The 55,309-nt window shown below is 60.5% G+C and carries 57 protein-coding genes, 1 tRNA gene, 2 pseudogenes and 1 riboswitch (1 of these 61 only partly in view); of the genes and pseudogenes, 27 read left to right on the plus strand and 33 right to left on the minus strand.

Annotated features, from left to right (window positions below; genetic code table 11):
- Window positions 1-346: 346 nt before the first annotated feature.
- Window positions 347-2,572, minus strand: coding sequence for an NADP-dependent isocitrate dehydrogenase (locus BFP93_RS22175; protein WP_065894942.1), 2,226 nt, complete (start codon window positions 2,570-2,572; stop codon window positions 347-349).
- Between the two features lie 494 nt (window positions 2,573-3,066).
- Between BFP93_RS22175 and icd the strand changes: the two genes are divergently transcribed.
- Entirely contained in the window at window positions 3,067-4,323 is a 1,257-nt protein-coding gene (gene icd / locus BFP93_RS22180; RefSeq protein WP_065894988.1) for an NADP-dependent isocitrate dehydrogenase, read from the plus strand.
- A gap of 73 nt (window positions 4,324-4,396) precedes the next feature.
- Here icd and cspD read toward each other — a convergent pair whose 3' ends face one another.
- Entirely contained in the window at window positions 4,397-4,648 is a 252-nt protein-coding gene (cspD, locus tag BFP93_RS22185) for a cold shock domain-containing protein CspD (protein ID WP_065894989.1), read from the minus strand.
- Between the two features lie 224 nt (window positions 4,649-4,872).
- On the opposite strand from cspD, the gene clpS reads away from it, so the two are divergent.
- On the plus strand, window positions 4,873-5,241 hold the full coding sequence (gene clpS, locus BFP93_RS22190) for an ATP-dependent Clp protease adapter ClpS (protein WP_005789091.1): 369 nt from the start codon (window positions 4,873-4,875) through the stop codon (window positions 5,239-5,241).
- Window positions 5,242-5,270: 29 nt separating this feature from the next.
- Window positions 5,271-7,541, plus strand: a complete 2,271-nt coding sequence (gene clpA, locus BFP93_RS22195) for an ATP-dependent Clp protease ATP-binding subunit ClpA (RefSeq protein ID WP_065884964.1) — start codon at window positions 5,271-5,273, stop codon at window positions 7,539-7,541.
- 244 nt (window positions 7,542-7,785) lie between these two features.
- Here the strand turns inward: clpA and infA are convergent, their stop codons facing one another.
- The 3 genes from infA to aat form a co-directional block, all read right to left on the minus strand.
- Window positions 7,786-8,004, minus strand: coding sequence for a translation initiation factor IF-1 (gene infA, locus BFP93_RS22200; protein ID WP_002553999.1), 219 nt, complete (start codon window positions 8,002-8,004; stop codon window positions 7,786-7,788).
- Window positions 8,005-8,104: 100 nt separating this feature from the next.
- Window positions 8,105-8,812 carry an arginyltransferase gene (locus BFP93_RS22205; protein WP_065884965.1) on the minus strand — a complete coding sequence of 236 codons (708 nt, stop codon included), beginning with the start codon at window positions 8,810-8,812 and terminating at the stop codon, window positions 8,105-8,107.
- 56 nt (window positions 8,813-8,868) lie between these two features.
- Window positions 8,869-9,549 carry a leucyl/phenylalanyl-tRNA--protein transferase gene (gene aat, locus BFP93_RS22210; protein ID WP_065894943.1) on the minus strand — a complete coding sequence of 227 codons (681 nt, stop codon included), beginning with the start codon at window positions 9,547-9,549 and terminating at the stop codon, window positions 8,869-8,871.
- Between the two features lie 497 nt (window positions 9,550-10,046).
- Here aat and BFP93_RS22215 point away from each other — a divergent pair, with 497 nt between their 5' ends.
- From BFP93_RS22215 to cysG, 6 genes are read left to right on the plus strand one after another with little or no spacing between them, the layout of a single operon-like run.
- Window positions 10,047-12,455 carry a DNA translocase FtsK gene (locus BFP93_RS22215; RefSeq protein ID WP_065884967.1) on the plus strand — a complete coding sequence of 803 codons (2,409 nt, stop codon included), beginning with the start codon at window positions 10,047-10,049 and terminating at the stop codon, window positions 12,453-12,455.
- Window positions 12,456-12,509: 54 nt separating this feature from the next.
- Window positions 12,510-13,133: an outer membrane lipoprotein chaperone LolA gene (lolA, locus tag BFP93_RS22220; protein ID WP_065894944.1), complete on the plus strand. Its 624-nt coding sequence runs from the start codon at window positions 12,510-12,512 to the stop codon at window positions 13,131-13,133.
- A gap of 27 nt (window positions 13,134-13,160) precedes the next feature.
- Window positions 13,161-14,483 (plus strand): replication-associated recombination protein A, encoded by a 1,323-nt coding sequence (locus BFP93_RS22225; protein ID WP_065894945.1) that lies wholly within the window; start codon window positions 13,161-13,163, stop codon window positions 14,481-14,483.
- Complete coding sequence (gene crcB, locus BFP93_RS22230; RefSeq protein WP_057721801.1) at window positions 14,483-14,857, plus strand: fluoride efflux transporter CrcB; 375 nt, start codon at window positions 14,483-14,485, stop codon at window positions 14,855-14,857. The genes BFP93_RS22225 and crcB overlap by 1 nt, the downstream gene beginning before the upstream one ends.
- Window positions 14,858-14,873: 16 nt before the next feature.
- A complete protein-coding gene (serS, locus tag BFP93_RS22235) occupies window positions 14,874-16,154 on the plus strand; it encodes a serine--tRNA ligase (RefSeq protein WP_065894946.1) in 1,281 nt (426 codons plus the stop codon).
- A complete protein-coding gene (gene cysG, locus BFP93_RS22240; RefSeq protein ID WP_065894947.1) occupies window positions 16,155-17,549 on the plus strand; it encodes a siroheme synthase CysG in 1,395 nt (464 codons plus the stop codon).
- Between the two features lie 106 nt (window positions 17,550-17,655).
- Here cysG and BFP93_RS22245 read toward each other — a convergent pair whose 3' ends face one another.
- The 6 genes from BFP93_RS22245 to tusD all read right to left on the minus strand — a co-directional run bounded on the left by BFP93_RS22245 (window position 17,656) and on the right by tusD (window position 21,090).
- On the minus strand, window positions 17,656-18,651 hold the full coding sequence (locus BFP93_RS22245; RefSeq protein ID WP_065894948.1) for a glutathione S-transferase family protein: 996 nt from the start codon (window positions 18,649-18,651) through the stop codon (window positions 17,656-17,658).
- An 88-nt stretch (window positions 18,652-18,739) separates the two neighbouring features.
- On the minus strand, window positions 18,740-19,741 hold the full coding sequence (locus BFP93_RS22250) for a glycosyl transferase family protein (RefSeq protein ID WP_065894949.1): 1,002 nt from the start codon (window positions 19,739-19,741) through the stop codon (window positions 18,740-18,742).
- Complete coding sequence (locus BFP93_RS22255) at window positions 19,738-20,073, minus strand: TusE/DsrC/DsvC family sulfur relay protein (RefSeq protein ID WP_065894950.1); 336 nt, start codon at window positions 20,071-20,073, stop codon at window positions 19,738-19,740. The genes BFP93_RS22250 and BFP93_RS22255 overlap by 4 nt, the downstream gene beginning before the upstream one ends.
- Window positions 20,070-20,348, minus strand: a complete 279-nt coding sequence (gene tusB / locus BFP93_RS22260; RefSeq protein ID WP_065894951.1) for a sulfurtransferase complex subunit TusB — start codon at window positions 20,346-20,348, stop codon at window positions 20,070-20,072. The genes BFP93_RS22255 and tusB overlap by 4 nt, the downstream gene beginning before the upstream one ends.
- Window positions 20,348-20,698, minus strand: coding sequence for a sulfurtransferase complex subunit TusC (gene tusC / locus BFP93_RS22265; RefSeq protein WP_065894952.1), 351 nt, complete (start codon window positions 20,696-20,698; stop codon window positions 20,348-20,350). The genes tusB and tusC overlap by 1 nt, the downstream gene beginning before the upstream one ends.
- A complete protein-coding gene (gene tusD / locus BFP93_RS22270) occupies window positions 20,698-21,090 on the minus strand; it encodes a sulfurtransferase complex subunit TusD (protein WP_065884976.1) in 393 nt (130 codons plus the stop codon). Before tusD ends, tusC begins: the two co-directional genes overlap by 1 nt.
- A gap of 158 nt (window positions 21,091-21,248) precedes the next feature.
- On the opposite strand from tusD, the gene BFP93_RS22275 reads away from it, so the two are divergent.
- Window positions 21,249-22,424 carry a CaiB/BaiF CoA transferase family protein gene (locus BFP93_RS22275; RefSeq protein ID WP_065894953.1) on the plus strand — a complete coding sequence of 392 codons (1,176 nt, stop codon included), beginning with the start codon at window positions 21,249-21,251 and terminating at the stop codon, window positions 22,422-22,424.
- 93 nt (window positions 22,425-22,517) lie between these two features.
- On the opposite strand, the gene BFP93_RS22280 is transcribed toward BFP93_RS22275, so the two are convergent.
- Complete coding sequence (locus tag BFP93_RS22280) at window positions 22,518-23,012, minus strand: SprT family zinc-dependent metalloprotease (RefSeq protein WP_065894990.1); 495 nt, start codon at window positions 23,010-23,012, stop codon at window positions 22,518-22,520.
- 128 nt (window positions 23,013-23,140) lie between these two features.
- A complete protein-coding gene (locus BFP93_RS22285) occupies window positions 23,141-23,743 on the minus strand; it encodes a Yip1 family protein (protein WP_057721811.1) in 603 nt (200 codons plus the stop codon).
- A 362-nt stretch (window positions 23,744-24,105) separates the two neighbouring features.
- Here BFP93_RS22285 and ttcA point away from each other — a divergent pair, with 362 nt between their 5' ends.
- Together ttcA and BFP93_RS22295 are read left to right on the plus strand one after the other, a co-directional pair.
- On the plus strand, window positions 24,106-24,930 hold the full coding sequence (gene ttcA / locus BFP93_RS22290; protein ID WP_065894954.1) for a tRNA 2-thiocytidine(32) synthetase TtcA: 825 nt from the start codon (window positions 24,106-24,108) through the stop codon (window positions 24,928-24,930).
- A gap of 67 nt (window positions 24,931-24,997) precedes the next feature.
- Window positions 24,998-25,669 carry a DNA-3-methyladenine glycosylase I gene (locus tag BFP93_RS22295; protein WP_065894955.1) on the plus strand — a complete coding sequence of 224 codons (672 nt, stop codon included), beginning with the start codon at window positions 24,998-25,000 and terminating at the stop codon, window positions 25,667-25,669.
- Window positions 25,670-25,795: 126 nt separating this feature from the next.
- Here BFP93_RS22295 and BFP93_RS22300 read toward each other — a convergent pair whose 3' ends face one another.
- The 3 genes from BFP93_RS22300 to arsC are packed head-to-tail and all read right to left on the minus strand — an operon-like array spanning window position 25,796 to window position 27,148.
- Window positions 25,796-26,200 carry a DUF2069 domain-containing protein gene (locus BFP93_RS22300; protein WP_065894956.1) on the minus strand — a complete coding sequence of 135 codons (405 nt, stop codon included), beginning with the start codon at window positions 26,198-26,200 and terminating at the stop codon, window positions 25,796-25,798.
- Entirely contained in the window at window positions 26,184-26,798 is a 615-nt protein-coding gene (gene wrbA, locus BFP93_RS22305; RefSeq protein WP_065894957.1) for an NAD(P)H:quinone oxidoreductase, read from the minus strand. Before wrbA ends, BFP93_RS22300 begins: the two co-directional genes overlap by 17 nt.
- Window positions 26,795-27,148 carry an arsenate reductase (glutaredoxin) gene (arsC, locus tag BFP93_RS22310; protein ID WP_065894958.1) on the minus strand — a complete coding sequence of 118 codons (354 nt, stop codon included), beginning with the start codon at window positions 27,146-27,148 and terminating at the stop codon, window positions 26,795-26,797. The genes wrbA and arsC overlap by 4 nt, the downstream gene beginning before the upstream one ends.
- A 115-nt stretch (window positions 27,149-27,263) precedes the next feature.
- Between arsC and BFP93_RS22315 the strand changes: the two genes are divergently transcribed.
- Window positions 27,264-27,725 carry a TlpA disulfide reductase family protein gene (locus tag BFP93_RS22315; protein ID WP_065894959.1) on the plus strand — a complete coding sequence of 154 codons (462 nt, stop codon included), beginning with the start codon at window positions 27,264-27,266 and terminating at the stop codon, window positions 27,723-27,725.
- 63 nt (window positions 27,726-27,788) lie between these two features.
- Here the strand turns inward: BFP93_RS22315 and BFP93_RS22320 are convergent, their stop codons facing one another.
- From BFP93_RS22320 to BFP93_RS22340, 5 genes are all read right to left on the minus strand, one after another.
- Window positions 27,789-28,193, minus strand: a complete 405-nt coding sequence (locus BFP93_RS22320; protein WP_065894960.1) for an META domain-containing protein — start codon at window positions 28,191-28,193, stop codon at window positions 27,789-27,791.
- Window positions 28,190-28,630 (minus strand): hypothetical protein, encoded by a 441-nt coding sequence (locus BFP93_RS22325; RefSeq protein ID WP_065884984.1) that lies wholly within the window; start codon window positions 28,628-28,630, stop codon window positions 28,190-28,192. Before BFP93_RS22325 ends, BFP93_RS22320 begins: the two co-directional genes overlap by 4 nt.
- A gap of 71 nt (window positions 28,631-28,701) precedes the next feature.
- Window positions 28,702-29,691: a 2-hydroxyacid dehydrogenase gene (locus tag BFP93_RS22330; protein WP_065894961.1), complete on the minus strand. Its 990-nt coding sequence runs from the start codon at window positions 29,689-29,691 to the stop codon at window positions 28,702-28,704.
- 170 nt (window positions 29,692-29,861) lie between these two features.
- Window positions 29,862-32,615: a response regulator gene (locus tag BFP93_RS22335; RefSeq protein WP_065894962.1), complete on the minus strand. Its 2,754-nt coding sequence runs from the start codon at window positions 32,613-32,615 to the stop codon at window positions 29,862-29,864.
- 295 nt (window positions 32,616-32,910) lie between these two features.
- On the minus strand, window positions 32,911-33,426 hold the full coding sequence (locus BFP93_RS22340) for a DUF2062 domain-containing protein (RefSeq protein WP_065894963.1): 516 nt from the start codon (window positions 33,424-33,426) through the stop codon (window positions 32,911-32,913).
- Between the two features lie 135 nt (window positions 33,427-33,561).
- On the opposite strand from BFP93_RS22340, the gene BFP93_RS22345 reads away from it, so the two are divergent.
- The 8 genes from BFP93_RS22345 to murB all read left to right on the plus strand — a co-directional run bounded on the left by BFP93_RS22345 (window position 33,562) and on the right by murB (window position 40,418).
- The gene (locus BFP93_RS22345; RefSeq protein ID WP_065894964.1) at window positions 33,562-35,787 is read left to right on the plus strand and encodes a DNA internalization-related competence protein ComEC/Rec2; all 2,226 of its coding nucleotides are present in this window, start codon (window positions 33,562-33,564) and stop codon (window positions 35,785-35,787) included.
- Between the two features lie 109 nt (window positions 35,788-35,896).
- Complete coding sequence (locus tag BFP93_RS22350; RefSeq protein ID WP_065894991.1) at window positions 35,897-36,532, plus strand: MotA/TolQ/ExbB proton channel family protein; 636 nt, start codon at window positions 35,897-35,899, stop codon at window positions 36,530-36,532.
- Window positions 36,529-36,957, plus strand: a complete 429-nt coding sequence (locus BFP93_RS22355) for an ExbD/TolR family protein (protein ID WP_065884989.1) — start codon at window positions 36,529-36,531, stop codon at window positions 36,955-36,957. Before BFP93_RS22350 ends, BFP93_RS22355 begins: the two co-directional genes overlap by 4 nt.
- Entirely contained in the window at window positions 36,957-37,967 is a 1,011-nt protein-coding gene (gene lpxK, locus BFP93_RS22360) for a tetraacyldisaccharide 4'-kinase (protein WP_065894965.1), read from the plus strand. Before BFP93_RS22355 ends, lpxK begins: the two co-directional genes overlap by 1 nt.
- A gap of 24 nt (window positions 37,968-37,991) precedes the next feature.
- Window positions 37,992-38,177 carry a Trm112 family protein gene (locus BFP93_RS22365; protein WP_003174668.1) on the plus strand — a complete coding sequence of 62 codons (186 nt, stop codon included), beginning with the start codon at window positions 37,992-37,994 and terminating at the stop codon, window positions 38,175-38,177.
- A complete protein-coding gene (gene kdsB / locus BFP93_RS22370) occupies window positions 38,174-38,938 on the plus strand; it encodes a 3-deoxy-manno-octulosonate cytidylyltransferase (RefSeq protein ID WP_065894966.1) in 765 nt (254 codons plus the stop codon). Before BFP93_RS22365 ends, kdsB begins: the two co-directional genes overlap by 4 nt.
- Window positions 38,938-39,402, plus strand: coding sequence for a low molecular weight protein-tyrosine-phosphatase (locus tag BFP93_RS22375; protein ID WP_065894967.1), 465 nt, complete (start codon window positions 38,938-38,940; stop codon window positions 39,400-39,402). The genes kdsB and BFP93_RS22375 overlap by 1 nt, the downstream gene beginning before the upstream one ends.
- Window positions 39,399-40,418, plus strand: a complete 1,020-nt coding sequence (murB, locus tag BFP93_RS22380; RefSeq protein WP_065894968.1) for a UDP-N-acetylmuramate dehydrogenase — start codon at window positions 39,399-39,401, stop codon at window positions 40,416-40,418. Before BFP93_RS22375 ends, murB begins: the two co-directional genes overlap by 4 nt.
- Before the next feature lie 70 nt (window positions 40,419-40,488).
- On the opposite strand, the gene BFP93_RS22385 is transcribed toward murB, so the two are convergent.
- Window positions 40,489-41,160, minus strand: a complete 672-nt coding sequence (locus BFP93_RS22385) for a Bax inhibitor-1/YccA family protein (RefSeq protein WP_053256786.1) — start codon at window positions 41,158-41,160, stop codon at window positions 40,489-40,491.
- Between the two features lie 152 nt (window positions 41,161-41,312).
- On the opposite strand from BFP93_RS22385, the gene BFP93_RS22390 reads away from it, so the two are divergent.
- A tRNA-Ser gene (locus BFP93_RS22390) sits at window positions 41,313-41,403 on the plus strand.
- Window positions 41,404-41,798: 395 nt separating this feature from the next.
- On the opposite strand, the pseudogene BFP93_RS29410 reads toward BFP93_RS22390, so the two are convergent.
- The 4 genes and pseudogenes from BFP93_RS29410 to BFP93_RS22405 form a co-directional block, all read right to left on the minus strand.
- Window positions 41,799-41,906 (minus strand): annotated as a pseudogene (locus BFP93_RS29410) (glycoside hydrolase family 19 protein); the annotation flags it as partial.
- 28 nt (window positions 41,907-41,934) lie between these two features.
- On the minus strand, window positions 41,935-42,498 hold the full coding sequence (gene mntP / locus BFP93_RS22395; protein WP_065894969.1) for a manganese efflux pump MntP: 564 nt from the start codon (window positions 42,496-42,498) through the stop codon (window positions 41,935-41,937).
- Window positions 42,499-42,503: 5 nt separating this feature from the next.
- Window positions 42,504-42,675, minus strand: a riboswitch (yybP-ykoY riboswitch).
- Between the two features lie 52 nt (window positions 42,676-42,727).
- Window positions 42,728-44,113 (minus strand): sensor histidine kinase, encoded by a 1,386-nt coding sequence (locus BFP93_RS22400; RefSeq protein WP_065894970.1) that lies wholly within the window; start codon window positions 44,111-44,113, stop codon window positions 42,728-42,730.
- Entirely contained in the window at window positions 44,110-44,772 is a 663-nt protein-coding gene (locus BFP93_RS22405; RefSeq protein ID WP_065894971.1) for a response regulator, read from the minus strand. Before BFP93_RS22405 ends, BFP93_RS22400 begins: the two co-directional genes overlap by 4 nt.
- Before the next feature lie 158 nt (window positions 44,773-44,930).
- On the opposite strand from BFP93_RS22405, the gene BFP93_RS22410 reads away from it, so the two are divergent.
- The 5 genes from BFP93_RS22410 to BFP93_RS22430 are packed head-to-tail and all read left to right on the plus strand — an operon-like array spanning window position 44,931 to window position 49,690.
- Window positions 44,931-45,197 carry a PepSY domain-containing protein gene (locus BFP93_RS22410; RefSeq protein ID WP_065894972.1) on the plus strand — a complete coding sequence of 89 codons (267 nt, stop codon included), beginning with the start codon at window positions 44,931-44,933 and terminating at the stop codon, window positions 45,195-45,197.
- Window positions 45,197-45,742, plus strand: coding sequence for a cytochrome b/b6 domain-containing protein (locus BFP93_RS22415; RefSeq protein WP_065894973.1), 546 nt, complete (start codon window positions 45,197-45,199; stop codon window positions 45,740-45,742). The genes BFP93_RS22410 and BFP93_RS22415 overlap by 1 nt, the downstream gene beginning before the upstream one ends.
- Before the next feature lie 50 nt (window positions 45,743-45,792).
- Window positions 45,793-47,079 (plus strand): sialidase family protein, encoded by a 1,287-nt coding sequence (locus BFP93_RS22420; RefSeq protein ID WP_065894974.1) that lies wholly within the window; start codon window positions 45,793-45,795, stop codon window positions 47,077-47,079.
- On the plus strand, window positions 47,079-47,663 hold the full coding sequence (locus BFP93_RS22425) for a hypothetical protein (RefSeq protein WP_065894975.1): 585 nt from the start codon (window positions 47,079-47,081) through the stop codon (window positions 47,661-47,663). Before BFP93_RS22420 ends, BFP93_RS22425 begins: the two co-directional genes overlap by 1 nt.
- Window positions 47,663-49,690, plus strand: coding sequence for an LTA synthase family protein (locus BFP93_RS22430; protein ID WP_065894976.1), 2,028 nt, complete (start codon window positions 47,663-47,665; stop codon window positions 49,688-49,690). The genes BFP93_RS22425 and BFP93_RS22430 overlap by 1 nt, the downstream gene beginning before the upstream one ends.
- 354 nt (window positions 49,691-50,044) lie before the next feature.
- On the opposite strand, the pseudogene BFP93_RS29420 reads toward BFP93_RS22430, so the two are convergent.
- The 7 genes and pseudogenes from BFP93_RS29420 to BFP93_RS22460 form a co-directional block, all read right to left on the minus strand.
- Window positions 50,045-50,161: pseudogene (locus tag BFP93_RS29420) on the minus strand (hypothetical protein); the annotation flags it as partial.
- 839 nt (window positions 50,162-51,000) lie between these two features.
- Window positions 51,001-51,390: a hypothetical protein gene (locus tag BFP93_RS22435; protein WP_065894977.1), complete on the minus strand. Its 390-nt coding sequence runs from the start codon at window positions 51,388-51,390 to the stop codon at window positions 51,001-51,003.
- Window positions 51,391-51,815: 425 nt separating this feature from the next.
- Entirely contained in the window at window positions 51,816-52,694 is an 879-nt protein-coding gene (locus BFP93_RS22440; protein ID WP_065894978.1) for a tetratricopeptide repeat protein, read from the minus strand.
- A gap of 243 nt (window positions 52,695-52,937) precedes the next feature.
- Window positions 52,938-53,126 (minus strand): hypothetical protein, encoded by a 189-nt coding sequence (locus tag BFP93_RS22445; protein WP_065894979.1) that lies wholly within the window; start codon window positions 53,124-53,126, stop codon window positions 52,938-52,940.
- A gap of 22 nt (window positions 53,127-53,148) precedes the next feature.
- The gene (locus tag BFP93_RS22450; RefSeq protein WP_065894980.1) at window positions 53,149-54,138 is read right to left on the minus strand and encodes a hypothetical protein; all 990 of its coding nucleotides are present in this window, start codon (window positions 54,136-54,138) and stop codon (window positions 53,149-53,151) included.
- A gap of 55 nt (window positions 54,139-54,193) precedes the next feature.
- Window positions 54,194-54,685, minus strand: a complete 492-nt coding sequence (locus tag BFP93_RS22455) for a hypothetical protein (protein WP_065894981.1) — start codon at window positions 54,683-54,685, stop codon at window positions 54,194-54,196.
- Window positions 54,686-55,301: 616 nt separating this feature from the next.
- Window positions 55,302-55,309, minus strand: the 3' portion of a protein-coding gene (locus BFP93_RS22460; RefSeq protein WP_065894982.1) for a tyrosine-type recombinase/integrase. It continues 613 nt past the right edge of the window; 8 of the gene's 621 nt are visible here — the last part of the coding sequence; the start codon falls outside the window, past its right edge; the stop codon is at window positions 55,302-55,304.

Here is a 55,309-nt window from a genome sequence, read left to right on the forward strand (position 1 = left end):
TTCAAGCCTGCGTTCGGCCAGCGTGGTTTAACGGGGCGCCTGAGATCAAAAGCAGATCAAGATCAAGAGCGGCTCGCTTCGCATCGTGGTTACGTTTGGGCGCGGCTGCGTTGTTAAGTGTACACCGCCGTCTGTAGGAGCGAGCTTGCTCGCGAAAAACGTCAACGATAACGCGTGCTTTCTGAATGAGCGCGGTGCTTGTGAGTTTTTCGCGAGCAAGCTCGCTCCTACAAAAAGCCCTGACTGATTGGCGTTAGGGCAGGCCCATTTGAACCGGTTTCTTCAGGTGAACAGTGGAAACAGAAACCCCGGCACTCGGCCGGGGTTTCTTTGCATCGTTACAACCTTACTTCAACTTGGCGATCGCCGCATTGAGGGTGTTGCTTGGACGCATGGCCTTGCTGGTCAGCTCGGGGTTCGGCGCGTAGTAGCCGCCGATGTCCACTGGCTTGCCCTGTACGGCGTTGAGCTCGGCAACGATGGTTGCTTCGTTCGCGGCCAGGGTCTGGGCCAGTTCGCCGAACTGCGCTTGCAGGGCAGTGTCTTCGGTCTGGGCGGCCAGGGCCTGGGCCCAGTACAGCGCCAGGTAGAAGTGGCTGCCGCGGTTGTCGATGTTGCCGACTTTGCGCGATGGCGACTTGTTGTTGTCGAGGAATTGGCCAGTGGCCTGGTCCAGGGTTTTGGACAGTACCAGGGCTTTCGGGTTGTTGTAGGTCACGCCCAGATGCTCGAGGGACGCGGCCAGGGCCAGGAACTCGCCCAGGGAATCCCAGCGCAGGAAGTTTTCTTCCACCAACTGCTGCACGTGTTTCGGCGCCGAGCCGCCGGCGCCGGTTTCGAACAGGCCACCGCCGTTCATCAGCGGCACGATCGAAAGCATCTTGGCGCTGGTGCCCAGTTCCATGATCGGGAACAGGTCGGTCAGGTAGTCGCGCAGTACGTTACCGGTCACCGAGATGGTGTCCAGGCCCTTGCGGGTGCGCTCCAGGGTGAACTTCATCGCGTCGACCGGCGACATGATGCGGATGTCCAAACCTTCAGTGTTGTGGTCTTTCAGGTAAGCCTGAACTTTCTCGACCACGACGCCATCGTGTGCGCGCTGTGGGTCCAGCCAGAAGATGGCCGGGGTGTTGCTGGCGCGGGCGCGGTTGACGGCCAGTTTGACCCAGTCCTGGATCGGCGCGTCTTTGGTCTGGCACATGCGGAAGATGTCGCCGGCTTCGACCGACTGTTCCATCAGCAGCTTGCCCTGGCTGTCGGTGACGCGGACGACGCCGTCAGCCTTGATCTGGAAGGTCTTGTCGTGGGAACCGTACTCTTCGGCTTTCTTGGCCATCAGGCCAACGTTCGGCACGCTGCCCATGGTGGTTGGGTCGAAGGCGCCATTGGCCTTGCAGTCTTCGATGACGGCCTGGTAGATGGTGGCGTAGCAGCGATCCGGGATCACGGCCTTGGTGTCGTGCAACTGGCCGTCGGTGCCCCACATTTTGCCGGAGTCACGGATCATGGCCGGCATCGAGGCGTCGACGATGACGTCGCTCGGCACGTGCAGGTTGGTGATGCCTTTGTCGGAGTTGACCATCGCCAGCGATGGGCGAGCGGCGTAGACCGCCTGGATGTCCGCTTCGATCTGCGCCTGCTGGTCAGCCGGCAGCGCCTTGATACGGGCGTACAGGTCGCCGATGCCGTTGTTCAGGTTGAAGCCGATCTGCTCCAGCACAGTGGCGTGCTTGGCCAGGGCGTCCTTATAGAACTCGGCGACGATCTGGCCGAACATGATCGGGTCGGAGACCTTCATCATGGTGGCTTTCAAGTGAACCGACAGCAGCACGCCTTGCTTCTTGGCGTCTTCGATCTCGGCGGCGATGAATGCGCGCAGGGCTTTTTTGCTCAGCACGGCGGTGTCGATGATCTCGCCGGCCTGTACCGAGGTCTTTTCCTTCAGGACAGTGGCGGTGCCGTCTTGAGCGATCAGCTCGATTTTGACAGCGTCAGCGGCTTCGATCTGTACGGCTTTTTCGCTGCCGTAGAAGTCGCCATTGCTCATGTGGGCGATGTGCGACTTGGAGTCGGCAGCCCAGGCGCCCATTTTGTGCGGGTGCTTGCGTGCGTAGTTCTTGACCGACAGCGGTGCGCGGCGGTCGGAGTTGCCTTCGCGCAGTACCGGGTTCACGGCGCTGCCCTTGACCTTGTCGTAACGTGCACGGGTTTCTTTTTCCGCGTCGGTGGTTACGGTTTCCGGGTAGTCCGGCAGGGCGTAGCCCTGGGCCTGCAGTTCCTTGATCGCGGCTTGCAGCTGCGGGGTCGAGGCGCTGATGTTAGGCAGCTTGATGATGTTGGCTTCAGGCGTAACGGCCAGGTCGCCCAGTTCGGCGAGGTGGTCCGGGATGGCCTTGGCGCCCAGTTGCTCGGGGAAGCTTGCGAGGATGCGCGCGGCGAGGGAAATGTCGCGGGTTTCCACGGCAATATCAGCGGAAGCGGTGAAGGCCTCTACGATAGGCAGCAGTGAATAGGTGGCGAGGGCTGGGGCTTCGTCGGTGAAGGTGTAGATGATCTTCGAGCGGGTGGGCATATTCGGATTAACTCTCTTCTTTGCTGAAAGCGTGCGCAGAAACTCGAGATGCGCCGGGTGGAGCGCGTTCGTTCAAAGTCATCCATGAGCGAAATGTCGAGTGTTCTTCGCGGTGATGTTGGGTTGCATCAGTCGAGCGTCAAGCGTTTGGACTATTGTAATAGTCCTGCTTTCTGGCTGAAGGCTACTGTCTAGAGCGGTCAACCGTCGTGACTCTTTGGTCAGCGGCGGCATTATACATAGGTCGCTATGCTTACGCTGAGCCTTCATACAAAAGGTGGGTCGTCCATTGGTCTAAAGGTCGCAGGCGGGCCGGGTGCGGGCAACGTCGCACGTTGTGCTCAAGATTGGCGGTTTTCCCTTTGCTTTCAGGCTTGTAGGCGACAAGTTATGCTGTTTTCGACGCAAATGAGCATGGCGTGAGGTTTCAGTCGCCATTTATCTGGAGTAGGCTCGAACGCAGCCAGATGTTCAATCCATAGATGGAGTTCAGCATGGGATACAAGAAGATTCAGGTTCCGGCAGTCGGCGACAAAATCACCGTCAATGCAGACCATTCTCTCAATGTTCCTGACCAACCGATCATCCCGTATATCGAAGGAGACGGTATCGGCGTCGACATCAGCCCGGTGATGATCAAGGTGGTCGACGCTGCTGTTGAAAAGGCCTACGGCGGCAAGCGCAAGATCTCGTGGATGGAGGTATATGCCGGCGAGAAGGCCACTCAAGTCTACGACCAGGACACCTGGCTGCCCCAGGAAACCCTGGACGCGGTCAAGGATTACGTGGTGTCCATCAAGGGCCCGCTGACCACCCCGGTCGGCGGCGGCATTCGTTCGCTGAACGTGGCTTTGCGCCAGCAACTCGACCTGTATGTGTGCCTGCGCCCGGTGCGCTGGTTTGAAGGCGTGCCCAGCCCGGTCAAGAAGCCCGGGGATGTCGACATGACCATCTTCCGTGAGAACTCCGAGGATATTTACGCCGGCATCGAGTGGAAGGCCGGTTCGCCCGAGGCGATCAAGGTGATCAAGTTCCTCAAGGAGGAGATGGGGGTTACCAAGATCCGTTTCGACCAGGATTGCGGGATTGGCGTCAAGCCGGTGTCGAAAGAGGGCACCAAGCGCCTGGCACGCAAGGCCCTGCAATATGTGGTGGATAACGACCGCGACTCGCTGACCATCGTGCATAAAGGCAACATCATGAAGTTCACCGAAGGTGCCTTCAAGGAATGGGCCTACGAAGTGGCGGCCGAGGAGTTCGGCGCGACCCTGCTCGATGGCGGGCCGTGGATGCAGTTCAAGAACCAAAGGACCGGCAAGAATGTAGTGGTCAAGGATGCGATCGCCGATGCGATGCTCCAGCAGATCCTGCTGCGTCCGGCTGAATATGATGTGATCGCCACGCTCAACCTCAACGGCGACTACTTGTCCGACGCGCTGGCGGCGGAAGTGGGCGGCATCGGTATCGCGCCGGGCGCCAACCTGTCGGACACCGTGGCCATGTTCGAGGCCACCCACGGCACGGCACCGAAGTACGCGGGCAAGGATCAGGTCAACCCGGGCTCATTGATTCTGTCGGCGGAAATGATGCTGCGACATATGGGCTGGGTCGAAGCGGCGGATCTGATTATAAAAGGCACCAATGGCGCTATTTCGGCCAAGACCGTGACGTATGACTTCGAGCGGCTGATGGAGGGGGCGACATTGGTGTCGTCGTCGGGCTTTGGTGATGCGTTGATCAAGCATATGTAAACGGGAAGAGCAACCGGCCACTCTGATGACTCAGGATGGCCGGTTTGCCTGTTAAGGTGTTGCTCGATGCTGGTCAGGCTGATTCTTGAGCAGGTACCCTTTCTGCAGCGTCTTCAGTGGTGACGGGCGCGCTGATATTCACAGCATGCAGGCCCTTGGGGCCTTGAATAATCTCAAAGCAGACAGGCTGACCCGCTTTGAGTGTCTTGTAGCCGTCCATCTGGATCGCTGAGTAATGCGCAAAAAGGTCTCCATCTTTTCCATCTTCAAGAATGAAGCCATAACCCTTGGCGTTGTTGAACCACTTGACCTTACCACTAGCCATTCCCTTATCCCTCTGCACCAGACTCCATCACTGGAGTATCATCCCGTCTATCCGTCCTAACCCGAATAAATAAGGTTGACTGCGCGGACCTTTTTTACCCACTGTGGGCTCTATTGGTTGTAACACCGATTTGCCGATAGTCAAGGCGACCAAAGGGTTGGAGTTGAAAATCTGACAGGTCGCCCCCACCACTGTATTTGAACCACTGACGAACCTTTCTTTCCATGCATGCAAATAGCCAGATTCGACTAACATTCAATCAGGATCGCCCGGATCAGGAACATGACGACGACGGTTCTGCAGGCATTGCTGTTCAGGAGGCCAAGCCTGCTTTACAGGCGCCGCCGATGTACAAGGTGGTTTTGTTCAATGATGACTACACACCGATGGATTTCGTGGTCGAAGTGCTCGAGGTGTTTTTTAACCTGAACCGCGAGTTGGCGACCAAGGTAATGCTGGCCGTTCACACAGAAGGACGGGCAGTATGTGGAGTGTTTACCCGCGACATCGCCGAGACAAAGGCCATGCAGGTCAACCAGTACGCCAGGGAAAGCCAGCATCCGCTACTCTGTGAAATCGAGAAGGACGGTTAACGCCGACCACTTGGGTATGAGGTGAAGCTATGTTAAACCGCGAGCTCGAAGTCACCCTCAATCTTGCCTTCAAGGAGGCTCGTTCGAAGCGTCATGAATTCATGACCGTCGAACACCTGCTGCTGGCACTTTTGGATAACGAAGCTGCCGCCACCGTTCTACGTGCGTGCGGCGCCAACCTCGACAAACTCAAGCATGACCTGCAGGAGTTTATCGACTCCACGACGCCACTGATCCCCGTGCATGACGAGGACCGTGAGACCCAGCCAACCCTGGGCTTCCAGCGGGTATTGCAGCGTGCTGTCTTCCACGTACAGAGCTCCGGTAAGCGTGAAGTCACGGGCGCCAATGTGCTGGTGGCGATTTTCAGCGAGCAGGAAAGCCAGGCCGTGTTTCTGCTCAAGCAGCAGAGCGTGGCCCGTATCGATGTCGTCAACTACATCGCCCACGGCATCTCCAAGGTGCCCGGGCATGGCGATCATTCCGAGGGTGAGCAGGATATGCAGGACGACGAGGGCGGTGAGTCTTCTTCTTCAAGCAACCCGCTGGATGCCTATGCCAGCAACCTCAATGAACTGGCGCGCCAGGGGCGGATCGATCCGCTGGTGGGGCGTGAGCTGGAGGTTGAGCGCGTAGCGCAGATCCTCGCGCGTCGTCGCAAGAACAACCCATTGCTGGTCGGTGAGGCGGGCGTGGGTAAAACCGCGATTGCCGAGGGCCTGGCCAAGCGTATCGTCGACAATCAGGTGCCGGACCTGCTGGCCAACAGTGTCGTCTACTCCCTGGACCTGGGCGCATTGCTCGCCGGGACCAAGTACCGTGGCGATTTCGAGAAGCGTTTCAAAGCGCTGCTCGGCGAACTGAAAAAACGCCCGCAGGCGATCCTGTTCATCGACGAGATTCACACCATTATTGGCGCGGGTGCCGCGTCGGGCGGGGTGATGGATGCGTCCAACCTGCTCAAGCCGCTGCTGTCGTCGGGTGATATCCGCTGCATCGGCTCGACCACGTTCCAGGAGTTTCGCGGCATCTTCGAGAAAGACCGTGCCCTGGCGCGGCGCTTCCAGAAAGTCGATGTGTCCGAGCCTTCGGTTGAAGACACCATCGGTATCCTGCGCGGTCTCAAGGGGCGTTTCGAAGCGCACCATGGCATCGAGTACACCGATGAAGCCCTGCGTGCGGCGGCTGAGCTGGCGTCACGCTACATCAATGACCGGCATATGCCGGACAAGGCCATCGATGTGATCGACGAAGCGGGTGCCTATCAGCGCCTGCAGCCGGTCGAGAAGCGTGTAAAGCGTATCGACGTGCCGCAGGTCGAGGACATCGTGGCGAAGATCGCGCGGATTCCGCCTAAACACGTCAACAGTTCAGACAAGGAGCTGCTGCGTAATCTGGAACGTGATCTCAAGCTGACCGTATTCGGCCAGGATGCGGCCATCGACGCGTTGTCCACCGCGATCAAGCTATCGCGTGCGGGCCTCAAGTCGCCGGACAAACCAGTGGGTTCGTTCCTGTTTGCAGGCCCCACCGGCGTCGGCAAGACCGAGGCGGCGCGGCAGTTGGCCAAGGCCATGGGGATCGAGCTGGTGCGCTTTGACATGTCCGAATACATGGAGCGTCACACCGTGTCGCGCCTGATCGGTGCGCCTCCGGGCTATGTCGGTTTCGACCAGGGCGGTCTGCTGACCGAGGCGATCACCAAGCAGCCGCATTGTGTATTGCTGCTCGATGAAATCGAGAAGGCCCACCCGGAAGTCTTCAACCTGCTGCTGCAGGTGATGGACCACGGCACCCTGACCGACAACAACGGGCGCAAGGCGGACTTCCGCAACGTGATCGTGATCATGACCACCAACGCCGGTGCCGAAACCGCCGCGCGGGCTTCGATCGGCTTCAGCCATCAGGATCACTCTTCCGATGCAATGGAAGTGATCAAGAAGAGCTTCACGCCGGAGTTCCGCAACCGTCTGGACACCATTATCCAGTTTGGTCGCCTCAGTCATGAGGTTATCAAAAGCGTGGTGGACAAGTTCCTCACCGAACTTCAGGCGCAGTTGGAAGACAAGCGCGTGCAGTTGGAAGTCACCGAAGCGGCGCGCAGTTGGATTGCCGAAGGTGGCTACGACGCGGCAATGGGCGCACGCCCGATGGCGCGTCTGATCCAGGACAAGATCAAGCGGCCGTTGGCCGAAGAGATCCTGTTCGGCGAGCTTTCCGACCATGGCGGCGTGGTGCATATCGATCTGAAGGACGGCGAACTGACCTTCGACTTCGAAACCACGGCGGAAATGGCCTGATCGTTCTACCGCAATACAAAAGGCGCCGAGAGGCGCCTTTTTGCTGCCTGAAATACAATCTTCAGAATAATACAGATCAAATGTGGGAGGGGGCTTGCCCCCGATAGCGGTGGTTCAGCAGCAGATCAGTTGCCTGACACACTGCCATCGGGGGCAAGCCCCCTCCCACATTGGTTTTGGGTGTCAGGTAAATAACACACACACAAAAACGCCCGGCATAACCGGGCGTTTTGTATTAACTTGCTTAGCGAGCGCGGTAAGTGATGCGCCCTTTGCTCAAGTCATAGGGCGTCAGCTCGACGCGCACTTTGTCACCGGTAAGAATACGAATGTAGTTCTTGCGCATCTTGCCGGAGATATGCGCGGTTACGACGTGCCCATTTTCCAACTCCACACGAAACATGGTGTTGGGCAGGGTGTCGACGACAGTGCCTTCCATTTCGAAGCTGTCTTCTTTCGACATGCAGTAAAGCCCTCGGTATCCAGTGAATGGCCCGGTGCAACTGCGCCAGGCAAAAGCGGCGTGCATTGTGCCCGAAAAAGGGTGTTCAAGCCAAGGGGTTCTAGTTAAGCGTTACCCATCTTTGATTAATCAGCAGCTCAATGGGCCGATATTGGGTCTTGTAGTTCATCTTTTTGCAGTTTTTGATCCAGTATCCGAGGTACACCGCCTCCAGTTCCAGGCGCAGCGCTTCACCTATTTGCCAGAGAATCGCAAAGCGCCCCAGGCTGCGGCGTTCTTCGGCGGGCTCATAGAAGGTGTACACCGCCGACAGCCCATTGGGCAGCAGGTCGGTCACCGCCACGGCCAGCAACCGTCCGTCGAGGCGAAATTCGTAGAAGCGCGAAAAAGGCAGGTCACGCACCAGGAACGTGGAAAATTGATCGCGGCTGGGCGGGAACATATCGCCGTCGGCATGGCGTTGTTCGATGTAGCGTTGATAGAGGTCGAAATATTCTTCGCTGTACTGCGGCTTGACCGCGTTTACCGTCAGGTCGGCGTTGCGCTTGAGAATGCGCTTCTGGTTGCGATCCGGTAAAAACTGCGCGACCGGGATGCGCGCCGGCACGCAGGCGTTGCAGTTCTGGCAATGCGGTCGGTACAGGTGATCGCCGCTGCGCCGAAAGCCCATCTCCGACAGGTCGGCGTACACATGCACATCCATCGGCTGGCTGGGATCGAGGAACAGTGTGGTGGCCTGCTCGTCGGGCAGATAGCTGCAAGAGTGGGCTTGAGTGGCATAAAACTTCAAGCGCGCCAACTCGGTCATGATCAACCCTCGGAATAAGCTTTGAAATAAGTGTAAGCCAGGTACGCGGATGGCGCCTAAGAAACCCACGGCCCTGAGCTGGGCTGGTCCAAATGATCGCGCAGATACCCGGCGAATTCGCTGCGCGGTATGCCGCGTGCGCCCAGGCTGTGCAGATGATCATTGGGCATCTGGCAGTCAATCAGCACAAAACCCCAGGCCTGCAGTTGCCGGGTCAGCGTAGCGAAGCCGAATTTCGAGGCGTTGTCGGCGCGGCTGAACATGGATTCGCCAAAAAACAATTGGCCCATCGCCAGGCCGTACAGGCCGCCGACCAGCTCGCCCTGGTCCCAGACCTCCACGGAGTGCGCGTAACCACGCTGATGCAGCTCCAGGTAGGCGCTCTGGATGCTTTCGGTGATCCAGGTGCCGTCCGCATACGCACGAGGCGCCGCGCAGGCCTGGATGACCGCTGCGAAATCCTGATCGAACGTCACGCTATAGCGCTGTTGGCGCAATAATTTGCCCAGGCTGCGCGAGACGTGCAGCTCATCGGGGAAGATCACCGTGCGTGGGTCGGGTGACCACCAAAGAATTGGCTGGCCTTCGGAGAACCAGGGAAAGCAGCCGTGGCGATAGGCCTGGATCAATCGTTCGGCCGACAGGTCGCCGCCGGCGGCAAGCAGGCCGTTGGGTTCGCGCATGGCCTTGGCCAGTGGCGGGAATGTCAGGGTGTCGCGTTGTAACCAGGTCAGCATGGCATCCAGGCTTACGGAAGGGGAGGGGAGTGGCAGGTCGGGCGCCTGCCCCAGGACCTGATTATTGTCGACGCAGCGCCTCGGGGCCAGCGCAAATGGCCGCTCGAGCTGGTTTAGCGTGTAAGGGTGTTTCTGCAACTCTGCGTATAAGGTGCGGTCGTAATCGGGTCTGGCCAATGCAGGCCATTTGCCAAGCTTGCCTTGATTGGTAAATACAGCGCATAAGCCTTTGTCAGCAAAGACAATGCATGCTCAAATTGAACAGGCTGCAACACGTGAACGGCTCAGGCCGCCGGGTGATGGGCAAGTACGTGGCATCGCGCACGCAAACCCGTACAATGCGGCGTTCATGGCGTTATCGCCATTTCATCCATGGGTTATGCAGTGTTAAAAAGTAGATTCAGCAACATTTGTCATTTTTCAGCTGCTCGGATAGAGCAGTCGTGTGCAGTCATTCAACAGATGGACGCGCTAAAAGGCGCAGGAAAAGACCCGTTTTGAAGAAATCCGCCGCAACACCCAAAGCAGCAGTCGTGCCGGCCTGGCGTCAGCACCTGCATTACCGACTCAAGGAAGGTGCGCTGATCGCGATCGGCGCGCTGTGCCTGTTCCTGATGATGGCCTTGCTCACCTACGGCAAGGACGATCCCGGCTGGAGCCATAACAGCAAAATCGATGACGTGCAGAATTTCGGTGGCCCGGTGGGTTCCTACAGCGCCGATATCCTGTTCATGATTCTCGGTTATTTCGCGTACATCTTTCCGCTGTTGCTGGCGATCAAGACCTGGCAGATTTTCCGCCAGCGTCACGAGCCGTGGCAGTGGAGCGGCTGGCTGTTCTCCTGGCGCCTGATCGGGCTGGTGTTCCTGGTGTTGTCCGGCGCGGCCCTGGCCCATATCCATTTCCATGCACCGACCGGTCTGCCGGCGGGCGCGGGCGGGGCGCTGGGCGAAAGCCTGGGCGACCTGGCGCGGCGCACCCTGAATATCCAGGGCAGCACGCTGATGTTCATCGCGCTGTTCCTGTTCGGTCTCACGGTGTTCACCGACCTGTCGTGGTTCAAAGTGATGGACGTGACCGGCAAGATCACCCTTGACCTGTTCGAGTTGTTCCAGGGCGCCGCCAACCGCTGGTGGGCGGCGCGTGTGGAGCGCAAGCAGATGGTTGCGCAACTGCGTGAAGTGGACACCCGCGTCAATGAAGTGGTGGCCCCAAGCACGCCGGACCGCCGCGAGCAGGCCAAGGTCAAGGAGCGCCTGATCGAGCGCGAACAGGCCCTGAGCAAGCACATGTCGGATCGCGAGAAGCAGGTGCCGCCGGTGATCGCCCCCGCGCCGCCCAAGGCGCCCGAGCCCAGCCACCGCGTGCAGAAAGAGAAACAGGCGCCGCTGTTCATCGACAGCGCCGTCGAAGGCACCTTGCCGCCGATCTCGATTCTGGATCCGGCGGAAAAGAAACAACTCAATTACTCGCCCGAATCCCTGGCGGCCGTCGGCCACCTGCTGGAAATCAAGCTCAAGGAGTTCGGCGTCGAAGTGTCGGTGGACTCGATTCACCCGGGCCCTGTGATTACCCGTTACGAGATTCAGCCGGCCGCAGGCGTCAAGGTCAGCCGCATTTCCAACCTGGCCAAGGACCTGGCCCGCTCCCTGGCCGTGACCAGCGTGCGCGTGGTGGAAGTGATTCCCGGCAAGACCACCGTGGGCATCGAGATTCCCAACGAAGACCGCCAGATCGTGCGTTTCTCCGAAGTGCTGTCGACCCCGGAATACGACAACTTCAAATCGCCGGTCACTCTGGCCCTCGGCCATGATATCGGCGGCAAGCCGGTAATCACCGACCTGGCGAAAATGCCGCACCTGCTGGTGGCCGGTACCACCGGTTCCGGTAAGTCGGTGGGTGTGAACGCAATGATCCTGTCGATCCTGTTCAAATCGGGCCCGGACGACGCCAAGCTGATCATGATCGACCCGAAAATGCTTGAGCTGTCGATCTACGAAGGCATTCCGCACCTGCTCTGCCCGGTAGTGACCGACATGAAGGACGCCGCCAACGCCCTGCGCTGGAGCGTCGCCGAGATGGAGCGTCGCTACAAGCTGATGGCGAAGATGGGCGTGCGTAACCTGTCCGGCTTCAACGCCAAGGTCAAGGAAGCCCAGGACGCCGGTACGCCGCTGACCGACCCGCTGTACAAGCGCGAGAACATTCACGACGAAGCGCCGCTTTTGACCAAGCTGCCGACCATCGTGGTGGTGGTCGACGAATTCGCCGACATGATGATGATCGTCGGCAAGAAGGTCGAAGAACTGATCGCGCGTATCGCCCAGAAGGCCCGTGCGGCCGGGATCCACCTGATCCTCGCCACCCAGCGGCCGTCGGTGGATGTGATCACCGGCCTGATCAAGGCCAACATTCCTACGCGTATGGCGTTCCAGGTGTCGAGCAAGATCGACTCGCGGACCATCATCGACCAGGGCGGCGCCGAGCAACTGCTGGGCCACGGTGACATGCTCTACATGCCGCCCGGCACCAGCCTGCCGATCCGTGTCCACGGTGCGTTCGTTTCCGACGATGAAGTGCATCGCGTGGTGGAAGCCTGGAAACTGCGTGGCGCACCGGAATACAACGACGACATTCTCGCGGGCGTGGAAGAGGCCGGCAGCGGCTTCGACGGCGGCAGCGGGGGTGGCGACGATGACGCCGAAACCGACGCGCTCTACGACGAAGCCGTGGCGTTCGTGCTGGAAAGCCGCCGTGCCTCGATCTCCGCCGTGCAACGCAAGCTGAAGATCGGCTACAACCGCGCCGCCCGCATGATCGAAGCCATGGAACACGCCGGCGTCGTCACCGCAATGAACACCAACGGCTCGCGCGAAATCATCGCCCCCGGGCAGATGCGCGACTGATCCCGCGCCGCGTGGCAGCACGCGGCGCGCCCTGACTATTCAATGAGGACTCCCATGCGCATTATCCGCATGCTGTTGTTGCCGGCACTGGCCCTGACCGCCGTTTCGGCCCACGCTGACCCGGCTTCCGTGGCCAGTCTGAAGAACCTGCTGGACAAATCCCAGACCCTGACCGCGCGCTTTTCCCAACTGACCCTGGACGCCGGTGGCACCCAGTTGCAGGAGACCGCAGGCGAAATGGCCGTGCAGCGTCCCGGCCTGTTCTACTGGCACACCGAAGGCAAGGCCGAGCAGACCATCGTGTCCGACGGCCAGAAAGTCACGCTGTGGGACCCGGACCTTGAACAGGCGACCATCAAGAAGCTCGACCCGCGCCTGAACCAGACGCCGGCGCTGCTGCTGTCGGGGGACGTGTCGAAGATCAACGACAGTTTCGACATCACCTCCAAGCAAACCAGCAACGTCATCGAGTTCACGCTCAAGCCCAAATCCAAGGACACGTTGTTCGACACCCTGTCGCTGTCGTTCGGCAACGGCGTGATCAACAACATGCGCCTGGTCGACAGCGTTGGCCAGCGCACCGATATCCTGTTCTCCGGGGTCAAGGCCAACCAGCCTGTGCCAGCGTCCAAGTTCAAGTTCGACATCCCCAAGGGTGCCGACGTGATCCAGGAATAAACTCCCCAGAGGTTTCAAACGCTGCCCATGGATCTGTTTCGAAGTGACCCGATTGCCCAACCCCTGGCCGCGCGCCTGCGCTCGACCAACCTGGATGAGTACGTCGGTCAGGAACATCTGCTCGCTCGCGGCAAGCCCTTGCGTGAAGCCCTGGAGCAGGGTGCGCTGCACTCGATGATTTTCTGGGGGCCGCCGGGGGTGGGTAAAACCACCCTGGCACGGCTGCTGGCCAAGGTCTCGGATGCGCACTTCGAAACGGTCTCCGCCGTGCTGGCCGGGGTCAAGGAGATTCGCCAGGCGGTGGAAGTCGCCAAGCAGCAGGCCGGGCAGTACGGCAAGCGCACCATCCTGTTTGTCGACGAAGTGCATCGCTTCAACAAGTCGCAGCAGGATGCATTCCTGCCGTACGTCGAAGACGGCACGTTGATCTTTATCGGCGCCACCACTGAAAACCCTTCTTTCGAACTCAATAACGCGTTGCTCTCGCGGGCTCGCGTCTATGTGCTCAAGAGCCTGGACGAAGCGGCGATGCAGAAGTTGTTGCAGCGTGCCTTGAACGAAGACAAGGGCCTGGGCAAGCGCCAGCTGAGCGTCAGTGAAGAGGGCTTCAAGATCCTGCTCACGGCCGCCGATGGCGATGGCCGGCGTTTTCTCAACCTGTTGGAGAACGCTTCGGACCTTGCCGAAGACGGCGGCGAGATTGGCGTGGACCTGCTGCAAAGCCTGCTGGGCGACACGCGTCGGCGCTTCGATAAGGGCGGTGAAGCGTTCTACGACCAGATATCGGCGCTGCATAAATCCGTACGCGGTTCCAACCCGGACGGCGCGCTGTACTGGTTCGCGCGCATGATCGACGGCGGTTGCGATCCGTTGTACCTGGCGCGCCGCGTGGTGCGCATGGCCAGCGAAGACATCGGCAATGCCGACCCGCGCGCCTTGAGCCTGTGCCTGGCGGCCTGGGACGTGCAGGAGCGCCTCGGCAGCCCGGAAGGCGAACTGGCGGTGGCCCAGGCCATCACTTACCTGGCCTGCGCGCCGAAAAGCAACGCGGTGTACATGGGCTTCAAGTCGGCGCTGCGAGCGGCGGCCGAACATGGCTCCCTCGAAGTGCCGATGCATTTGCGCAACGCGCCGACCAAGCTGATGAAACAGCTGGGTTACGGCGATGAATACCGCTATGCCCATGACGAGCCGGACGCCTACGCGGCCGGCGAAGATTACTTTCCCGATGAGCTCGAGCCGCTGGCGCTCTATCAACCGGTGCCCCGTGGCCTGGAGCTGAAGATCGGCGAAAAGCTCAACCATCTGGCCCAACTCGACCGTCTCAGCCCCCGTCAGCGGAGAAAGTAGTGCTCAAGACGATTCTTGCCGTGTCCGCAGCCGGCATCGCTGGTACATTATTGCGTTTCGCCACCGGCACCTGGGTCAGCGCCCATTGGCCGAAGCATTTCTATGCGGCGACCCTGGCGGTCAACCTGGTGGGCTGCCTGATCATCGGGCTGTTGTACGGCTGGTTCCTGTTGCGCCCGGAAGTGCCGATTGAAATTCGCGCCGGCTTGATTGTCGGCTTTGTAGGCGGTCTGACGACCTTTTCATCCTTTTCACTGGATACGCTGCGCCTGCTGGAAAGCGGGCAGGCCCTGGTCGCCTTCGGGTACCTGGGCATCAGCGTGTTCGGCGGGCTGCTCGCCACCTGGGCCGGCCTGTCCCTGACCAAACTTTGATAAACGAGAGACCGACATGCTCGATTCCAAACTGTTACGTAGCAACCTTCAGGACGTAGCGGACCGCCTGGCATCCCGTGGCTTTGCCTTGGATGTTGCGCGCATCGAAGCGCTGGAAGAACAGCGCAAGACCGTCCAGACCCGCACCGAAGCACTGCAGGCTGAGCGGAATGCGCGTTCCAAATCCATCGGTCAGGCCAAGCAGCGCGGCGAAGACATCGCGCCGTTGATGGCGGACGTCGAGCGCATGGGCACCGAGCTGTCCGACGGCAAAGTCGAGCTGGACAAAATCCAGTCCGAACTGGATTCGATCCTGTTGGGCATCCCCAATATTCCCCATGAGTCGGTGCCGATTGGCGAGGACGAAGACGGCAACGTCGAAGTGCGCCGCTGGGGCACGCCGAAAGCCTTCGATTTCGAGATCAAGGACCACGTGGCCCTCGGCGAATTGACCGGCGGCCTGGATTTCGAGACCGCCGCGAAAATGTCCGGCGCACGCTTTGCTTTGCTGCGCGGCCCGATCGCCCGCATGCACCGTGCCCTGGCGCAGTTCATGATCAACCTGCACACCGCCGAGCACGGTTACGAAGAAGCCTACACGCCTTACCTGGTGCAGGCGCCGGCGCTGATGGGCACCAGCCAGTTGCCGAAATTCGAGGAAGACCTGTTCAAGATCAGCCGCGACGGCGAAGCCGACCTGTACCTGATCCCGACCGCCGAAGTGTCGCTGACCAACATCGTTGCCGGGGAAATCCTTGATGCCAAGCAATTGCCGTTGAAGTTCGTGGCCCACAGCCCGTGCTTTCGCAGTGAAGCCGGTGCATCCGGTCGCGATACGCGCGGCATGATTCGCCAGCACCAGTTCGACAAGGTCGAGATGGTCCAGGTAGTCGAGCCTTCGACGTCGATGGAGGCGCTGGAGGGCCTGACTGCCAACGCCGAGCGCGTCCTGCAGTTGCTGGAGCTGCCGTACCGCGTACTGGCGCTGTGCACCGGCGACATGGGATTCAGCGCCGTGAAGACTTACGACCTCGAAGTGTGGGTGCCGAGCCAGGACAAATACCGCGAGATTTCGTCGTGCTCCAACTGCGGTGATTTCCAGGCCCGGCGCATGCAGGCGCGGTTCCGTAATCCGGAAACCGGCAAGCCGGAGCTGGTGCACACCCTCAACGGTTCGGGCCTGGCCGTAGGCCGTACGCTGGTGGCCGTGTTGGAAAACTACCAGCAGGCCGACGGTTCGATCCGCGTGCCTGAGGTGCTCAAGCCGTACATGGGCGGCGTCGAGGTCATCGGCTAAATGGAATTTCTGCCGCTGTTTCATAACCTGCGCGGCAGTCGTGTGTTGGTCGTCGGTGGGGGGGAGATTGCCTTGCGCAAATCCCGCCTGCTGGCTGACGCCGGCGCAGTGCTGCGGGTGGTTGCTCCCCAGATCGAAGACCAGTTGCGTGAACTGGTACTGGGCAGTGGCGGGGACCTGATGTTGCGCGGTTATCAGGAGGCCGACCTCGACGGTTGCGTGCTGATCATCGCCGCCACCGACGACGAGCCGCTGAACGCGCAGGTGTCGAGTGATGCCAAGCGTCGCTGTGTACCGGTCAATGTGGTGGATGCGCCAGCCTTGTGCAGCGTGATCTTCCCGGCGATCGTCGACCGTTCGCCGTTGGTGATTGCGGTGTCCAGTGGCGGCGATGCGCCGGTGCTGGCGCGCTTGATCCGCGCCAAGCTGGAGACCTGGATTCCGTCCACCTATGGCCAATTGGCCGGGTTGGCGGCGCGTTTTCGTGCCCAGGTCAAAGGCTTGTACCCGGATGTGCAGCAGCGTCGCGCGTTTTGGGAAGAAGTCTTCCAGGGTCCGATTGCCGACCGCCAATTGGCCGGGCAGGGCGCTGAGGCCGAGCGCCTGCTGATCGAAAAGGTCAATGGCGCACCGCCTTACGCACCGGGTGAGGTGTACCTGGTGGGCGCGGGCCCGGGCGATCCGGACCTGCTGACCTTCCGCGCCTTGCGCCTGATGCAGCAAGCCGACGTGGTGTTGTATGACCGTCTGGTGGCCCCGGCGATTCTGGAGCTGTGCCGCCGTGATGCCGAGCGCGTGTATGTCGGCAAGCGTCGCGCCGAGCATGCCGTGCCCCAGGACCAGATCAACCAGCAACTGGTGGACCTGGCCAAGCAAGGCAAGCGCGTGCTGCGTCTCAAGGGCGGCGACCCGTTCATTTTCGGGCGTGGCGGCGAAGAGATCGAGGAACTGGCGGCCCACGGCATTCCGTTCCAGGTGGTGCCGGGCATCACTGCGGCCAGTGGTTGCGCGGCGTATGCGGGGATTCCGCTGACGCACCGTGACTATGCGCAGTCGGTGCGCTTTATCACCGGGCACCTGAAGAACGGTACGTCGGACTTGCCCTGGCAGGACCTGGTGGGGCCGTCGCAGACCCTGGTGTTCTACATGGGCTTGATCGGTTTGCCGATTATCTGCCAACAGTTGATCCTGCATGGCCGCGCTGCCGATACGCCGGCAGCGTTGATCCAGCAGGGCACCACCTCCAACCAGCGCGTGTTCACCGGCACACTCGCCGACTTGCCGCGCATGGTGGCGGAGCATGAAGTGCATGCACCGACGCTGGTGATCGTGGGTGAGGTGGTGGTGTTGCGCGAGAAGCTCAAGTGGTTTGAAGGCGCTCAATCTCAGGTCTGAAGCTCAAAAGCATCGGGGGCAAGCCCCCTCCCACATGGGTATGCATTCCAAGTGTGGGAGGGGGCTTGCCCCCGATGAGGCCATCAGCTCCAGCCCATGATCCGGATCAGCGCCACACACCTTTGCCACTCAACCGCGCCCGATCATGGCCAACATCAAACCGCTGCAACGGCCCCTTCGGCACAATCCCCGTCGGATTGATGGTCCGATGGCTGGCATAGTAATGCCCCTTGATATGCTCGAAATCCACCGTCTCGGCCACTCCCGGCCACTGATACATCTCCCTTAGCCAGTTCGACAGGTTCGGATAATCGGCAATCCGCCGCAGGTTGCACTTGAAGTGGCTGTAATACACTGCATCAAAACGAATCAGCGTAGTGAACAGCCGTACATCCGCCTCGGTCAGGTATTCGCCGGCCAGGTAGCGATGCTCGCCCAAGTGATGTTCCAGGTGATCAAGCTCGGCAAATACATCATCAAACGCGCTTGCATAAGCCTGCTGCGAGGTGGCGAACCCGGCGCGGTACACGCCGTTGTTCACGGCGGGGTAGATGCGTTCGTTCAGGGTGTCGATGGTCGAGCGCAATGCCTGCGGGTAGAAATCCAGGGTATTGCCGGTCAGTTCATTGAAGGCGCTGTTGAACATGCGGATGATCTCCGCCGATTCGTTGCTGACGATGCGCTTGAGCTTTTTGTCCCACAACACCGGCACCGTGACGCGCCCGGTGTAGTCAGCGGTGTCGGCGGTGTAGCGCTGGTGCATGAAGTCGAAACCGTCCAGCGCGTCGCCGCTTGAGCCGTGGGCCTTGTCGAAGGTCCAGCCGTTTTCCAGCATCAGCCAACTGACTACCGAGACGTCAATCAGGCTTTCCAGGCCCTTGAGCTTGCGCAGGATCAGGGTGCGGTGGGCCCAGGGACAGGCCAGGGAAACGTAGAGGTGATAGCGTCCGGCCTCGGCCTTGAAACCGCCTTCGCCGCTCGGGCCGGGCTGGCCGTCGGCGGTCACCCAGTGACGACGTTGCGCCTGTTCGCGCTGGAAAGCGCCATCTGCGCTACTTTCGTACCACTGGTCTTTCCAGTGTCCTTCGATCAGCAAACCCATGACTGGCTCCTTGGCTAATAAGCGTTGGAGCCCAGTCTAAAGGGATGAGTTCGAACTAAAAGCGCAAAGACCGGAGGTGAATGATCGATTAAATCGATTTGTCTCGCGCTTCCCAGTATTGCTGTGCCAGTTCGAACGCCTGCTCGCGGGCGTGTCCCAGGCCGCGCAAGGCCAGGGCCATGGTCGCGATCAGCGCCAGTTGCGGGTAGCTGTCTTCGACCTCGCCACGCCACAGGGCGTTCAGATGTGCGGGCTCCAGGGTTGCCGGTTTGACGTGGCGCTGGGCGGAGAGGGCGGGCCATTCTTCGTCCCAGCTCTGGCCGCCGGTGGTGCCATACAGGTGGCTGAGGGTGTCGGGGTTGATCTCGATCTCGCCGCCGTCGCCCTTGACCACAATCACGTTGTCGCCCAGCAGGCCACTGGCATCGCGGTGCACGCCCTGGTAACCCGGGTGGAAAATGCTTTGCAGGCCGCAACGGGCATTCAGCGGGTTGAGCAGGCGGGCCAGGGAGTGGATCGGCGAGCGCAGGCCCAGGGTGTTGCGCAGATCGATCATGCGCTGCAACTGGGGCGCCCAGTCGCCCAGCGGGATGAACGCCAGGTTGCCGTGTGCATACGCTGCCTCGACCTGCTGCCAATTGCGGCACAGCGGTATGTGCAAGCGCTCCAGCAGTTGCTCGGTGTACAAGCGCCCCGCCGTATGCGCGCCGCCGCCGTGCATGAGGATGCGCACACCCTGTTGCGCCAGGCATTTGGCCGCCAGCAGGAACCAGGGCAAGTGGCGCTTTTTGCCGGCGTAGGTCGGCCAGTCGATATCCACATTCAATGCGGGCGGGTTCAACCGCTCGCGTACCGCTTCGGTGAAGCCGGCGAGCTCTTCCGGGCTTTCTTCCTTGTGCCGCAGCAGCATGAGGAAGGCGCCCAGCTGGGTGTCTTCGACTTTTTCGTCGAGCAGCATGCCCATGGCTTGCCGCGCTTCCTCACGGGTGAGGTTGCGTGCGCCGCGCTTGCCTTTGCCCAGGATGCGCACGAACGGCGCAAACGGATGTTCTTCAGGCGTCGAGAGGGTCAGGGGGGCAAAATCGGTCATAAGCAATTCGTCGGCCTGGGCAGGCCCGCCAGCTTGGCGGCGAGTTTGGCGGGAGTGCCGTTGAACAGTTTATTGAGGTGCAGGCTGTTGCCCTTTTGCGGGCCGAGCTTCAAGGCGGTGTACTTGATCAGCGGGCGCGTGGCGGGGGACAGCTGGAATTCGCTATAGAACTGGCGCAGCAACAGGAGGATTTCCCAGTGGTCCGGGGTCAGTTCCACGGCTTCGGCGGTGGCCAGGGCGTGCGCCACCTCATCGGACCAGTCATCCAGGTCGACGAGGTAGCCGTCCTTGTCCAGTGCCAGGCTGCGCGTGCCGACGGTCAGTGTGTTCATAACCAACTGTTGACCTTGCCATAGTCGATCGACAGCTGCACGAACCCCGGATAGTCGACGCTGTCGGCCCAGTCCGGGAGCGGCAGGTTGCGTGCCTGCAGGTCTTCAGCCAGCACAAACACTTTTACCCCCCTGGTTTGCAGCGCTGCGTTGTGCAGGCCGTAGGCGCCGTCGCCGCACAGCAGGATGGCATCCGCGTTGCCGCACACACGCAGGCAACTGTCCAGACGGCTGTCGGTAAAGGGGGAGTGGCTCACCACATGTAGAGTCGACATCAGAGGGTAATCACCTGATCGTAACGGTCAATCAGCCTGGAAATGGCCTGGCTGTCCAGGGCCTGCGCATTGTCCGGTGGCGGCAGCCCGCGTGCGGACAGGCTGTGGCCGCAGGCGAACACGTCATCGATGCCGAACAGGCCCAGCGCCTGCAGGTTGGCGCTCAAATCCTTTTGTTGCACGGCCCTGGCGTCCTGGTGCCGCGCCAGCTGGAACACGCCGTCGTCCAGAAACAGCAGGCCGATAGGCAGATCGAACGCGCCTCCGGCCAGCACGATATCCAGCGCTTCGCGCGCGCTGGGGCCGGACCATGGCGCTTGGCGGCTGATGATCAGCAATGATTGGGCCATCACGCACCTCCAAAACAGATCAGGCGGTCGGCGTCCTGAATCGCATCATGCAACTGCCCCAGGCCCGACAAGGCCCAGGGCGCGTCCAGGTTCACCGCGCTGCGTTGATAGCGCGTGGCTTCCTCGGCATTGAGCACGCCACGGCGCAAGGCGGCGGCGATGCACACGACGCCGTCGAGTTGGTGGGTGCCGACAAATTCGCGCCACTGGCGCGCGATGTCCTGCTCGTCCTGGGGCGCGACGATATTATTGGAGGCGCTGTACACGCCATCCTGATAAAAAAACAGCCGCACAATTTCATGCCCGCCGGCCAAAGCCGCCTGGGCGAACAACAGGGCGCGGCGCGAGGCGGGCGCGTGGGCGGCGCAAAACACTGCAATCGCGAACTTCATGGAACACTCTGCGAACAAACGTGGGCCAATGATAAAGCCGCCGCGACGAAAAAGCCCGCCGTGATCAAAACGGTCACTGCGCTTGATCGTTCTGACGATTGCCGCCGGCACCGAAGGCTGACTACGCTGTGGCCAGTCCAATCGCAAACGGAGTTTGTATGTCAGGTCCCTTGGCGTCCCTCAAAGTGCTGGATTTTTCCACCCTGCTGCCCGGCCCGTTCGCCTCGCTGATGCTGGCGGACATGGGCGCCGACGTGCTGCGCATCGAATCGCCGACGCGGCCGGACCTGTTGCGCGTGTGGCCGCCCCATGATCACGGCACGTCGGCGAGCCATGCCTATCTCAATCGCAACAAGCGCAGCCTGGCGCTGGACCTCAAGCGGGACGAGGCGCTGCAGATCGTCTTCGAGCTGGTCAAGGGCACCGATATCCTCATCGAACAGTTCCGCCCCGGGGTCATGGACCGTCTGGGCCTGGGGTACGACGCACTGAAGGCGATCAACCCCAGGCTGATCTATGTGTCGATCACCGGCTACGGCCAGACCGGCCCCTACAGGGACCGCGCCGGTCACGACATCAACTATCTCGCTGTCGCAGGCGTGGCCAGCCACACCGGGCGGCGGGACAGTGGGCCGTTGCCGCTGGGCGTGCAACTGGCGGATGTGGGCGGCGGGTCCCTGCATGCGGTGGTGGGCGTGCTCGCGGCGGTGGTTGCGCGGCAGCACAGCGGCGTCGGTCAATACCTGGATGTGAGCATGACCGACTGCTCGTTCAGCCTGAACGCCATGGCCGGCGCGGGTTACCTGGCCTGCGGGGTGGAGCCGGAGCGGGAAACCCATGTGCTCAATGGCGGCAGTTTTTACGATTACTACCGCACCCGTGACGGTCGCTGGATGTCGGTGGGCAGCCTGGAACCGGCGTTCATGCAGCAGCTGTGTGAAACCCTGGGGCGACCGGAGCTCGCGGTGCACGGTGTGAAGCCTGAGCAGCAGCCGGCACTCAAGCGGGCGTTGCAGGTGGAGTTTGAAAAACGCAGCTTTGACGAGCTGTGTGCGTTATTTGCGGGCGTGGATGCGTGTGTGGAACCGGTGTTGAGCATGAGTGAAGCGCTGGCGCATCCGCAGTTGCAGGCGCGCGATTTGATCAGCCAGGTGCCGAGGGGCGATGGTTCGACCCAGGCGCAGATGGCCTGCCCGCTGAAGTTCTCCGAGGGGTTGCCGGCACCACGGCATATCGGGGCGGCGGTCGGTGCGCACAGTGATGAAGTGTTGGTGGAGTTGGGGTTGAGCGCTCAGCGGATTGCGGATTTGCGGCAGGCCAAGGTGATTGGGTGACTGTTCTGGCCTCATCGGGGGCAAGCCCCCTCCCACATTTGGAATGTATTCACAAAACAAAGGTGGGAGGGGGGCTTGTCCCCGATGAGGCCCTCACTCCACCCGAGTCTCCCCAGTGAACACGAGAGTATGCCGGCACCGCCGACACAGGTACCGCCGCCCCTGGCCGACCATCCCATGGCGCTGGGCTGAAAACGCAAAGTCACTGTCGGCACACGGGCACCGGTAGATATAGCGAGTCACTTGGCGACGCTTGATCGCATAGGTGTGACAACGGTCCGGCGGCAGTTCGTAGACCCCACGCATGATCAACTGCCATTCCTCTCCATGGGGCTGGATGCGCTCGCCAAACAGTTGGTGGGCAATCAGGTGCGCCACTTCGTGGGCCACGGTCTGCTTGAGGAAGTGTTGGCTGTTTTCTTGGTAGAGCTGAGGATTGAAGCGCAGCAGGTTTTCGTGCAAATGCGCGACACCGGCTTTCTGGCCCCGCAGCTTGAGGCTGACGGTGGGGCGTTTGAAGCTTCGTTTGAAAAAGGATTCGGCTTGCAGGAAACAATCTTCGACGCGGGTATTGAGTTGCTCGGGCATGCTGTACATATCTCCAGAGACGCCCAGTATGCCGCAAAGCAGGGGGTTTCCGAATCTCTCAGGCGCCGAATGGTCATGGCTAACGCAAAAAGCCACCTTCTCGGTGGCTTTGCCTGCATGCCTGGGGCTCAACTGGTGTAGATGGGCCCGACGCCCAGGCCCCAGACGATCACGGTAAACGCCATGATCGCCACCAGCACCACCAGGCCCACGGCCAATACCGAGCTGGAGAACAGAAAACCTTCATCCGGATCGATACTCATGAACGTCGGCAAGCCCACATACAGCAGATACACCGTGTAGCAGATTGCTGCGGTCCCCACCACCATACCCAGCCACATGTGCGGATAGAGCGCCGCCAGCCCGCCGATAAACAGGGGCGTCGCGGTATAGGTGGCAAAGGCCACGCAACGCGCCATGCTGGGGTTGGCGTCATAGGTGCGGGCCATCCAGTGAATGAACGCGCCCATCACCGCCACACCGCCCAGCATGGCGGCGTACGACATCAGGGTCATCCACAGCGCGCTTTCCTGGGTAAGCATGACCGGCGCGCGGTTGCCGATGACCCAGCCGACCCGGGTGGTGCCGATAAACGCGGAGATGGCGGGGATCGCTGCGAGCACCAGCGTGTGAGTGAGGTACATGTGGCTGATGCTTTCTTCTTTATCGCCACGAATTTCCCGCCATTCCTGATCGGGATGGGTAAACAGCCCCACGACGTGATGGATCATGCCGGTCACTCCTGTCGTTATTCCTATCGCCCCCATCGGAGCGCCCACCGGCCAACTGGCCTGCAAGGTCTGGATAGTTGTGCGACCTCACGTCGCAGTATAGGAAGTGATACCCGGGAAAACTGTAGGGCCTTTAGAGTAAATCGCGCTGTAAACGCGGGGCTTAATCGCCGCTGGGTCTGTGGATGGCAATGTGATCCAGTGTGGGAGGGGGCTTGCCCCCGATGGCAGTGTGTCAGTCGAGGTAGTTGCTACTGATACACCGCCATCGGGGGCAAGCCCCCTCCCACATTGGAACTTGGTCGTTCATACCGGTAAAATCCCCGGCTTTTCGTCACACACCTTTAGCGGATCCAAGCGCCATGGGCACTCTTACGGTCAACCAGAACAAACTGCAAAAACGCCTGCGTCGCCTGGCCGGTGAAGCGGTCGCTGATTTCAACATGATCGAGGAGGGCGACAAGGTCATGGTCTGCCTCTCCGGCGGCAAAGACAGCTACACCCTGCTCGACGTGCTGCTGCACCTGCAAAAGGTCGCACCGATCAAGTTCGAGATCGTTGCCGTCAACATGGACCAGAAGCAGCCCGGCTTTCCCGAGCATGTGCTGCCGGCCTACCTGAACGAGCTGGGCGTCGAGTACCACATTGTCGAGAAAGACACGTATTCGGTGGTCAAGGAACTGATTCCGGAAGGCAAGACCACCTGCTCGCTGTGCTCGCGCCTGCGGCGTGGCACGCTCTATACCTTTGCCGATGAGATCGGCGCGACCAAGATGGCCCTGGGGCATCATCGCGACGACATCGTCGAAACCTTCTTCCTGAATATGTTCTTCAACGGTTCGCTCAAGGCCATGCCGCCCAAACTGCGCGCCGATGACGGACGCAACGTGGTGATCCGCCCGCTGGCGTATTGCAACGAGAAGGACATCCAGGCTTATTCCGACTTCAAGCAATTCCCGATCATTCCGTGCAACCTGTGCGGCTCCCAGGAAAACCTGCAGCGCCAGGTGGTCAAGGACATGCTGCAGGAGTGGGAGCGCAAGACCCCGGGGCGCACCGAGAGTATTTTTCGCAGCCTGCAGAATGTGATCCCGTCGCAACTGGCCGATCGCAACCTGTTCGACTTCGCCAGCTTGAAAATCGATGAGACGGCCGCCTCGCGTTTCGTCAATGTAGTGAACCTCTGAGCCGCATCGAGGCTCTAGTACACGGCGCTTGCGGGCGCCGTTTTCCATTCAACTGCCAGGAGAGGGCATGCGCGATTACAAGTGGCTGCACGAATATTGTCTGAACCGCTTCGGTTCGGCGGCCAAGCTGGAAGCCCATCTGCCTGCGCCCAAGACCCCGGCACAACTGCGCAGGATCAGCGATGATCGCTACCTGTCGACCCTGGCGCTGCGAGTCTTTCGTGCGGGCTTGAAACACAGTGTGGTCGACGCGAAATGGCCCGCGTTCGAACAGGTGTTTTTCGGCTTTGATCCGGAAAAAGTCGTACTGATGGGCGCCGAACATCTGGAACGGCTGATGCAGGACACGCGCATCATCCGCCACCTGGGCAAGCTCAAGAGCGTGCCGCGCAATGCGCAGATGATTCTGGATATCGAGCAGGAAAAGGGCAGCTTCGGTGCGTTTGTCGCCGACTGGCCGGTGACCGATATCGTTGGGCTGTGGAAATACCTGAGCAAGCACGGCCACCAGTTGGGCGGGCTGTCGGCCCCGCGTTTCCTGCGCATGGTAGGCAAGGATACGTTTGTACCGAGCGATGACGTGGTGGCGGCGCTGAATGCGCAGAAGATCGTCGACAAGGCGCCGACCAGCCTGCGGGATTTGGCGACGGTGCAGGGCGCGTTCAACCAATGGCATGCCGAGAGTGGGCGGCCAATGTGCCAGTTGTCGATGATGCTGGCCTACACCGTCAACCACTGATCGTTCCCACGCTCTGCGTGGGAATGCATCCTGTGACGCTCTGCGTCACCCTTACACAAGGTCTGGGACGCGGAGCGTCCGGGGCAGCATTCCCACGCGGAGCGTGGGAACGATCGTCAGAGTGTGTCAATCGGCGAGTCGCCGATTCAACTGATGCCGCCAGCGCACATACAAGAGCGCCGTACAAAACACCGCCAGGCTCGCCAGCATTTCCAGCACTCCGAAGCCCTGGCGGTTCGGGTCATACGCGGCCAGTGCGCCCTTGATGAAATACAGGTTCACCACAAAGCACATCCACGAATGCCCACGCGCGCTGCCTGTGATCATCCCTGGCGCCAGCACCAGCAGCGGCACCAGTTCGATCAGCAGGATCACCCACGGGCGCGCCCCGTGCAGGTCGGCGACGAACAGGTAATACGCGCACAACAAGCCCACCAGGCCGAAAAACGCCAGCAGACTCAGTGCGCGCGCCAGCTTGACCCGTGGTTCCAGCCACGCCTGGGACGGCAGGACCTTAGGCTTTCTGGCCAACGCCGTTCTCCAGCAGTGTGGCGGTCTTGGCCAGACGCAGGCCCAGGGCGCGGCACAGACTGATTTCATGCGGGTCGAGCAGACGCTTGCCGTCAGGCCCGGCGTGGTGGCTGGCGCCATAGGGCGTGCCGCCGCCCTGGGTGTCGAGCAGCGCCTGTTCGCTGTAGGGCAGGCCGGTGATCAGCATGCCGTGGTGCAGCAGCGGCAGCAGCATCGACATCAGAGTGGTCTCCTGGCCGCCGTGCAGGCTGGCGGTGGAGGTGAACACGCCGGCGGGCTTGCCGACCAGGGCGCCGGTGAGCCACAGGTTGCTGGTGCCGTCGAGGAAGTACTTGAGCGGCGCGGCCATGTTGCCGAAACGGGTCGGGCTGCCCAGGGCCAGGGCCGAGCAGTGTTTCAGGTCATCCAGGCTGGCATACAGCGCGCCTTCGTCCGGGATACTCGGCGCCACGGCCTCGCACTCGGTTGAGATCGCCGGCACGGTGCGCAGCCGGGCTTCCATGCCGCCTTGCTCGACGCCCCTGGCAATCTGCCGGGCCATTTCGCTGACCGAGCCATTGCGGCTGTAATACAACACCAGCACGTAGGGCGCAGTCACGGCAGGATCTCCAGCACGTTTTCCGGCGGGCGGCCAATGATGGCTTTATCGGCGGTTTCCAGGATCGGGCGTTCCATCAACTTGGGGTGTGCAGCGATGGCGGCGATCAGTTGCGCTTCGCTGAGGCTGGCGTCGGCCAGGTTGAGGCTTTTGTATTCATCTTCGCCGGTGCGCAACAATTGGCGGGCATTGAGGCCAAGTTTGGCCAGCAGGGCCTGCAATTGTGCCGCGTTCAGCGGCGTTTCCAGATAGCGCACCACGGTTGGCGTGAGGCCGCGAGCTTCGAGCAGTTCAAGCGCACCGCGGGATTTCGAGCAGCGCGGGTTGTGATAAAGCGTCAGATCGGTCATGTGCGGGTCGCATCTTGCGTAAGGTGGCGGGTATTCTACCCGTGCTGGCGCCTGTCCTTAAACCGTCAGAGGCGATAGGCCGCAGCCCACGTTCATTTTTGCGAAGGATTACCCCATGACAAGGCGACTGATCGGAGCATTGGCGATCATCACAACCCTGCTGCTCAGCGGCTGCGGTAACGATTACGGCGTTGACCAGTACGGCCAGAAAGTGCCGGCCGAACGCCTGGACAAGCAGTGGCTGGTGGTCAATTACTGGGCCGAATGGTGTGGCCCGTGCCGCACGGAAATCCCCGAGCTCAATGCCCTGGCCGAACAGTTGAAAGCGCAGAACGTGGGCGTGTTCGGGGTCAACTTCGACAATGTGCAGGGTGAGGAGCTCAAGGCTGCCAGTGACAAGCTGGGCATCAAGTTCACCGTACTGGCGCAGAACCCGGAGGGCATCTTCGATATTCCGCGTAGCGAGGCGCTGCCGGTGACCTACATCATCGATGACCAGGGCAAGGTGCGCGAGCAACTGATGGGTGAGCAGACGGCGGAGGGCGTGTTGGCCAAACTCAAGGCCTTGCGCGGTTAAAGTGTGGGAGGGGGCAAGCCCCCTCCCACATTTGGAACCCCATCAAACTAAAGATTGGGGATATCAGCCTTCTTCAAGCCACAAGCGAATCGGCTTGCCTTCGGCGGGCCAGAATCGCGTCTGCTCGATCGGCGAGATATCCCAGCGCTGTACGCCTTGCAGGGCCTGGAAGAAGCGGTGCTCCTGCTCCATCAGCGCCTCGGCGCACAGTTTGCGGGTGCTGCCGATCGGGCCGAAACTGAGTTTGGCGCCTTCAAGGGTGTACGGCGCAAACCAGTGGTTGCAGCCGCCATTGCCATAGGCGCGACCATCGGCACCGAGGGTCACGGTCAGGTGCGCGTAGTCCATCAACGGCCGCTCGCCGATCCACTCCACTACATAGCTGTGATCCTGCTTGAGCTTGACCGCATCGCCGGCGCAGCCGCTCAGGGCCGTACCCATGGCGGCGAGCAGCAGCAGGCGCTTCATTGCGCGGCCTGCTGGCATTTCGGGCAGCGGTGACTGTCGCCTTCGCTGGCCCAGCCGAGTGCTTTGATGCGGGCATTGGCGGCCGGTTGCAGCGGTTCCTGGGTGAGCTTGGTTTCCACCGCGAATTCGAACTCCAGCACGCTGTCGCAGCTGTCGCAATTGACCTTCCAGGTGTGAATCTCCAACTCGCCGAATTTCGGCCCCTGGGCCATGGCGACCCATTGGCCCGCCGGGCGGATGGAATAGCGCGCGTCACCTTCCACGGTCAGGCGCATCGACAGGGTTTTGCTGCCGCGCAGGGTGACGATGAGCACGTCGCCATGCTTGATCGAACCACCGTTGCCGGTGACTTGATAACGGCCCGGCACCAGGGCGCGGCATTCGATCAGAGTGTGTTGCGGGCTCAGCAAGCTGAAGCGGAAATCGTGTTCGGCCATGGATCCTCCAAATAGGCGCGGCATCCTATCACGGGTGCCGGACTATCATGAGCCCGGTATGTGACCGCTGATCATCCCTCGACGAGGTTCTGCGCGTGGCCGTCGGCCCACGCTGCAATATTGGCCAGTGTAGTGCCAGCAATCGCCGCCAGTGCCTCGCGGGTCAGGAAGGCCTGGTGGGCGGTGATGATCACATTGGGGAAGGTCAGCAGGCGGGCGAGCACGTCGTCTTGCAGGGGCAGGTCCGAGCGGTCCTCGAAAAACAGCTGGGCCTCTTCTTCATAGACATCCAGCCCCAGGTAACCGAGTTGGCCGCTCTTGAGCGCTTCCACCAGCGCCGGCGTGTCGACCAGGCCACCGCGGCCGGTATTGATCAGCATGGCGCCCGGTTGCATGTGGGCCAGGGTGTCGGCGTTGATCAGGTGCCTGCTGTCGGCCGTCAGCGGGCAATGCAGGCTGATGACCTGCGCCTCGGCGAGCAGTTCGGGCAGGCTCACGTAGCGCGCGCCCATGGCTTGGACCTCAGGGTTGGGGAAGGGGTCGTGGGCCAGCAACCGGCAGCCGAAACCGTTCATGATCCTGGCGAAGGTGGCGCCGATCTGCCCGGTACCGACCACACCGACGGTTTTGCCGACCAGGTCGAACCCGGTGAGCCCGTGCAGGCTGAAATCGCCATCGCGGGTGCGGTTGTAGGCGCGGTGCAGGCGCCGGTTCAGGGCCAGCACCAGCGCCACGGCATGCTCGGCCACGGCGTGGGGCGAGTAGGCCGGTACGCGCACCACGCTCAGGCCCAGGCGCTTGGCGGCGCGCAGGTCGACATGGTTATAGCCGGCCGAGCGCAACGCAATCAGGCGCGTGCCACCTTTGGCCAGTTGCTCGAGTACCGGGGCGCTGAGGTCATCGTTGATAAAGGCGCAGACCACCTCATGGTGTTCGGCCAGGGCCACGGTATCGAGGTTGAGGCGGGCGGGTTGCAATTGCAGCTCGATGCCCTGGGGGAGTGGCTCAGCGCTAAAACTGTCGCGGTCGTAGGCTTGGCTGCTGAAAAGAATGACGCGCATTGAAAGGGGCTCCCTGCGATTTACACGTGAAAAATGCCTGTAGGAGCGAGCTTGCTCGCGAAAAACGTCAACGATAACGCGTGCTTCCTGAATGAGCGCGGTGCCTGGGAGTTTTTCGCGAGCAAGCTCGCTCCTACAGGTATTAGGGCAAGCCCCACCTGAAAATAGCGTCAGGCGCTGACCCGCGCTTCACTGGCCAACCGTGCAATTGCCATGTCCAGTTCATCCAGTGCAGCCATGGCCTTGGCGTCGTCCTGCTTGAGCAGGGTTTCGGCGCGCTGGCAGGCCGCGCGCAATTGCGGCACGCCGCAGTAGCGCGTGGCGCCATGCAGGCGATGGACGCGTTCGATCAGGGCATGATTGTCATTGGCTTCACGGGCGACCGTGATCGCCAGGCGATCGGCTTCCAGGGAGGCCAGCAGCATGGCGAGCATGTCCGCCGCCAGGTCGGCCTTGTTGGCGGCCAGGCGCAAGCCTTCCTCATGGTCCAGCACCAGCAGTTGCACGCCTGGGCCGGGGCCTTCGGGAACGCGTTCCGGCCCTTGGTTGCGCAGGGCCAGGCCGGTCCATTTCAGCACCACCTGGGCCAGTTGCCGCTCGCTGATAGGTTTGGTCAGGTAATCGTCCATGCCGCTTTGCAGCAGGGCGCGTTTTTCGTTGGCCATGGCATGGGCGGTGAGGGCGACCACCGGCAGCGGCGTGCCATGGCGTTCGCTTTCCCATTGCCGAATCGCCTCGGTACTCTGGCGCCCGTCCATGCCCGGCATCTGCACATCCATCAACACCAGGTCGAAGGTTTCCTGCTTGACCGCGTCAATGGCCGCATAGCCGCTTTCCACGGCCATGACCTTGGCGCCCATATCTTCAAGCAGGGTTTGCACGAGCAACAGGTTCGCCGGGTTATCGTCCACGCACAGCACGCGCGGCGCACGGCTGGACAATGGCTCGCCCGGTTCGTTGCGCAAAGGGCGCGGGCTGATCAGGTCGGCCAGGGACCGGCGCAGCTTGCGCGTACACGCGGGCTTGGCCTGCAACTGGCTGTTGGGGTTGGGCACCGATTGGTTGAACAGCATCTGCTCGGTCGTCGGGCACAGCACCAGCACCTTGCAGCCGAGGTGTTCGAGGTCCCACAAGTGCTGGTTGAGGCGCTCGGGCGGGATGTCGTTGGCGGTGACGCCGAGCACCGCCAGGTCAATCGCCTGTTCGGTCTGGTGCGCGCTGGTAATGCCGTTGGTCAGGCTTTCCAGGGTGTTGAACGGGGTCACCTCCAGGCCGCAGTCTTCCAACTGGTGTTGCAGGGCCTGGCGCGCCAGTTCGTGGTTCTCCAGCACGGCCACGCGGCGTCCGAGCAGCGGCGCGCTGGGCAAGTCTTCAACGTCGTCGCGGGTCTTGGGCAGGTTCAGGCTGATCCAGAACTCCGAGCCTTCGCCCGGTGTGCTGTCGACGCCGATTTCGCCGCCCATCTGTTCGATCAGGCGCTTGGAAATCACCAGGCCCAGGCCGGTACCACCCGGCTGGCGCGACAGCGAATTGTCCGCCTGGCTGAAGGCCTGGAACAGCGCACGCACGTCCTGGTTGGACAGGCCGATGCCCGTGTCCTGCACGCTGATGCGCAGCTGCACGCTGTCTTCCTGTTCGTCCTCGATCATCGCGCGGGCAACAATGGTGCCTTCGCGGGTGAACTTGATCGCGTTGCTGATCAGGTTGGTCAGGATCTGCTTGAGGCGCAGCGGGTCGCCCACCAGTGACAGCGGCGTGTCACGATAGACCAGGCTGACCAGTTCGAGCTGTTTGGCGTGGGCGGCGGGAGCGAGGATGGTCAGGGTGTCTTGCAGCAGGTCGCGCAGGTTGAAGGGCACGCTGTCGAGCACCAGTTTGCCGGCTTCGATCTTCGAGAAGTCGAGGATTTCGTTGATGATGCCCAGCAGGTTGTCGGCGGATTTTTCGATGGTGCCCAGGTAATCCAGCTGACGCGGCGACAATTCGCTTTTTTGCAGCAAGTGGGTGAAGCCCAGGATGCCGTTGAGCGGGGTGCGGATCTCATGGCTCATATTGGCCAGGAATTCCGATTTGATCCGGCTGGCTTCCAGGGCTTCCTTGCGGGCCAGGTCCAGCTCGATGTTCTGGATCTCGATGGTTTCCAGGTTCTGGCGCACATCCTCGGTGGCCTGGTCGATGCTGTGTTGCAATTCCTCCTGGGCGTTTTGCAGGGTTTCGGCCATGCGGTTGATGCCCGACGCCAACTGATCCAGCTCCTGGCTGCCCAACGGCGGCAGACGGGTTTCCAGGTTGCCGTCCTTGAGCTGGGCCACGGCTTGCTTGATCTGGCCGATCGGCGAATTGATGGTGCGGCTGATGCGCAGGGCCAGCGCCGCGGTGCAGATCAAGCCGATTGCGATCAGCAGCAGGCTGGCGAACAGGCTGCGATAGCCGCGCAGCAACATGCCGTTGTGGGACAGTTCCACTTCGACCCAGCCCAACAGGCGGTCGGACTCATCCGGGATCAGCTCGCCCGCGAGGTTGCGATGGCGGCCAAACACGGGCATGAGGTAGCGGGTGGCATCATTGCCGCTGCGCTGCAGCAGGTGCGAACTGTTGCCAGTGGGCGGTTGATTGAGCATGGTCGGGCCGGCATGGGCCAGGGACGAGCGGTCCGGCGCCAGGATCGACACCGTACGCACATCCGGTTGTTCCAGGGATTGGGTCGCGATGCGTTCCAGCAGGTCCGTGTTCCTGCTGCTCAGGGCGGGTGCGACCAGCGGCGCCAACTGCTCGGCGATCATTTCGCCGCGTTGCAGCAATTGCGTCTGCAGTTCGGACAGCTGCATCCAGGTGAAGTAGCCTCCCAACAGCAGGGCCATCAGGCTGGTCGGCAATAAAGTCAGCAACAGTACGCGGCCTTTTATTCCCATTCTTCTAAGCACGCCACTCTCCTGCTACCACATTGATATCAATCATCCACGCAGGCATCCGGCCCACGCCACGTGCGCAGTGTAGCCATTTGCGCCCTCGGGAATCTCGTAAATTAGTGACATGTCGCAATCTTCGGGCGATTCGGCGCCGGCCGGCGTCTGGCGGGAGAAACAGGAGGGAGGTACCGATGAGGCTGACTTGGAACGTATCTTCGCGCGCTTTATTCGGTTGGACGGTTTACGGCCCGGGCTTGCGCATTGCGCGCAGGGCCAGCGTGTACCTCTGCACCTGCCTGCCCGTTAGCCCTCAGCGGCGGCGTAATTTGCGTTTTTTCCACTGGTGCGCGACCCACCAGCGCCAATATCCCATGGTCAGGCAGTAGGCCAGGGCACCCAATACCAACCCGCAGACCACCGAGCCCAGCAGGAATGGTTGCCACATCGTGCTCAACTCGCCGCTGATCCATTCCCAGGTCAGGTTATCGGGCAGGCTGCGCGGCGGCACGTTCATCAACCAGGCGCCGGTCATGTAGGTGCAGAAAAACACCACCGGCATCGTCACCGGGTTGGTCAGCCACACCAGGCTGACGGCAATCGGCATGTTGCCGCGCACCACGATCGCCAGGATCGCGGCCAGCAACATCTGCAACGGGATAGGGATAAACGCGGCAAACAAGCCCACGGCCATGGCGCGAGCCACCGAGTGCCGGTTCAGGTGCCAGAGGTTCGGGTCATGCAGCAGGGTGCCAAGAAACTGTAATGACTTGTGTTCCCTGATACTGCTGGGGTCGGGCATGTACCGTTTGAATAAGCGCCGGGGCATAGGGGGTCCAGGTCAGTTCGAGGGGCAAGTATGCGCGTATTCTATAAACAGAAAATTCAGACTTTGTGACAAAACATCAAAGGCGCCCCTGGGAACTCCGGCTAAGACTGAGTGAGTCATTGAAAGGAATGATTCATGAGGACAGGGATGTTCGCGCTCGCGCTGGGGTTACTGACCCTGCGCTTTCTTCCGGCGTTGCCGCCCACAGGATGGCTGTTGGCCATGCCGGTGCTGGCCTTGATGCTGCTGCCGTTTCGCACCTATCCGCTGGCGTTTTTCCTGCTGGGCGTGAGCTGGGCCTGCATCAGCGCGCAGTGGGCACTGGATGACCGATTGCGCCCGGCGCTGGACGGCGAGACGCGTTGGGTGGAGGGGCGTGTGGTCGGGTTGCCGCAACAGACGGACACCGGCGTGCGCTTTGAACTGGCCGACAGCCGGTCGCGCAAAGCCCGGCTGCCCAAGCGCATCCGGGTGTCCTGGCACGGCGGGCCGCCGGTGCGCAGTGGGGAGCGATGGCGCTTGGCTGTCACCCTCAGGCGGCCGTCCGGTCTGCTCAATTTTCATGGCGTCGACCACGAGGCCTGGCTGCTGGCGCAACGCATTGGGGCCACGGGCTCGGTGAAAGACGGCCAGCGCCTGGCGCCGGCCCGCAACGCCTTGCGCGACAGCCTGCGTCAACGCCTGATGGCCACCGATGCGCAAACCCATGAGGCCGCCCTGGCGGCCTTGGTGCTGGGTGACGGCTCCGGGCTGCGGGCGGAGCAATGGCAGGTGTTGCAAGACACCGGCACCGTGCATTTGTTAGTCATTTCCGGTCAACACATCGGCTTGCTGGCCGGGCTGATCTACGCACTGGTGGCCGGGATGGCCCGTTACGGATGCTGGCCGCGCCACCTGCCATGGCTGCCGTGGGCGTGCGGCCTGGCCTTTGCCGCAGCGCTGGGTTACGGCCTGCTGGCGGGGTTTGGCGTGCCGGTGCAGCGGGCCTGCGTGATGGTCGGGCTGGTGTTGCTGTGGCGGCTGCGCTTTCGACATCTGGGCGCGTGGTGGCCGTTATTGCTGGCGTTCAATGGCGTACTGCTGCTTGAACCCCTGGCCAGTCTGACGCCGGGCTTCTGGTTGTCATTTGCGGCGGTTGCGGTCCTGATCCTGACGTTCGGTGGACGGCTGGGCCCCTGGGGTCTCTGGCAGGCGTGGACGCGTCCCCAGTGGCTGATTGCTATCGGCCTGTTTCCAATCCTGCTGGTGCTGGGTTTACCCATCAGCCTCACTGCGCCATTGGCCAATGTGTTCGCTGTACCCTGGATCAGTCTGGTGGTGTTGCCTTTGGCGCTGCTAGGCACGGTGCTGTTGTGGGTGCCGGTGATCGGTGACGGCCTGCTTTGGTTGGCCGGCGGGGCGTTGGAAGGGTGGTTCAACGTGCTGACCCTTCTCGCCGGGCAGTTGCCGGCCTGGACGCCGGCCCAGGTGCCGCTGGTGTGTTGGCTGGTCAGCCTGGTGGGCGCGCTGCTGCTGCTACTGCCCAAGGGGGTGCCGTTTCGGTTGTTGGGCTGGCCCATGCTGTTGCTGGCGGTGTTTCCTCCCAGGGAGTCGGTACCCCACGGGCAGGTGGGGGTGGTGCAGTTGGATGTCGGCCAGGGGCAGGCGCTGATCCTGCGCACCCGCAATCATGCGCTGCTTTACGATGCCGGTCCGCGTTCCGGGGCGGTCGATCTGGGTGCACGCGTGGTTTTGCCGTCATTGAAAAAGCTCGGGGTACAGCGGCTCGACATGCTGCTGCTGAGCCATGCCGATGCCGATCACGCCGGTGGCGCGGCAGCGATAGCCCGTGGTCTGCCCATCGCACGCGTGGTAGGCGGCGAAACCGAGGGGTTGCCGGCATTTCTCGGGACGGGGCCCTGTATCAGTGGCGAGCGGTGGGAGTGGGATGGTGTGTCTTTTGCGTTGTGGCAGTGGTCCGGCGCCATAAGTGGCAATCCAAAGTCCTGTGTGTTGCAGGTGCAGGCCAGGGGTGAACGGCTGTTGCTCACCGGCGATATCGACAGCGCAGCGGAGCGCGCCTTGCTTGATACGCCGCTGGCGGTGCCAACCGATTGGCTGCAAGCGCCCCATCATGGTAGCCGCAGCTCGTCATCCCGATCCTTTGTGCACCGGCTCGCCCCCACGTCGGTGCTGATTTCCCGAGGGCGGGGCAACGCCTTCGGTCATCCTCATGCGCAAGTGCTCGCACGCTATCAGGCCCAGGGCAGCCGACTATACGACAGCGCCGAACACGGGGCCGTGCGCTTTCAGTTGGGCGCCTTCCAGCCCGCCATTGTTGCGCGCAGTCAACGCCGGTTCTGGCGCGAACCGTTGCCGTAATCCGGCGTTACCAAACACCGCAGGCTGCGACAGCCTGGTCTGCGGCCAACGAACCCTGCCGCCGAACCTATATGATAAAGTGGCGCACTTTTTCGAGGGGGCATTCACTGTGTGGGAATTGGTCAAATCCGGCGGCTGGATGATGTTGCCGATCATCATGAGTTCCATCGCCGCACTCGGCATCGTCGCCGAACGCCTGTGGACCCTGCGCGCCAGTCGCGTCACCCCCGAGCATCTGCTGGGGCAAGTCTGGGGCTGGATCAAGAACAAGCAGCTCGACAAAGAGAAGCTCAAGGAGCTGCGCGCCAATTCGCCGCTGGGTGAAATCCTTGCCGCCGGCCTTGCCAACTCCAAGCATGGTCGCGAGATCATGAAAGAGTGCATCGAGGAAGCCGCCGCACGGGTGATCCATGAACTGGAGCGCTACATCAACGCCCTCGGCACCATCGCCGCCATGGCGCCGCTGCTCGGTTTGCTGGGCACGGTGCTGGGTATGATCGATATTTTCAGCTCGTTCATGGGCTCGGGCATGACCACCAACGCCGCCGTGCTGGCCGGTGGTATTTCCAAAGCACTGATCACCACGGCCGCGGGCCTGATGGTGGGTATCCCTTCGGTGTTCTTCCACCGCTTCCTGCAACGGCGCATCGATGAACTGGTGGTCGGCATGGAACAGGAAGCCATCAAGCTGGTGGAAGTGGTGCAGGGCGACCGTGATGTGGACCTGGTCGAGGGCAAAGTGTGAAATTTCGCCGCAAGCAACGGGAAAATGTCGATATCAACCTCGCGTCGCTGATCGACGTGGTGTTTATCCTGCTGCTGTTCTTTGTCGTCACCACCACGTTCACCCGGGAAACCCAGCTGCGCGTCGACTTGCCCGAAGCCGTCAGCGGCTCGCCGGCCGAAGACCAGCAGGTCAAGCAACTGGACATTGCCATCAGCGCCGATGGGGTGTTTTCGGTGAACAACCAGTTGCTGGAGAAAAACGACCTGGCCAGCCTGATGCAAGCCTTGCAGAAGGAATCCGGCGGCGATACCAGCCTGCCACTGTCGATCAGTGCCGACGGCAAGACCCAGCATCAGGCGGTGATCACCGCGATGGACGCCGCCGGCAAGCTCGGTTTCAGTCATCTGCGCATGACCACCGTCGAGGCGGCGAGCCCACCCTGATGGCCATGTCCGAACGTTTGCTCAAGGCCTGGTATGAGGGCCATCCGGCGCTTGTGCTGTTACGGCCGCTGGAGTCGTTGTATCGCCGGGTCGTGCAGCGCAAGCGCGCGCGCTTCCTGGCGGGCGAGGGCGCTATCTATCGGTCCCCGGTGCCCGTTGTGGTGGTGGGGAATATCACCGTCGGTGGCACGGGCAAGACGCCACTGATCCTGTGGATGATCGAGCACTGCCGCCGCAGTGGCCTGCGCGTGGGCGTGGTCAGTCGGGGGTATGGCGCCAAGCCGCCACAGTTGCCCTGGCGAGTCGAGGCCAATCAGAGTGCCGACGTGGCCGGCGACGAACCTTTACTGATCGTGCAGCGCTGCGGTGTCCCGTTGATGATCGATCCGGACCGCAGCCGCGCGGTGAACGCGCTGTTGGCCAGCGAAACCCTGGACCTGATCCTTTCCGACGACGGTCTTCAACACTATCGTCTGGCCCGCGATCTCGAACTGGTACTGATCGATGCCGCCCGTGGCCTGGGCAATCGCCGTTGCCTGCCGGCCGGGCCGTTGCGCGAGCCGGTCGAGCGCCTGCACAGCGTGGATGCGCTGCTCTATAACGGTGCCGCCGAGGACCGCGAAGACGGCTTTGCCTTTGGCCTTGCGCCTGCGGCGCTGATCAACCTGCACAGTGGCGAGCGGCAGCCGGTCACCTACTTTCCGCCAGGCCAGCAGGTACACGCGGTTGCCGGTATCGGCAATCCGCAACGTTTCTTCAATACCCTTGAAACGCTACACTGGCAGCCGATCCCCCATGCGTTTGCCGACCACGCGCCCTACAGTGCCCAGGTGTTGGATTTCACACCGCATTGGCCGCTGGTCATGACTGAAAAGGACGCGGTGAAGTGCCGCGCCTTCGCCCGGCCCGACTGGTGGTACCTTGCGGTGGATGCGCTGCCGTCGCCGGCGTTTGTCGCCTGGTTCGACACACAACTGATGCGCCTGCTGCCCAACCGTGTTTTGCCTTAAACCGTTTATTTCCAGGACATACCCATGGACACCAAATTGCTCGACATCCTTGCTTGCCCGATCTGCAAAGGCCCGCTCAAGCTCAGCGCCGATAAAACCGAGCTGATCAGCAAAGGTGCCGGCCTGGCTTATCCGATCCGTGACGGCATTCCGGTGATGCTCGAGAGCGAAGCGCGCACCCTGACCACCGATGAGCGCCTGGATAAATGACTACCGCCTTTACCGTGGTGATTCCCTCGCGCTATGCGTCGACCCGCCTGCCGGGCAAGCCGCTGCAAATGATCGGCGCCAAGCCGATGATCCAACTGGTGTGGGAACAGGCCTGCAAAAGCAGCGCTGAGCGGGTGGTGGTGGCGACTGACGATCCGCGCATCATCGAAGCCTGCAACCGTTTCGGCGCCGAGGCGGTGCTGACCCGCGAAGACCATAATTCCGGCACCGATCGCCTGGCCGAAGTGGCGACGCAACTGGGCCTGGCGCCCGACGCCATCGTGGTGAACGTGCAAGGTGACGAGCCGTTGATCCCGCCCAGCGTCATCGACCAGGTCGCCGCCAATCTGGCGGCCCATGGCGAGGCGCGCATGGCGACCCTGGCCGAACCGATCGAAGACAGTGAAACCTTGTTCAACCCGAACGTGGTGAAAGTGGTCAGCGATATCAACGGCCTGGCCCTGACGTTCAGCCGTTCGACCCTGCCCTGGGCGCGGGACGCCTTTGCCAGCAACCCCGGCGTACTGCCGCCAGGCGTGCCGTACCGCCGCCACATCGGCATCTACGCCTATCGCGCCGGTTTCCTGCATGACTTCGTCAGCTGGGGCCCGTGCTGGTTGGAAAACACCGAATCCCTGGAGCAACTGCGGGCCTTGTGGCACGGCGTGCGTATCCACGTGGGCGATGCGCTGGAAGCACCGCCCGCAGGCGTCGATACCCAGGAAGATCTTGAGCGCGTCCGTCGCCTGCTGGGGGCTTGATGGAGGTCCTGTTTGTCTGCCTGGGCAATATCTGCCGTTCGCCCACCGCCGAAGGCGTCTTGCGCCACAAGTTGCGCGAAGCCGGCCTGGCCGATCAGGTTGAGGTGGCGTCGGCGGGGACCGGGGAGTGGCATATCGGCAACCCACCGGACCTGCGCAGCCAACGCGCAGCGCTGGCGCGGGGCTATGACTTGTCAGCCCAGCGTGCCCAACAGGTCAGCCGCGCTGATTTTGCGCGCTATGACCTGATCCTGGCCATGGACCACAGCAACCTGCGCAACCTCAAAGCCATGCAGCCTGCGCAGGGCAAGGCGCAGCTGGATTTGTTCCTGCGCCGCTTCGACGGCGAAGTGGACGAGGTGCCAGACCCTTACTACGAAGGCGAACAAGGCTTTGACCGGGTGCTGGACCTGATCGAGCGCGCCTGTGATTCATTGGTGATCGAATTGAAGGGCCGGCTATGACCTTGCACGTACAAGCGCAGGTATCGCTCAAGCCATTCAACAGTTTTGGCATCGACGTACGCGCCCAGCTGTTTGCCGAGGCCCGCAGTGATGCCGATGTGCATGAGGCCCTGGCCTACGCCGACGCGCACAGTGTGCCGCTGTTGGTGATCGGCGGCGGCAGCAACCTGCTGCTGACCCGGGACGTGCCCGCCCTGGTGTTGCGCATGGCGACCCAGGGCATTCGCGTGCTGCACGATGATGGCGTGTACGTGGTGGTTGAAGCGGAGGCGGGCGAAGCCTGGCACCCCTTTGTGTCGTGGACCCTGGAACAGGGTTTTTGCGGCCTGGAAAACCTCAGCTTGATCCCCGGCACGGTCGGTGCCGCGCCGATGCAAAACATCGGCGCTTACGGCGTCGAGATCAAGGACGTGTTTGCCGGCCTCACGGCGCTGGATCGCCAGGCGGGCGAGCTGCGGGATTTCAGCCTGGACGAATGCAAGTTTGCTTACCGCGACAGCCTGTTCAAGCATGAAGTCGGGCGTTGGTTGATCCTGCGGGTACGCTTTGCCCTGAGCCGCGCCAGTCACCTGAAACTCGATTACGGCCCGGTGCAACAGCGCCTGGCCGCGCAGGGCATCACCGAGGCCACGCCGAAGGATGTGAGCCAGGCGATCTGCAGTATTCGTCGCGAAAAATTGCCGGACCCGGCAGAGCTGGGCAATGCCGGTAGTTTTTTCAAAAATCCCTTGGTGCCCCAGGCCCTGGCTGCCGAGCTGAAAAGCCAGTATCCGGACTTGGTGGCTTACCCTCAGGCAGACGGGCAAGTCAAGCTCGCCGCCGGTTGGCTGATCGACAAGGCGGGTTGGAAGGGCTTTCGTGATGGCGATGCCGGCGTGCATAAAATGCAAGCGCTGGTGCTGGTGAACTATGGCTCAGCCACCGGGCGGGATATTGCCAACCTGGCGCTGCGTATCCAGCAGGACATTGCCGAGCGCTTCGGGGTCGAGCTTGAGATGGAACCTAACAGGTACTGAGCGTCCACCGCCCCACAAATGAAAATGCCCCGTATCTCACGATACGGGGCATTTTTTATAGCGCTGACAATCAGTCGTCACGGCTCATGATGCCGAAGATCTGCAACAGGCTGATAAACAGGTTGTAGATCGACACATACAGGCTGATGGTCGCCATGATGTAGTTACGCTCACCACCATGGATGATGGCGCTGGTCTGGAACAGGATGCACACCGAGGAGAACAGTACGAAGCCTGCGCTGATCGCCAGTTGCAACCCGCTGATCTGGAAGAACATGCCGGCCACCACCGCCGCCAGCAACACGAAGAAGCCTGCAGTGATGAAACCACCCAGGAAGCTCATGTCCTTGCGGCTGATCAGCACGTACGCCGACAGGCCACCAAACACCAGTGCAGTCATGGCAAATGCCGAACTGACCACTTCCGCACCGCCGGCCATGCCGAGGTAACGGTTAAGGATCGGGCCGAGGATAAAGCCCATGAAACCGGTCAAGGCAAACGCCGACACCAGGCCCCAGGCCGAGTCGCGCAGCTTGTTGGTCAGGAAGAACAGACCATAGAAGCCGATCAACACGACAAAGATATTCGGATAACCGACGCGCATCTGCTGGGCCACGTAAGCCATCACGCCGCTGAATGCGAGGGTAAGGGCGAGCAGGCCGTACGTATTGCGCAACACGCGGCTGACTTCAAGCTGCTCAGCCTGCGCGTTGCCATTCACTGCGTAATTCTGTTCGCGCATGGCGACACTCCTTCAGTTTTGAAACGTTCAGTCGCAAAGATCATAACAGACGCTCTGTAACAAGCTATGCAGAGAGTTTGACAGTGTGTTTCATTCGGGTATTATGGCGCCCGCTGAGACGGGATGAGCGACTATAATCCCGTGATGCACAAGGGAAATTGGCAGAGTGGTTGAATGCACCGGTCTTGAAAACCGGCGAACGTTAATAGCGTTCCCAGGGTTCGAATCCCTGGTTTCCCGCCAAGATTTACACGAAAGCCCCGCTATTGCGGGGCTTTTGCGTTTTCGGGGTTTGGATAGGCAGAAACGGTTTCTGAGAGGGGGTCCAAACTTTGGGGTAGGCGTTCCGAAGCTTTGCCTGTTTGGAGGGTTTAGCGGTGGCGCCAGTCGCCTGTAAACCTGTATGGCCCAACAGTAGACTTGCGTCGCTGATATCGGCGATTTCCGATGCGGCCTTGGGCCAAATGTCACGAAACTGAAACCCTCCTATTTTTGCTGCGAGCGTAGGGTTCCCTGATCCAGTGCGTTCTGCGGTGACTGCAACCTTGCCTTGTCGCAGCGCGAGCGCAAAGCGCAGGCTTTAAGGACGGAGTGTGGCACCCTACTGCCACCACCCGGGGCGGCGAGTTGGACTGACACGCGGCCACGCGCACCGGGCTATCTATCTTGTGGCGGGCCATGGCGCGGTTCAGCGCAGGCCAAAAAATACCCGCAACTGGGCGGGCATTGGGGAGGATTTGCAGCAGTTACTGCTCAGTGACACGCGTGGGTTGATCAGACGGCCAAGTGCTCATACAGGATAGTTGCACCAACGATCATCAATACAACGCCGCCTACGATCTCTGCTCGTTTACCGAACACTGTTCCTAGGACTCGTCCGAGCATCACGCCGATGGTGACCATAGTCATGGTTGCTAAGCCGATGGCCGCTGCTGCCACCCAGATATTCACATCGACAAACGCCAGGCCGACTCCGACCGCGAGGGCATCAATGCTAGTAGCGAACGCGGTGACGGCAAGGACCAGAAAGGAGTGCTGGCCGCTTTTCTCCTCGGTCTCGTCTTCGTGTTTGAGACCATTGTGAATCATGTGCAGGCCCAGTAGCACCAGCAAGGTGAAGGCGATCCAGTGATCCCAGTTTGCCACCCAGCGTGTTGCGGCTTGGCCGATCAGCCAGCCGATAATCGGAGTGATGGCTTCGATGACGCCGAAGATCAGGCCGGTACGCAGTGCTTCGGTCAAGCGTGGTTTGTGCAGACTGGAACCTTTGCCGATAGCAGCGGCAAATGCATCCGTGGACATGGCCAGGGCCAAGAAAATGAGGGAAACAGGATTCACGGGTGATCTTCCAGTCGGGCTATGAGTCAACGACACAACCACACGCCCGACTTTAGGCATGGATGTGTCGCTGGTCTCACCAACCAAAAGGTGTTCGTACCACGGCAGGTTGCCGAGAATGTTGATACGAACGCTTGCGAAAGACTCGCAAGCAGGCTACTCCCCAACGAGGTCCGGGATCTTATGCGGGCAAACATGAAAAAAACGTCAAAACCCGCCAGCAAGCCGCTCAACTTGAATGAAGCGGCGCGCCTTGGTTGATCCGCAGTTCAGCGCATAGCCCGCCCTGGGGCAGGTTGTACAACTGCAAGCTGCTGTCGATCTTGCTGACGATCATCTGCACGATCGCCAGTCCCAACCCGGCGCCGTTGCCGTGCCCCTGGGTGTAGAAGCGCTCGAACAGGCGCGCATATTCACCCTCATCGATACCGGGGCCGGCATCCTCGACGCTGATATACACCGCCCCGCAGCCCTGCGGTTGTACTTGGACCCTGACCTCGCTGCCAGGCGGGGCGAAGTTCAGGGCGTTGGTCACCAGGTTCTGAAGGGCGATGGCCAGGGCAATGGGGTCGGTCTTGACCAGGCAGTGGTGGTCGCTGTCGAGGGTCAGCTCGATATCCTTTGCCAGCGCCAGGGGTGCCAGTTCGGCCAGTTCCTCCCGCACCAGCTCGGTCAGTTCCACTTCGCATCGCTCGGGGTTGGCCAGGCGCGGCTCGATACGCGCCATGGTCAGCAACTGACTGGCGATGCGCGTGGCGCGGTCGACGGCGCTGACCAGAAACTCCAGGGCTTCCTCCCGTTGCTGTGGGGTGCCGGCCATCTGGGCGTTTTGCGCATGGATCCGCAGGATCGCCAGAGGCGTGCGCAGCTCGTGGGCGGCATCGGCGATAAAACGTCGTTCTCGCGCCAGCAGCTTGTCGATCTGTTGCAACAGGCGATTGAGCGCGGTCTGCATGGGTTCGAGGTCGTGGGGTAGGGGGCGCAGGTTGAGCGGTTTGAGGGTTTCGGTAGTGCGTCCACGGATGGTACGGGCCATTGCGCGCAACGGCTGCAACCCCCAGCCGATGGTCAGCCAGATCAAGGTGGCCAGCAGCGGCACGCCAATCACACTGGGCCACAGCGTATGGCCGACGATGCGCTGGATCAGGTCCTGGCGAATGTCATCACGCTCGCCCACCCAGATCAGCAGTCCTTGCTGTGGGTCCTTGAGCAGGAAGGCGCACCAGTCGTGGCCGTTGTCCATCAGGTCGTGGGCGCCGAGGGTCGCCGGTGGTGCCTTCAGTTCCGGGGCTTCGGCCGAGCGCACCAGCAATTGGCCGTCAGTGCGCCACACCTGGAATGTCAGGCGGGTTTCGTAAGGGTGCGCTGCTCCAGTGTCGCCCACGCGGCTCATGGCTGCGTCGAAGGCCTGGTAGAGCCGGTTCCAATCGTTGTCCCCCGGCGCACGTTGTGCCAGCACACCTTGCAGCAGGCGCGCACTTTGCGCGAGCTGGGCGTCATACACTTCTTCGATCTCGTGGTGGCTGTCGCGCAGCACCAGCCAACTGATCAGCACATCGCCCAGCAGAACGAGGATCAGCACCGGCACCAGAATGCGTGTACGTATCGAGGTCATGGCTTGAGCTCCATCACATACCCGACGCCGCGCACCGTGCGGATCAGCTCGGTCGAAAGTTTTTTGCGCAGGTTATGGATCAACACTTCCAGGGTGTTGCTCTCGACCTTTTCCTGCCAACCATACAACGCCCGGGACAGGCGTTCGCGGGTCACCACGTTGCCGGGGCGCGACAACAGTTGATGGAGCAACTGGTACTCCATCGGCGTCACCACCACCGGGTTGCCGTGCCAGGTGATCTGCTGGCCGACCGGATCCAGGCACACGCCCGCATGCTCCAGCAGTGGCTGCGCGCGGCCTTGGCTGCGCCGCAGCAAGGCGCGGATGCGGGCCTTGAGTTCGTCGACATCGAAGGGTTTGATCAGGTAGTCGTCAGCGCCGGCATCCAGCCCGGCAATCCGTTCGGCGGTGCCGTCGCGGGCGGTCAGGATCAATACCGGCAGGTCCTGTTGCCGATCGCGCAATTGACGCAACAGGGCCAGGCCGTCGAGGCGCGGCAGGCCAAGGTCGAGCAGCAGCAGATCGAAGCTTTCGCTGCGTAACGCATGCAGCGCACTGGCGCCGTCGTGCAACCAGTCCAGGGTGTAGCCCTCGCTGCTCAGGGCGACGCGGATGCCTTGGCCGAGGGCCCGATCATCTTCGACCAACAATAGGCGCATGGTGTATTCCCGATGTGATATCGGCGGCATCATGCCGCTGCCGAGACGGGCGTGGCAGGCCGGGCGACGAGAAACATGTAACCACTCATTACCAGCTAAGACTTCATTAAGCTTGGTTTTGCACAGTGAGACCTTCCTCAACGAGCGAGAGTGTCACCATGCGCAAAATTCTGTTGTTGTCGCTGATTGTTGCCAGCCCCCTGGCCCTTGCCGGACCGCAATGCACCACGGAGCAGCGCGCGCAATGGCAAGACCCGCAGGCGTTCCAGGACCAGTTGAAAGCCCAGGGCTACGAGATCAGCAAGTTCAAGATCACCGATGGCAACTGCTATGAGATCTACGGGTTCGACAAGGACAAGCGCAAGGTTGAGATCTACCACGACCCGGTCAGCGGCAAAGCGGTCAAGACCGAGATCAAGGGCTGATGCCAGGCAACTCCATAGCACTGTGGGACCCGCTGGTGAGGCTGTTTCACGTGTCCATCGCCGGGGTCTTTGTCGCCAACTACTTCTTCACTGAGGGCGGCGACGATTGGCATGTCTGGCTCGGCTATTACGCCATGGGCTGGTTGCTGGTACGGCTGCTGTGGGGATTTGTCGGGCCACGCAGTGCGCGCTGGGCGGACTTCTGGCCGACCCCGGCAAGGCTCGCCGCCCATGTGCGTTCCCTGCACACCAGGCGCCCGGAGCATCGCCTCGGTCACTCGCCGTTGGGTGCATTGGTGATGATTTTGATGCTCCTGGCGATGTTGACGGCGGGCTTGAGCGGTTGGGTCATGGACGAGGTCGATGCCTTATGGGGCGCCGATTGGCCGCTGCAAGTGCATGAAACTGCGGTCAATGGCCTGCTGGTGCTGGTGTGCTTGCATATCGCAGCGGCCGTGTTTGAAAGCTTCCAGGTACGCGACAACCTGCCGTTATCGATGCTGACCGGTCGCCGGCGTCGGTTGCCGGATGATTCTGCGCACTGACACCGCTGTCTTATCTCTACTCCCCACCCTGCATTTGCCATGAGCTCACTATGCGCGTGCTGTCTTTTCGCTTGAAATTCATTCTCGCCAGCCTGGCGCTATGCCTGGTCTTCTGGGCGGCCTGGCGCAGTCATCCGGCCCATGTCCTGGCGCCTTTCGCCCGGCCGGCCGCGCCCTTGGCCGCTAGCGCCGAGCCGGTCTACAACAGCCGGTTCGTGTCCTCGCAACTGGATGACTTTGTGCATTCGTCGTCGGTTACCGCACTGCCGGGCGGCGACTTGATGGCCGTGTGGTTTGCCGGCTCGCGTGAAGGCGCCGCCGACGTGCAGATCCGTACTGCGCGGTTCGACGCCAAGACCACGGAGTGGGGCGCCGAGCATGTGTTGGCGACCCGTGAGTCGACCCGAGATGGCACCGGGCGCTACATCCGCAAGCTAGGCAACCCGGTGATTGCCCTCGCGCCCGATCAGCGCCTGTGGATGTTCTATGTATCGGTGTCGGTGGGGGGCTGGGCGACCAGCGCGATCAATGTGATGGTGTCCGAAGACCTGGGGCGCAGTTGGTCGGCGCCACGGCAACTGATCACCTCACCGTTTTTCAACGTCAGCACCCTGGTGCGTGCGGCGCCGGTTTTTCATGCCGACGGCTCGATTGGCTTGCCGGTCTATCACGAACTCATGGGTAAGTTTTCCGAATACCTGTACCTGAGCGCCGATGGTGCGGTGATTGATAAATTCCGCATCAGCCGGGGCAAGCATTCGCTGCAGCCGACCATCGTGCCCCTGGACGAACGTCGCGCGGTGGCGATGCTGCGTTATGCCGGCGATACCCATCATCGCGTGCTTGCCAGCCGCACCGATGATGCCGGGCAGACCTGGAGTGAGCCTTACCCTCTTGAACCGGCCAATCCCAACTCATCCCTGGCCGCGGTCGGCACTGCCGATAACGGCTTGCTGGTGGCGCTCAATGACCTGCGTGACGGGCGCTTCAAACTCAGCCTGTATGGCACCGACGCGAACCTCAATGACTGGCGCAATGTAATCGAGTTGGATCAATCACCGGATCCGCTTGGCCAACCCTTCGCCCCCGAGGCCTACAAGGCGATCATCGGCGCCGGCTTCCGGGCCTCCAGCGGCGCACGGCGCTTGCCGTTGGAGCAGCGTTTCCTCAGTAACCTGGATTACCGGGTGTGCAAGCCTAGGGGCTGTGATTTCGAGTACGAGTACCCATATTTCAGCCGTGGACAGGACGGCGTGTATCACCTGGTCTACTCATGGAATAACACCTTTATCAAACATGTCAGCTTCAACGAAGCCTGGCTGGCGGAGCGCCTGTGATGTTGTTGCTATGGCAGGCTCATTTGACCTTCATCCTCCTCGGTTTTGTCCTGCTCGGGTCGCTGCGTTACCTGCAGTCCTGGCGCCCGTGGCTGTTGCCAGGGTTGGCGTTGTTCAGTTTTATCCCCCTCAATGACCTGCCGCTGGCGGCCTACGTGCGCAGTTTTACCGATGATTTGGCAATCAGCACCTTGGTACTGCTGGGCTGGGTAAGTCTGGTGCGCCTGGGGCTGCTCGAGCCACAAGCACCTCGGGCGCGCGCTCAGGTGCTGCTGCTGTTCGGACTGCTAGCGGCGCTGTTGTACCCGGCCACCATGGGCCTGACTTACTTTGATCCCTATCGCTGGGGCTTCAATCCAAGGCCGATGATTGTGCTGGTTGCGCTGCTCGCCTTGGGGCTGTTGTGGCTGCGCAATAAGTTGGCCGTGTGGATGCTCGCGCTCGGCACACTGGCCTTTGCGTTACGCCTGAAAGCGTCGGAAAACTACTGGGACTACCTGATCGATCCACTGCTGGGGGGCTATTGCCTGGTGGCGGGCAGCGTGCTCTGCGTGAAGAGCGTCAAACTACATAGAGGTCAATAATGGGTTGGTTGCAATCGCGGCGCCTGCGCTATGGCGTAGGGGCGATAGGTCTGGCGTTTTTGCTGTTTGCAGGGCTGCGGCTGGTGTTTGTGCTGGGGTTTTCCGGCATCGATCCGGCGCAGTTCGCTGATAACCGGCAGTTGCTCGACACCCTGGGCATCGGCTTGCGTTTCGACCTGCGCCTGGCGGTGTTGCTGGTGTTGCCGTTGGCGGTGCTAGCGTGGATGCCGCGCTGGAACCTGGTGCGCGTTGCGGGCTTGCGCGTTGTGGCACGGGGCTATTGGCTGCTGACGCTGGGCTTCGTCGGCTGGGTGTACATCATCGACTTCGGCCATTACGCCTATCTTGGGGTGCGGCTTAACGCCAGCGTGTTGCGCTACCTGGAAGACGCACAAATTTCGCAGCAGATGGTTTGGCAGACCTATCCGGTGCTGTGGATCGCCCTTGCCTGGTTGTTGGTGCTGGGTGTGTGGTTCTGCGCTTTTGTGAGGTTGGAACGCCTGACACTGGGGCGTCCACCCCGGGCCATTCGACGCGCTTCACTGGCGTTCGGCAGCGGTCTGGGGTTGATCGCTGTGCTGTTGGCGCTGCTTGGGCGAGTGGAAAGTCTCAACCTGCAAAACCCGGTACCACTGCGCTGGAGCGATGCGTTTTTCTCTGGCAACGGCAAGATCGCGGCACTGGGCCTGAACCCGGTGCTGTTTTTCTACGACACACTCAAGGCCGGCCAGGCGCAGTTCGATGAGCCACAGGTGCGTGAGCATTACCCAGTGGTTGCCCACTACCTGGGGGTGGACCGCCCCGATCCGCAGAGCCTGACGTTCGAGCGTGGGCAAACAGTGCAGCCGTATCGCCTGGACGCAACGCCGAACGTGATGTTTGTGATGCTCGAATCCCTGGGCACCAGTGCGGTCGGCGCATATGGCAACCCTCTAGACCCGACGCCCAACCTCGACCGGCTGGCGACCCAGAGCTGGTTCTTTAAACACTTCTACGTGCCGGTCACTGGCACCGCAAAGACCGTGTGGGCGAGTATCACCGGCGTCCCGGATGTCACGCGCCAGGAAACGGCGACCCGCCATCCCCTGATCACAAGCCAGCACACGCTTATCAATGCCTTCACCGATTACCAGAAGCTGTACATGATTGGCGGCAATGCCGGATGGGCCAATATCAATGCCTTGATCCAGCAGAGCATCGACGGCGTGCGCTTGTATGAAGAGCGCCACTGGCAGTCACCTCGAGTCGATGTATGGGGCATTTCCGATCTGGATCTGTTCAAGGAAAGCGACCGGATCCTGCGGGAACTGCCGCGGGACCAGCCCTTTTTTGCCTATGTCCAGACGGCGGGCAATCATCGCCCGTTCACCATTCCTCGGGACAATGACGGTTTCAAGCGCAGCAACCTGTCCCTGGAGCAAGTGCAAGCCGCCGGCTCACGCAGTGTCGAACAGTACAACGCGGTGCGCCTACTGGACTTCAATATCGGCAAGTTGATGGAAATGGCCAAGGCGGGTGGTTACTACGACAACACGATTTTCGTGTTCTTTGGTGACCACAACACCCGTATCAGCCAGATACCCCATATGCCGCCGGCTTTCGAGCAACTGGGCCTGGAAAGCAACCACGTGCCAATGCTGATTCACGCCCCGGGCTTGCTCAAGCCCAGGGTGATCGAGGAGGCGGTGGGGCTGGCGGACCTGTTGCCGACGGTCGCGGGGATGGTGGGCGTTGCGTTCAACAATGGGGCGATGGGGCGCGATATACAGCAACCGGCCCCGGAGGGCGAGCGTGTGGTACCGCTGGTCTTGCGCGAGGGCACTTTCCCGCTGATCGGCGGGGTCACCCAGGATTATCTGTTACAGATGCAGCATGACGGCAGTGCGCCGACCTTGCACGACCTGCGCTCCCTGACCCCCCTGGACAACGTGGCCGGGCAAAACCCCGATGAGTTCCAGCGTCTGGTCGAATTGACCAGAGGCCTGCATGAAAGCGCGCGGTTGATGTTGTACCGCAATGTGCGATGAGGCGTGGCCCCAACCCGAGCTTCAAAGCAGCCATCATGTCGTCAGTTCTTGAATGTGGTGGACGCCAAAGGGGCATCTTTCTACGTCCTTGGCCCCAGTTCTTGGGCCAGGGCTTGGGGTGAAGCTGAGTGACATATCCATTCCAACAGTCTGCAGAGGAACAGGCCGCCAAGGCGCGGCTGAATGCGCAGGGCTTTAAGGACGGACTGGACGGGGACTTTCTCGTAGACTCGGTGGAACAAGTGTTCACCCAGGGCGTTTTGGAGTTGATCTACCAGCCTGGATTTGCGTTCAGCAAAGCAGAAATTCTGCTAATGGATATCTGCCAGCCAGGACATTACACACCAGATCTCAGTAACCGTAGATGTAGATCTTCAGGAGGTCGGCAGGATGGTAGGCGGGCCGACCTGTTTCAGCCGGGGCGACACCCTCGGAACCCAGCTGGTCAAGGTCGAGTTCATCGACGAAAACTGAATCGCCCCCAGTTTTCCAGACACATTCCTGGTCTGTAATTAACCGGAAATGCAGTCAAGAACGACCGCTACTGGCCGATAGCTGCCCGTCACGAGCGGCAGTAATCGGCCGATTCTGTTGAAAAAGTCGGTTTTCTCAAGCAGCCAGAATACGGATCGACAAAAACGTCTTTTTTATGCGCTGCTGCGTGAAATCCGAGTCCGAATACCTCTGCGCCGTTTTTAGATTTTGATCTCAGGCGCGGATTTTTCTGTGGCGAAAACCACGCCCGACTTTTTCAACAGAATCGGCCAAAAGCGGTCAGTCGTGCCGTTAACTTTCGGCCAATAGGATCCTTTCATGAACAGCTCGCTGCCCTGCGGATTCCGCCGCAACTGATGGGCATTATTCCGTAGAATATTGGGCTTTGGTTCTATTTAAGTAAGTTGCGCAAATTTGAGCAATGAGCGAGTTAGAAATATTGCAATCACGCCTGCAACAGATCAATGACCTAAGTGGCGATGAGGTAGTGCAGCTAAACCCGGCGACACCGAAGCACAATAAAATCATTATTTACATTAATTTCAATTGTCATTCTGGCGGATTGAACAGTCCATTCTTGTTAAGTTCGTCCATTTGTGATTTTGAGGGCAGGAATTTTTTTCGGGAAAGAGAGACTTGGCAATTTTCCAAGTTTTCTGATGGATTTCATCAATGGAAATTAAACTATCATAAAGGTGCCTATAGGTGTATTGGACGTAATTTATCGCAGTGTTAAATAATAGTTCTCCCAGCACTATCTCTAGTTCGTCGCCAGATAGCTCGCGTCCGTTAATATTGTGCTGCTCAATGGCGGGTTAAAGTTTTTCCGCATGAAATTTAGCTCTGATTTCTACGCTTCTTAAAGCTGCTTCAAAACGTTCTTGTTCTGTGGTCAGATTGAGGGGATGGGCAATTTTTTCGATATCTGACAAGAAGTTAAGACTATCAAAATCAATTCTTACATCTTTATATTCGGGAAATTTAATAGCAGGCATAGAGATCGCCCTTTCTACAATTTCCGGGAAAGCATCGTAAGTTTCTTTAATTTGATACAATGCGTTGTACTGCCGCGCCAATGTAAATAAACATGCATCCAACGCACTTTTTCTCTTTTTGAGATTTATTTGCTCTTCCTCATGTTTACGAAATAAGAAGGCGAAGTATGAGCCCGCGAAAGCGCCAATGCCGGCAGAAAAAAAGGCCAAACCTTATCCGCTGCAGGTATCACTTGTTTTTCAATTGCAAGGCTCGCGAAATACCATAAAACTAGAGCCGCCAATCCAGTCAGAACACCCATCCATATTGGATCGTAACTTCTGAGGTTTTTCATCGCATCCCTTATCTAATATTAGCGTGTGGTCAGTGGTAAATTTTCTTGTTTTTCGATTCTGGCGGGCAATACTACATAAGATATTCGAGTTGAGGGATCGAGTCAGTTCATTCATCAGAACTGCCCCGATCATCCCGGTAACTATGAGGGGGGGATTAATATAGAGCAACTAATGTTATTTCCTACGAAACGACTTTTTCAATAACATCTGGCGATTTTTCGATAGAATGATCAGTTGCGCGCTGGTAGCAGTGCCAGGTCGCACGTCAATAGCTCGGTGTTGCACTCAGAACCGCCCAATCAGCCCTTCAACACCCCTGCATCATTCGGACACGTCGGCTCAGGCGTGGTCTCGAACAACTCCTTGACCCAGCGCTCGGCGGCGGTGTACCAGGCAACGCTGGAGTACGCGATCTGTTGCTGTGCCTCTTCCGATCCATTGGCCGCGGCTTTGCGCAACCAGAGCTGTCGCTGCTTTTGATCCAAGGGGATATCCCCTTGCCCAAATCCGTACGCGTAGCTCAGCGCGTACTGTGCGGGGGCATAGTTTTGTTGGGCCGACTGGCATAGCCAATATCCGGCTTTGCGATCGTCGCTGCTGTAGCGCGCGTCCCATTCATCGAGTTGCCCACCAGCCAAGGCGAAGGAGTCCTCGACGCCTCGGTCGGCGCTCCAATAGAGCTTGCTTAAAGCGAACTGGGCTTCAGCATTACCATTTTTGGCCGCCTTTTCGTAAAAGTACATGGCGCTTTTCACGTCCTGCTTGACGCCGGTTCCCTGTAAATAGCTGGCGGCGAGCTCAATGTTCGCCAGGTCCAGGCCGTGCTTGGTGGCGAGCGTCAGGTACTGAATCATTTTCTTCTGGTCGGGTTCGCCTAACAGGCCATCACGGTAAATGATCGCGATCTCGAAAGCCGCGCGGTCGTTGCCTAGCTCCGCAGCCCTGTCATACCAGCGTATGGCGCCGGGATAATCCTGTCGGATGTAATAGGTGTAGCCCAGATTAAAAGCTGCGGAAATATCGCCTTCTTCGGCCTTTTTGGTCAGCGCAATTTCCTGCTCATAGCCATCGGCAGCCTCGACCGTGAAAGGCAGTGCGTCGTCGGCTTGAACCGCATGCGCGGTCAGGGAAGTAAAGCCGAGAGTCACATAGAGCAACCAGCGTGGATAGCTTGTCATAAGCAACGTCCTTGAAAGGTGGGTACAACGGCGGAGTCGTGATCAGTTCCCGATCATTCTGCCCATATCGGGCAAGAAGAAGTCGATTATAGTTTTCACCGCTGTTGCGTCGTCGCATCAAGGTTCGAGACGTTGAGCTGCGCAGCGGAGGGTGGTTGTGCATATCGATGCGAGCGACACCGAGGTTTTGCGCCTGTGGTTTTGTGACGGCCAGGGCTCGGGGTAAAGCGGTCGATAATTCCCTTAACTCTTGGCTGCTGGATCTTTCGCGGCTGGAAGGCGCTTGTCGCACCAGAGGTCCCCCCCACCGGCACGGTGCACGGTGGTCCCTTCTTCGATCCGCACGCAATACCGTTCTGCGTCACGGCGCAGCGCATCCAGTTCGTTGTCTGCGGCCTCGATCAAGGCGGCGGGGCTGTTGGTGTTTGTCATCGATCTTTTTTTCAGAGTTTCCTTAGGGAGATACGCTCTTGAGGATGCTTGCCACCAACGCCCGCAAGGCCCGTTGTTGGGTTATGGAAAAGCCCAGGGCAACGATGATCACACTCAGCCAGATCAAAAAGGCCTTGAACGGATCAAGCTCAACCACCACCAGCGCCCAGGTCACCAGAGCGCCGCCGATGACTCCCACCACCCACCAGCCAATGAGTATGGGCTGCACCACCCTTTGGATATCTCGATAGAGCAGCAACCGGGCGCCCCCCATCAGCACTAAAACCATCCCCGTCCAACCGAAAGCAGCCATCAACGGCAGCGATGCCCCCTGGCGCTGATACAATAAAGCCACGCATTCGTAGAACGGCCCCAATGCGCTCATCTGCTGGAACGTCTCGCGGCTGGGCAATTGCCACTGGGCCCATTGCGACTTATCAATAACCAGCAGCGCAAGGCTGAACAGCGCCACCAAGGCCCCACACACACCGAGGGCACGCCACGCCGGGACAGCGACGCGGTGATTTTTTACGCTACGTAGCCGTTCTACGCCGAACACTGCACCGGCTTGTTCGCCCTGAGCAATCACGATTTTGCCGTTGCGCTGGATAGCGGCGCCAATCACGACGACCTCCAGGCTTTCGCTGAGCAGAATCTCTCCTTGCCGGCGGCGAGGACCTGCGGTGTAACGATAATCTCCCAGTTGCGGCACCTGGCCTGAGAACAACGCAATACCTTCGGCGAGGACATCCACACAGCCGTGGGTATCTTTGAGGGTAAAGTCATTGCACTGGGCATCGGTAAATACCGTCCGCCATTCGTCCTCATCATCTTTATTGCGGTAGCTCTCCTGGATCTGCAGTGAATACCCCGCACAGGGCACGCCATCTACCGGAGAAAAACGAGACTCTTTGAGCACCACGGTACCGCAGACTTTTACCAGGCCTGGAGCTAGCGAGTACGAAGGGCTGAGAGGCAGTTGTTTGTCTGCACGGTAGAAGCCTTTGTTCATGGTCACGGCATCCCTGGCTAGTTGTAATGGCTTTCAATCGAAAACGTCCAACCATTCATTGATCCACCTTCATTATCCGGGCCGCTTGAGCTCGTTCAGATAACGGGATATTGGGAGGAAGTATTGAAAGGACATAGGTGACCCGTAATGGGCTCCCGAGGTTAACGATGAACGTAAATGGTGAATCGGCGAACTCAAAAACCAAGTTGAAGGTCCCATATGCACTGCGCGTGTCCACCCGCAAAACATCGCTTAATAGTCGTTGCCGTTGCCGTATGACTCGGTAAATCAACTGTTTCCCGTCAAGGCGGAATACTGGACTCAAACTATTGGTTGCCACCGCAATCCATGGAACACCACGCAATCCAGTAAACGTCGATAACACCGGGAACGCTTTCCCATCAAGGCCAGTGCCCGGTGAATAGGCTGGGGCAGCAAGCTTAGGCTTTTTCAGCTTTTTAAACAAAAAATACATGAACCACAGTGAAAGGCCCTGAGCAAAGATCACGATTGTGCCAAAGGCAATTTCCACCCATGTGATATCCATTATTTTTCGTTGACTCCGCAGGCGTAGCGTTGGCAGGTTGTTCCGTTGCTCCCCATAATACCGAATCGAGCGTTACTGGCGACGGAACAACAACGGTGGCTTCGGATTGGCGCTCAGCCTACCTTGGCAGGCGTCGGTGCTGGTGGTGCGGTCCAATAGCTAAAAACTCTGTGAGTTTCTCCTCGACTCTCAATCCGTCCGCTAAGCTCAATCTGCTTAAAGTGTGCAACTTCAGGTCGGTAGCCTCTTAAGCACCGCTATTATTCCCTTGGAAACAGGAAGCTCCTAACCGGGCAAGAGGCAAGGGTATCTATCTGGTGTTGTGGTTTGGCAGGCAGGCGAATCGCAAACATATCCTCACCAGCCCAGGGGGCAAGACTGCAAGACCCAGCTCGCCATCCGTCATGAAGGACATGCTGGAGCAACGGTGCAAGGCATTCCAGCAGGGAGGTGTAGATATAGTGGTACTCGACCTGACACGGCGGACCATCGACTTCTAATCCTCTGCCGCCGAGTAGTGCGCAGGACAATGAATCGACCTCGGTTTTCCAGACACATCCACGGTCTGCAATTGGCCGGTTAGCGACGGCCTGACTTCGACCGTCGCTATGCATGATCAAACCT

This window comes from Pseudomonas sp. 44 R 15, assembly GCF_900004965.1.
Classification (GTDB): domain Bacteria; phylum Pseudomonadota; class Gammaproteobacteria; order Pseudomonadales; family Pseudomonadaceae; genus Aquipseudomonas; species Aquipseudomonas orientalis_A.

Bases quoted from the DNA above. Each gene is read 5' to 3' on its own strand.
- BFP93_RS22175 (WP_065894942.1), bottom strand. From the start codon at position 2,572: ATGCCCACCCGCTCGAAGATCATCTACACCTTCACCGACGAAGCCCCA.
- icd (WP_065894988.1), top strand. From the start codon at position 3,067: ATGGGATACAAGAAGATTCAGGTTCCGGCAGTCGGCGACAAAATCACC.
- cspD (WP_065894989.1), bottom strand. From the start codon at position 4,648: ATGGCTAGTGGTAAGGTCAAGTGGTTCAACAACGCCAAGGGTTATGGC.
- clpS (WP_005789091.1), top strand. From the start codon at position 4,873: ATGCATGCAAATAGCCAGATTCGACTAACATTCAATCAGGATCGCCCG.
- clpA (WP_065884964.1), top strand. From the start codon at position 5,271: ATGTTAAACCGCGAGCTCGAAGTCACCCTCAATCTTGCCTTCAAGGAG.
- infA (WP_002553999.1), bottom strand. From the start codon at position 8,004: ATGTCGAAAGAAGACAGCTTCGAAATGGAAGGCACTGTCGTCGACACC.
- BFP93_RS22205 (WP_065884965.1), bottom strand. From the start codon at position 8,812: ATGACCGAGTTGGCGCGCTTGAAGTTTTATGCCACTCAAGCCCACTCT.
- aat (WP_065894943.1), bottom strand. From the start codon at position 9,549: ATGCTGACCTGGTTACAACGCGACACCCTGACATTCCCGCCACTGGCC.
- lolA (WP_065894944.1), top strand. From the start codon at position 12,510: ATGCGCATTATCCGCATGCTGTTGTTGCCGGCACTGGCCCTGACCGCC.
- BFP93_RS22225 (WP_065894945.1), top strand. From the start codon at position 13,161: ATGGATCTGTTTCGAAGTGACCCGATTGCCCAACCCCTGGCCGCGCGC.
- serS (WP_065894946.1), top strand. From the start codon at position 14,874: ATGCTCGATTCCAAACTGTTACGTAGCAACCTTCAGGACGTAGCGGAC.
- cysG (WP_065894947.1), top strand. From the start codon at position 16,155: ATGGAATTTCTGCCGCTGTTTCATAACCTGCGCGGCAGTCGTGTGTTG.
- BFP93_RS22245 (WP_065894948.1), bottom strand. From the start codon at position 18,651: ATGGGTTTGCTGATCGAAGGACACTGGAAAGACCAGTGGTACGAAAGT.
- BFP93_RS22250 (WP_065894949.1), bottom strand. From the start codon at position 19,741: ATGACCGATTTTGCCCCCCTGACCCTCTCGACGCCTGAAGAACATCCG.
- BFP93_RS22255 (WP_065894950.1), bottom strand. From the start codon at position 20,073: ATGAACACACTGACCGTCGGCACGCGCAGCCTGGCACTGGACAAGGAC.
- tusB (WP_065894951.1), bottom strand. From the start codon at position 20,348: ATGTCGACTCTACATGTGGTGAGCCACTCCCCCTTTACCGACAGCCGT.
- tusC (WP_065894952.1), bottom strand. From the start codon at position 20,698: ATGGCCCAATCATTGCTGATCATCAGCCGCCAAGCGCCATGGTCCGGC.
- tusD (WP_065884976.1), bottom strand. From the start codon at position 21,090: ATGAAGTTCGCGATTGCAGTGTTTTGCGCCGCCCACGCGCCCGCCTCG.
- BFP93_RS22275 (WP_065894953.1), top strand. From the start codon at position 21,249: ATGTCAGGTCCCTTGGCGTCCCTCAAAGTGCTGGATTTTTCCACCCTG.
- BFP93_RS22280 (WP_065894990.1), bottom strand. From the start codon at position 23,012: ATGCCCGAGCAACTCAATACCCGCGTCGAAGATTGTTTCCTGCAAGCC.
- BFP93_RS22285 (WP_057721811.1), bottom strand. From the start codon at position 23,743: ATGATCCATCACGTCGTGGGGCTGTTTACCCATCCCGATCAGGAATGG.
- ttcA (WP_065894954.1), top strand. From the start codon at position 24,106: ATGGGCACTCTTACGGTCAACCAGAACAAACTGCAAAAACGCCTGCGT.
- BFP93_RS22295 (WP_065894955.1), top strand. From the start codon at position 24,998: ATGCGCGATTACAAGTGGCTGCACGAATATTGTCTGAACCGCTTCGGT.
- arsC (WP_065894958.1), bottom strand. From the start codon at position 27,148: ATGACCGATCTGACGCTTTATCACAACCCGCGCTGCTCGAAATCCCGC.
- BFP93_RS22315 (WP_065894959.1), top strand. From the start codon at position 27,264: ATGACAAGGCGACTGATCGGAGCATTGGCGATCATCACAACCCTGCTG.
- BFP93_RS22320 (WP_065894960.1), bottom strand. From the start codon at position 28,193: ATGAAGCGCCTGCTGCTGCTCGCCGCCATGGGTACGGCCCTGAGCGGC.
- BFP93_RS22325 (WP_065884984.1), bottom strand. From the start codon at position 28,630: ATGGCCGAACACGATTTCCGCTTCAGCTTGCTGAGCCCGCAACACACT.
- BFP93_RS22330 (WP_065894961.1), bottom strand. From the start codon at position 29,691: ATGCGCGTCATTCTTTTCAGCAGCCAAGCCTACGACCGCGACAGTTTT.
- BFP93_RS22340 (WP_065894963.1), bottom strand. From the start codon at position 33,426: ATGCCCCGGCGCTTATTCAAACGGTACATGCCCGACCCCAGCAGTATC.
- BFP93_RS22345 (WP_065894964.1), top strand. From the start codon at position 33,562: ATGAGGACAGGGATGTTCGCGCTCGCGCTGGGGTTACTGACCCTGCGC.
- lpxK (WP_065894965.1), top strand. From the start codon at position 36,957: ATGGCCATGTCCGAACGTTTGCTCAAGGCCTGGTATGAGGGCCATCCG.
- BFP93_RS22365 (WP_003174668.1), top strand. From the start codon at position 37,992: ATGGACACCAAATTGCTCGACATCCTTGCTTGCCCGATCTGCAAAGGC.
- kdsB (WP_065894966.1), top strand. From the start codon at position 38,174: ATGACTACCGCCTTTACCGTGGTGATTCCCTCGCGCTATGCGTCGACC.
- BFP93_RS22375 (WP_065894967.1), top strand. From the start codon at position 38,938: ATGGAGGTCCTGTTTGTCTGCCTGGGCAATATCTGCCGTTCGCCCACC.
- murB (WP_065894968.1), top strand. From the start codon at position 39,399: ATGACCTTGCACGTACAAGCGCAGGTATCGCTCAAGCCATTCAACAGT.
- BFP93_RS22385 (WP_053256786.1), bottom strand. From the start codon at position 41,160: ATGCGCGAACAGAATTACGCAGTGAATGGCAACGCGCAGGCTGAGCAG.
- BFP93_RS22400 (WP_065894970.1), bottom strand. From the start codon at position 44,113: ATGACCTCGATACGTACACGCATTCTGGTGCCGGTGCTGATCCTCGTT.
- BFP93_RS22405 (WP_065894971.1), bottom strand. From the start codon at position 44,772: ATGCGCCTATTGTTGGTCGAAGATGATCGGGCCCTCGGCCAAGGCATC.
- BFP93_RS22410 (WP_065894972.1), top strand. From the start codon at position 44,931: ATGCGCAAAATTCTGTTGTTGTCGCTGATTGTTGCCAGCCCCCTGGCC.
- BFP93_RS22415 (WP_065894973.1), top strand. From the start codon at position 45,197: ATGCCAGGCAACTCCATAGCACTGTGGGACCCGCTGGTGAGGCTGTTT.
- BFP93_RS22420 (WP_065894974.1), top strand. From the start codon at position 45,793: ATGCGCGTGCTGTCTTTTCGCTTGAAATTCATTCTCGCCAGCCTGGCG.
- BFP93_RS22425 (WP_065894975.1), top strand. From the start codon at position 47,079: ATGTTGTTGCTATGGCAGGCTCATTTGACCTTCATCCTCCTCGGTTTT.
- BFP93_RS22430 (WP_065894976.1), top strand. From the start codon at position 47,663: ATGGGTTGGTTGCAATCGCGGCGCCTGCGCTATGGCGTAGGGGCGATA.
- BFP93_RS22440 (WP_065894978.1), bottom strand. From the start codon at position 52,694: ATGACAAGCTATCCACGCTGGTTGCTCTATGTGACTCTCGGCTTTACT.
- BFP93_RS22445 (WP_065894979.1), bottom strand. From the start codon at position 53,126: ATGACAAACACCAACAGCCCCGCCGCCTTGATCGAGGCCGCAGACAAC.
- BFP93_RS22450 (WP_065894980.1), bottom strand. From the start codon at position 54,138: ATGAACAAAGGCTTCTACCGTGCAGACAAACAACTGCCTCTCAGCCCT.
- BFP93_RS22455 (WP_065894981.1), bottom strand. From the start codon at position 54,685: ATGGATATCACATGGGTGGAAATTGCCTTTGGCACAATCGTGATCTTT.